Here is a 47,057-nt window from a genome sequence, read left to right as displayed (position 1 = left end):
TCTTGCCATGGTCAACGTGACCAATCGTGCCGATGTTGCAGTGCGGCTTAGTGCGTTCGAACTTTTCCTTGGCCATCGTCTCTACCTTCGCGCCGGCGGCTGGGTTGTTGGGAATAACTCGTTAGGGAGCTGGAGCGGGTAGCGGGAATCGAACCCGCATCCTCAGCTTGGAAGGCTGCTGCACTACCATTGTGCTATACCCGCCCAATCACCCTCAGGGGCTAGCGGGGTCGCGATTGGCTCCCGGTCTTTCGGCTCTGGGACGCCCCCTGTTTTCAAGGGCGCTGCCTTCCGGAACTCATCGCGCGCATGGTGGGGGAAGTAGGACTCGAACCTACGAAGGCTTACGCCAGGGGATTTACAGTCCCCCCCCTTTGCCACTCGGGACATTCCCCCAAGCACGCGATGGAGTTCCGAAGCCGGCGGCCTTTATCCGCTTCGACGAGCGACGGCAAGCCGTCAAACGCCGATGCGAAACAAAAGCTTCTTGGACCGTCGCCGGACGATGCTAAGAGCAGCGCCGGTTGGCCGAGAAGCCCTCGGGGCCCCAAATCGGAGCGCGTCTTATAGTGTCCTCTCATTCCGAACGCAACGACCGGAAACGCCCTTCTGCACAAGGACGCGATTTTCGTTCCAAGCCACGGAAACAAAATGACTTTTCCAGAGGCCAAGGCGACGCCAAGGACTGGATTTGGGGGACTCACGCCGTTGAAGCCGCGCTCGCCAACCCTCGCCGACCCGCTCCGAAGCGGCTTCTGGCGACACCGGACCGGGCCAAGCGACTCGCGCCGCATCTGCAGAAACTGAATTGCCTGCAGGTGATGGAGGGCCAGGAGATCGCCAAGCAGCTGCCCCAGGGCGCCGTGCACCAAGGTCTCGCCCTGAAAATCGACGAACCCGAGCCGATGACGATCGCCGAACTGGCGACGCCCGCGGGCGGCTTTCTGGTCATGCTCGACCAGATCACTGATCCGCAGAACATCGGCGCGATCTTCCGCTCGGCGGCGGCGTTCGGGGCCAAGGGCGTCATCCTGCAGGATCGCCACGCGCCAGCGCTTTCCGGCGTGCTGGCCAAGACCGCCGTCGGGGCCGTGGACAAGGTGTCGTACGCGCGCGTGGTCAATCTTTCCCGCGCCCTCGAGGAGCTGGCCGATCTCGGCTGGCGCGCCGTGGCCCTGGCCGGCGAGGCCGAGGAGAGCCTGGAGGCAGTGCTCGACGCCCAGCCGACGGTGCTCGTTTTGGGTTCGGAAGGCGAAGGGGTTCGTCGCCTCGTCGCCGAGCACTGCGACGCCTTGGGCAAAATCCCTATGCCCGGCGGCTTCGAGAGCCTCAATGTTTCCGCCGCCGCCGCGATCGCACTCTACGAGGCCTCAAAAGTTCGCGCGGTGGACGAAATCGTTTCGTGAATCTCTCTTAACCGTTTTGATTTCGTCGCAAGCTCGTGCTTCTCTCGTGAACAGTGGTCCGCGAGCGCTGCTCTGCGGAGGAATCTGACATGGGATCGGGGGACCCGATGTTTGGACGTAATACACGCTTGGCCGCCCTGGCGACCGCCGCGGCCGGCGTTCTGGCGCTCGCGGGCTGCAGCGCTGGCGACCCGGTCGCCTCCGCGCCGCCGCCCAGCGGTCAACAGAACGCCGCCGCGCCGCCGGAGCTGATGGGGGCGCCGCCGCCGCCCAACGCTGGCCAGGCCCAGGATGGGTTGCTGGGCGGTCCGACCGCAGCCGCCTCCACGCAAGCCCAGGCCCAGGCTCAAGCGGATGCGACGCGCCCCCCGCCGCCGCCGCCCCATAATTCTCATCTGAAGACCTGGCGTCGGCCGGACGGAACGCTGGTCACGGCCATGCGTCCGATCCCGAACCCGAAGGCCTCAAGCCACGCCGCCTCGGCTCCAGCGCGCCGGGTCCACACGACGATGCAGACGCATGGCGCGGCCGTTCCGGCCAAGCCTGCGACGGTGGCCGTCGTGAAGCCCGTGACTCCGAAGACCGTCGCGCCGGCTCCTGCGCCGATCAAGGCGGCTCAGCCCGCCCAGCCGACGGCGCCGCTGGCCAAGCCGCCCGTGGTCGCCGCCGCCGCGCCGGTCGCCGCGCCCGCTCCGGCCAAGCCCGCGACCAAGCTCGAACAACTGCAAGCCGCCGTGGCGCCGGCCGCCACCAATGGCGCGGTGCTGGCCACGGCGGAAAGCCTCGGCAAGGGTCAGCCGGGCCAGGTCACGCTCTCGCTGCCCGCGACCCTGGGCGAAATGATCCAGAAAGAAGCCGCCAAGCTCGGTCTGACCAAGGCGGCCAAAAAGACCAGCGCCTACGCCGAACTCCAGGGCGAGGGCTATGAGATCACGCCGAACGGCCGTCAAACCGCCGTCGTCAAGCCGGGCGAAGCCACCACTTTCGCGTGGCAGGTCAAACCCGGTCCGGAAGCCAAGGGCGAACTGAAGTCGGAGTTCGGGGTCGAAATGACCGGCGCCAAGGCGCCGCAAGGCTTCTCTCTGGGCGAAATCAGTAAGCGCGTCGCGGCGCTGCCGGAAACCGCCAAGAAGGGCATGGACAAGCTGGATCTGGGGGCTCTGAACGGCTCGATCTCGCTGCCCGGCCTTGGTCCGACGCCGATCAAGACCCTGCTGGGCGCGGCCCTGGTGCTTCTGGCGCTGATCATTCTGGTGGGTGTTTCGCGGAGCGTCTCGGCCTCGCGCCGCAAGGCGGAAAGCCAGCGCAAGTACCGCACGCTGACGGATTACGGCCGTAACGAGATGGAATTCGATACGCCGCTGGCCAGCACACATGTCTCTCACGTCAACCCGTTCCTCGCCGCCGCCGGCGGCGCGGCGGCAGGCGCTGTCGCGGCTTCGGCCATGACGCATCATGACGACCACGGGCATGGCCACGACGATCATCACCGCCATGACGACCACGGCCACGGCCATGACGACCACGGCCACGGTCATGACGACCATGGTCACGCCCACGGGCATGATGATCACGGGCACGGCGCTGATCTCCATGCCCACGCTCACCCTGAGCCCCACGCGCCTGCGGAGCACGTCTCGTACGTGAACCCCATGGTGGCGGCGGCTTCCGCCAGCCACAGCGATCATCACGGCCACGACGCGGCGCACGGCCACGATGATCACGGCCATGGCCACCACGACGACGGCCACGGCCACGGCGATCATGGGCATGGTCACGATGACCACGCGCATGGCCATGACGATCATGACCATGGCCACGACCATGGCGCTCATCACGCCCATGCCGAGCACACGGCCCATGTGACCCCGACCAGCCATGGCGACGATCATGGTCATGGCCATGGCGATGCTCACGGCCACGGCCATGACGATCATGGGCATGATGATCACGGCCACGACGCGCACGGCCATGGCGGACACGGTCATGATGACCACGGCCATCATGATGATCACGGCCACGGTCACCATGACGCCCACCACAAGGAACCCGAGCCCGCTCACCACTAGACCGAGCGCGCCCAGAACCAAGAGCCCCGGATCCGCTGATCCGGGGCTCTTTCTTTTCGCATCGTGCGCGAAAAGGCGTTTGCGCCTTGCATCGTCCCCCGCGTCAAAGCATTGAGAAGCCATGTTCGACGCTCTGATCGCCCAGTTCGGCGCCTTCCAAGGCCCGCTCACCGCCCTGCTGCAAGTCCTGATGATCGACCTTGTTCTGGCGGGCGATAACGCCGTGGCCGTGGGCCTGGCGGCCGGCGGCCTGCCGGCCAAGGAGCGCAAGAAGGTCATTTTGTACGGGCTAGGCGCGGCCGTCGTTCTGCGCATCACCTTCGCCCTGATCACCACCTGGCTGCTGGGCGTCGTGGGCCTGCTGCTGGCCGGCGGCTTCCTGCTGCTGTGGGTCTGCTGGAAGATGTGGCGCGAGCTGCGCGAGCAGACGACCCACGACGAGGCCGACGCCATGGCCTCGATCGATGACGACCCGACCACCGAGCCGCGCGCCCGTCCGAACAAGACCTTCAAGGCCGCGTTCCTGCAGGTGCTCATCGCCGACGTCTCGATGTCGCTGGACAACGTTCTGGCCGTCGCCGGCGCCGCCCGCGAGCACCCCGGCATCCTGATCTTTGGCTTGCTGCTGTCGATCGTCCTGATGGGCGTGGCCGCCACCGCGATCGCAAACCTGCTGCACAAGCACCGCTGGATCGGCTTTGTCGGCCTCGCGATCGTGCTCTACGTCGCCGTGCATATGATTTGGCAAGGCCACCGCAGCGTGGTGATGGACCTGAACCAGACGCCTGCCTACAACGCGGCGGTCCCCGCCCCGCTCGACATCAAGCCGGACGAGATCGCCCAGCACAACAAGCACCGCTGACGGGGCTTCAGCGACCCGGCAGAGGCGGCAGATCCAGGCGTCTCAGCTCGGCCATCTGCACGTAGAGGCGCAGAATACGGGCGTGACGCGCGGTGTCGCCCCGAGCCTCCACCGCCTCGTGCAGGCCGATCAAGGCCAGGCGCAGGGCGGCGTTCACACGGTCTAGCGCGCTGATCGTCAGCTCTGCGGGATCCGCCGGCCAACTGCGCTCAAGACCATAGTCTCCAGCGGCGTCGGCCAGAATCTCGCGGATGGCGGTGTTCTCGGTGACCCGAGCCGCCGCACCCCGCTCTGCCTCTTGGGCTGCGAGCAGCGACAGCAACGCCACTACCGCGACCTTGCCGGCCATGAACTCGCCCTGCTGTTCGGGCGGCCCCGGCTCGGCCATGCACAGGAAGTTGCCGACCAGGATATCGGGCACGCTCGGCGTCATGAAAGCCCCTCCAGGCGCAGCAGCATCTCGGCCAGGATCTGGTCGTGGCGGCGGGCGGTATACCAGCCCGAAATCGCCAGAACCGGATCCTTGAACCCGCCATCACGGTATTCCTTGGCCGCCGAGGTCCAGATCGCCTGGCCCTTCACGGCGTTGAACAGCGACCACCAGGCTAGGGCCGCCTCGTCGACCTCAAGGCCGCTGGTCTGTTTCCAGAGGGCCAGCGCCTCGTCGCGTGGCAGCATCCCGCCCACCTTGTCGGCCTCGAAGTGTCCCCACAGGGGGTCCATGGCCCAGCCCAGGTCCTCCAGCGGATCGCCCAGGTGGACCATTTCCCAATCCAGGATCGCCAGGACCTTGCCCGCGCCGTCGTGCAGGAAGTTGCCGGTCCGATAGTCGCCGTGCACCACGCGCACGGCCTGGGCCGACGGTGGCGGGCGACGACGCAGGGCGCGGATCGCCGCCCAGACGATGGGTTGCGGATGCTGTTGATCGTCCTTGATGACCTTGGTCCAGTGATCCAGTGCGATCCGCCAGCAGTCCTCGGGCCCGGGGCGCTCGGCCGCCCTGGCCAGCGGCAAGGTCGTCGGATCGGCTGCAGCGATGGTTCCGAGGATCCGGAAGAACTGCTCGCCGATCGTCCGGGCGTGCTCGCCATAAGGAACGACCGTGAAGGGCGAGGCGGCGGTCCCGCCCTCGACGCGCTCCATGATGAAGAACGGCCGCTCCAGCTCCGCGCCCTCGGGCTCCATGGCGACGGGACGCGGAACCGGGAGGGAGCCGTGGAATGACGCGAAGGCTAGATATTCCAGGTTTCGATCGGTCTCGATCAGGCTGCCCGGCGGGTCCCGGCGCAGGATCAGAGGATGGGCCTGGCCATCCGCCACAGCTGTGAAGCGATAGGTTTCACGACTGGCGCCGCCGGGAATGCGCGACAGGTCCGAGACGGTCACCGGCGTCAACCAGATCCGCGAGAGGTAGGCTTGCAGGCTCTCGGTGAGGCTCATGGGGCCAGATCCAGGATCGAGGCGAAGCCGGAGGGCGCGTGCGGGCCGATCGCCAATTGCTCAAAGACGCCGCGACCGACCCGAGACCGCCCCTCACCGTCCACATAGGTCACGCGGCTCAGCGCCTGGACATGCAGGTGGTGCGGCAGGCGACGGTCGATATCGGCCAGCACAAAGTCTTCCCGTTCGACTTTCAGTTCGCCCTGGTTATGGCCGTGCCCCCAGGTCGGGTGGGTGTAGCCCAGGCCCAGCATGAAGAACTCGGTCTGCGGTTCGATGGTCACCGAACCGCCGTCGCCCAGATCCAGGGTCGCGGTGCTGGCGTGGCGCGTGCCGCTCCTCCAGCGGATGTCGCACGACGATTGGGCGAAACCGCCGAACGCCTCCTCGTGGCCGCCATCCTCCAGCCAGACAGCGCGCCGGTTCCAGGGCCGTCCCAGCTCGTCGTCATTGGTGTGGAAGAAGAAGCTGCCGTCGGCGAAGTTGCAGGGGCTCCACAGCCAGAAGAACTGCGGCGGAACGGGCGGAACCGGCTCCTGCGGATCGCGCGCGCCGACCGGCCTTACGCCCCACGAGCGGTCGCGCGTGCCGACGAAGCCGTCGACGGCGGTGCGAACACCGTCTACCTCGACCCAGCCGCTGTAGCGGCCGTTTTGCGTCAGGCGGGTGTAGTCCATGAAGGCGCGTGGCCCGTTGCGGCGGATGAAGCGCGGCTCCTCGATCGGGAAGGCGCGGCCCTCGAAGACGATCTCGGCCGCGACGCCCTGCTCGGGGGCCTGCACGACCAGCTTCAGGCGTTGCAGCGGCTGCAACACCTCGATGGCGATCGGGCCGACCCTCAGGTCCATCCGCTCCATGCCGAGCCACCGACTGGCGTGGAGGTTGACCTGCTTGCCGCCCTTCATCACGCAGAACGAGGCGTCGGCGATGTTCAGGTGCGGATAGACGCCGAACGCCGCCGCGAAGAACAGGTCGCCGCCATCGCCCTCGGGCGCATAGCCGTTGAAGAAATAGCGATCATAGAAGTTCCGATCCGTGCCGGCGTAGGCCACGGGCTCGGGCGTCTGATGGATCGGATAGTCGTCGCCCCAGGTGAGCGCCATGCCGTCCCTCCCCTGTTCGCGCCGACGCTCTGACGGGCCGGCTTTACGAGCAGGTGAACGACGTTAAGGTCGCGACGAACGATTGCAACGGTGACGGAGCGTAAAGGCGATGGAAGGGTGGACACCCCGGACTTGGACGGGCCTTGCGGCCGCCAACGGTCTCTTGGCCGTGGCGTTCGGCGCCTTCGCCGCGCATGGGATCGAAGGCTGGAAAGCCGTCGAATGGCTGAAGACCGGCGCGCAGTACCAGATGATCCACGCCCTGGCCGTTTTCGCGGCCTTCACGCTGCACAAGGGCGGGGCCAAGAGCATGGGGATCGTGACCGCCCTGTTCTTCGTCGGCATCCTGCTGTTCTCAGGTTCGCTCTACGCCATGGCCTTGGGCGCGCCGCGCCTCCTGGGGGCGATCACACCGCTAGGCGGTCTGTCGTTCATGGCCGGCTGGGCGCTGATGGCCTGGCGGGGATTCAACCTGCCTCAGGCCTGAATCTTCTTCGCGCCCGGCAGGGCCAGCAGGAAGATCGCCAGCGCGGATCCAACTAGACAGGCGAACATCACCCCGGCCACCGGGCGAGGCGTCCCGTCATGCAGCGCCGCGCCGGCCCACGAGGCCAAGGCGCCCGCGCCGAACGACGCTGAACCCATCAACGCAGAGATCGAGCCCGCCCGGCGGGGATCGACGCTGAGCGCTCCGGCCATGGTGTTGCCGCCCATCAGGCCGTAGATCGAGAGGGCGACGAACAGCAGCGGCAACACGGTCCACTGCCCGCCCCAGCCGGTCCAGGCCGCCAGGGTCAGCAGGAGCGCCGCGACGATCGAGGCGATACTGGCCCGCGCGAGCACCTGGTCGGGCGTGGATCGCCGCAGCAGCCAGCGGTTGACCTGGCTGGCGCCGATGATGCCGACGGCGTTGAAAGCGAAGACCAGATTGAACACCAAGGGGCTGTGGCCGTAGGTCCCCATCACCAGGTCCGGCGCGCCCGAGATGTAGGTGAACAACACCGCCCCGTTCAGCGCCCCCGCCAGCGCATAACCCATCAGCCGCCGCATCCCGAACAGCGCGACATAGGCCTTCAGCGGGTTTTCGCCCCGCGCCTGCGCCTCGGTCGCCGCCGAGCGCGATTCCGTCAGGCTCAGCACCACCCAGGCGGCGATCAGCACGCCGAACAGAGCCAGGCTCCAGAACACCCCGCGCCAGCCGGCCACGAACTGGACGACGCCGCCCAGCTGCGGCGCCAGCACTGGGGCCAGCCCCATGATCAGGGTCATCAGCGACAGGACACGCGCGGTGTCGGTGTGGCTGAAGCGGTCACGCACCACCGCGCGCGCAATCACCGGGCCCGCGCAGCCGCCCAACGCCTGGGCGAACCGGGCGGCGATCAGGGTCTCGATATTGGGCGCGATCGCGCAGACGATCGAAGCGCCGATGAACAGTCCGATCCCGATCAATAGGGGCGGCCGACGGCCGAAACGATCCGAGGCCGGCCCGTAGAACACCTGCCCGATCGCCATGCCTGCGAAGAAGGCCGCCAGGGTCGCCTGGGTCTCGTCCGGGGCCGCGTTCAGCGTCCGGCCAATCGAGGGCAGGCTGGACAGATACATGTCGATCGACATCGGCGCGAAGGCCGTCAGCGCGCCCAGAAGCAGGACAAGGCGCCACGGAACGTGGGCGGGCGGCGGGCTGGCGTCGGTCATGGCCGCCTTTTACGCCCGTTCGCCCCTACGGAAACCTCAAATGACGCTTGCCGGGCTCGTTCGCACGCAGCAGCTTATCGGCAATCACTTAGAAACGACGGGAGACAGCGCTCATGACGGACACCCTTCCGAGGCACCCGGCTCTCCCCGCCCCGCAGTACGCCGACGTGAATGGCATCCGGATGGCCTATTACGAGGCCGGTCCGCGCCAGGGCGTGCCGATCATCTTCTGCCACGGCTTCCCGGAGCTGGCCTTCTCATGGCGTCACCAGATCGCCGCCCTCGCCGCCGCCGGCCGCTGGGTGATCGCGCCCGATCAGCGCGGCTATGGCCTTACCCCAGGTCCCGAAGCGGTCGAGGCCTATGACATGGAGCATCTGACCGGCGACCTGGTCGGCCTGCTCGATCACCTCGGCGTCGAGAAGGCCATCTTCGTCGGTCACGACTGGGGCGGCATCGTCGTGTGGCAACTGCCGCTGATGCATCCTGACCGCGTCGCAGGGATCATCGGGCTCAACACGCCCTTCTTCCCGCGCCTGCCGCTGGACCCCATCCAGATGTACCGCAACGCCTATGGCGACGACATGTACATCGTCCACTTCCAGAAGCCGGGCGTCGCCGACGCGCAGCTAGGCGCGGATGTCGAGAAGACCATCCGCTATTTCATGCGCAAGCCGAAGGGCACGCAGGAGGACTTCCTGGCGCAGCCGGCCGAGCGCCGCAGCCTGGCGCTACAGACCGCCCTGGCCCACTACGAGCCCTCCTCGGACGACAACCAGTTCCTGACGCCTGACGAGTTGGCGTTCTTCGTCCAGGCGTTCCAGCGCACCGGCTTCACCGGCGGCATCAACTGGTACCGTAACTTCACCCGCAACTGGGAGCGCTCGGAACACCTGCCGCGCCGGATCGACGGCATTCCGTGCCTGATGATCATGGCCGAGCTGGACGTCGTGCTGCCGCCCGCCATGGCCGATCGCATGGGCGACCAGATCAGCGACCTGGAGAAGGTGCTGATCGAAGGCAGCGGTCACTGGACGCAGCAGGAAAAGCCGGCAGAGGTGAACGCAGCGCTTCTGGACTGGCTGGACCGCCGCTTCTCGCTGTAGCTCAGCTGCGGGCGTCGACCATCGCCTGGGCGCGGCGACGCATGGCGGCGGCCAGCTGCAGCATGGCCAGGGCCGAGGTCTCGTCGCGTTCAGCCGCGCGCATGGAATAGACGTTAGCCATGGCGAACAGGGCCTCGACCCGGTCCACGCCTTCGGCTCCAAACATCTCGCCGATCTGGCGATTCAGTTCCGCGAGCTGGGCCGGCTTCAGCATCGCCAGCAGCTCGTCGTCGGAATAATCTTCAGGCGCAATCTGAGTCATGCGCTCAGCATACAGAAGCTGACGAAAGGCATGAACCCGGCGCGATCCGCCGTTCACAACCCCGCGCCGAACGCGCTAGACTCCGGGCATGGATCGCTACGCTTCCGCTACCGCAATGAGTTCCGTCGGTCGCCGCGGCCTCTTCCGCGAGGTCGAGCCGTTTTCGTTCGGCTGGATGCCCACCGGCGGTCCGCACGAGATCTACTACGAGGAATGCGGCAATCCGCGCGGCAAGTCGTGCGTGATCTTGCATGGGGGTCCCGGCGGTGCGGTCAATCCGACCATGCGACGCTTCTTCGATCCGGCCAAATGGCGCATGGCGTTGTTTGATCAGCGTGGCTGCGGTCGGTCCCGCCCCAACGCCAGCCTGGACGACAACACCACCTGGAGCCTGATCGAGGACATCGAGCGCCTGCGAAAGCACCTGGGCGTCGAGAAGTGGACCGTGTTTGGCGGCTCCTGGGGTTCGACCCTGGCGCTGGCCTACGCGATCAAGCACCCTGAGCGGGTCGAGGGCCTGGTGCTGCGCGGCATCTTCCTGCTGACGGAGAAGGAGCTCCGCTGGTTCTACCAGGACGGCGCCTCGATGCTGTTTCCAGACGCCTGGGAGCGGTTCCTGGCCCCTATCCCCGAGGATGAGCGTGGCGACCTGATGGCCGCCTATCACCGCCGCCTCGTCGCGCCAGACCGCCGGGTGCAGCTTGAGGCCGCCGCCGCCTGGAGCCAGTGGGAGGGCGACACCATCTCGCTCAGAGGCCCGGAAGCACGACCCGCCAAATTCAACGAAGAAGACTTCGCGATCGCCTTCGCGCGGATCGAGAGTCACTTCTTCACCCACAAGGGTTTCTTCGACGAGGACGACTGGATCCTCAAGAACATCGACCGGATCCGCGACATCCCCGGCTGGATCGTCCAGGGCCGGTTCGATGTGGTGACGCCTCTGGACAGCGCGTGGCGGCTGCACAAGGCCTGGCCCGAGGCGCGGTTCGACATCGTCTGGGACGCCGGCCACGCCTCGACCGAGCCGGGCGTCATCGACGGCCTCGTGCGCGCCACTGAGGCCGCCCTGGTCAGCTAGCGGGCTCTAGCCGGCCTTCAGCCAACCGTTGTCCGCTAGCCAGTCGTACAGCCGGTCCGGCCACGCCTTGAGCGCGGCCTTTTGGCTACGCAAGCCCATGTTGAACGCATGGCCGCCCGACTGGAACAGGTGGAGCTCCACCGGAACCTTGGCGGCCCGGAACTTGTTCAGCAGCGCCACGGGCGGGGCCGAACAGCACTCGTCGTCGTTCGCGGCCACGATGAAGGCCGGCGGCGCATCGGAGGGAACCGACTGCGGCACGCCCAGCGGTCCGGGATAGACCAGAACCTGGAAGTCCGGACGGGCGCTGACCGCGTCGATCGCATCCGCCTTCGGATCCTGCGCCGCGCCTTGATAGACAGCGAGATTGACCGCCTCGCCGCCGGCCGAAAAGCCCATCAGGCCGATCCGCTTGGGATCAACGCTGAACTCAGCGGCGTGGGCGCGCACATACCGCACCGCGCGGACCGCGTCCTGGCGAGCATGATCAATCGTGTAGGGCGAGCCCTCCTCCCGGAAGAGACGGTACTTCACCACGAAGACCGCCACACCCTTGGGGTTCATCACCTTGGCCACGTCCGCGCCCTCGGAGTTGATGACCAGGATCCGATGCCCGCCGCCGGGCAGCACGACCAAGGCCGCGCCGGTGGCGACCTCCTTCGGTGGGAGATAGGCGGTGATGGAGGGGTTGTTCACGCCCTTGAGCCAATAGTCGGCCGCCTGCTCCGGGATCGCCTTGCGGCTCTCGAAACCGGGCGCGCCATTGGGCCAAAGCGGAATCTGCTGCTGCGCGAGCGCCGCCGTCGGCGCCAATAGCGCCGCGATCAGTACCAGCGCCCTCACAGCCTGACTGTCCGTCCCTCGCGCGCAGCGCGGTAGATCGCTTCGATTACGCGAAGGTCCTTCAGCCCCTCGCGGCCGTCGACGATCGGGTCACGGCCAGTCAGAATGCATTCCGACAGATGGTCCAGCTGCGCCGAGAACTGGTTCTTGAGCTGCGGCGCCGGTTCACGCGGCGCGGGCGGTCCGCCCAGCTGCGCGCGCATGGCCTGGCCCTGATAGCTGGTCGCCGGATCGATCTCGACCCAGCCCTTGGGCCCGCTCACCCGATAGCGGTTGCAGTTGACGCTGTAGGCCGACACGCAGTTGGCCGTGGCGCCCGACGGGAAGAGGAGCTGGAAGTTGATGATGTCCTCCACCTCACCGAAGCGGGGATCGGATCGGTCCGTGGACTCCACGGCGTTGACGGCCACAGGCTCCTCGCCCGAGAGGTAGCGGGCGGCGTTCAGGCTGTAGATGCCGATGTCCATCAGGCTGCCGCCGCCGGCCAGAGCCTTGTTCAGACGCCATTGCTTGGGATCGCCGATCGTGAAGCCGTGGTCGGTGACCACCGTGCGCACCGGCCCTAGCGCGCCGTCGCGCACCAGCTTGATGGCCTCGATATTGTGCGCCTGGAAGCGGCTGCGATAGCCGATCATCAGCTTGCGACCGGCCTTCTGGCAGGCGGCGATCATCGCCTCACAGTCAGCGACCGTATTGGCCATCGGCTTCTCGCACATCACGTGCTTGCCGGCTTTGGCGGCTCGCTCGGTGAAGGTCCGGTGCAGGCTGTTGGGCGTGATCACATAGACGATGTCGACGTCGGGATTGTCGATGATCTTGTCGAAGGTCTCGTAGCTGTAGCGATGGGTCTCGGGGATCCCGTACTGCTCGCCGTAGGTCTTGAGCTTCTCGGGCGTGCCGCTGACCAACGCCGCCAGACGCGAGTGCTCGCACTCGGCGAAGCGTGGCATGATGATCCGCGTGGCGTAGTAACCCAGGCCCAGGATCGCATAGCCCAGCTTACGGCCCGGCTGAGCGGCGAAGGCGCTGCGCGGCAGCCCTGCGACGCCAGCGGCCAGGCCCGCGGCGAGAAGACTTCTCTTGCTGATCGTTTCCATCGCTAGCGCCCCAGCCCCTTGGTCTTGGTGCGCACCCGCGCCACGAGATGGTTGGAGGTGATGAACAGCGTCCCGCCGTCCTCGCCGAACACGCAATTGGCCGCCGGAAAGCCGGTCTCGATCACGCCCAGCAGCTTGGCGTCCGGCGTCAGGATCAGGATGCCGCCCGGCCCGCTGGCGAAGAGCCGCCCCTGGGCGTCGACCTTCATGCCGTCCGGCAGGCCAGGCCCGCCGGCCTTCAGGAGGTCCGAGGCGTCGAAGAATACGCGCGAGGCCGTCGGTAGCCCGTCCGCTCCCAGGTCATAGGCCATGATCACGGGACGCTTCGGATCGGAGATGGCGACGTACAGACGCCGACCGTCCGGTGACAGGCCTACGCCGTTGGGGAAGCTGAGTGAGCCATCGACCAGGGCCACCTCGCCGTTCGGCCGCAGCAGATAGACGCCGTTGAAAGCCTGCTCCTTGGCCGGCGACGCATCCACCCCTTCGAGGCCATAGGGCGGATCGGTGAAGTAGAGCGAGCCCTTCAGCGGCCCATGACGAACCTCCACCAGATCGTTGGGGCTGTTGAACTTCTTGCCGTTGAAGGTCGTCGCCAGCAGCGTTTTCTTGCGGGTCTGAAGGTCGATCCGCGCCACGGCGCGGTTGCCGCAGTCGCAAACCAGCAACTCACCCGCCGTGCTGATGATCGCGCCGTTGGTGCCGGCCTCGCGGAAGATCTTGGTCGGCGGACCGTCATAGCCGGAGGGCCGCAGGAAGTCGGTCTTGCCGCCCTTGGCGTCCCACCGGTGCATGACGTTGCCGGGCACGTCGGAGAACAGCAGATAGCCGCCGTTCGCGACCCAGGCGGGCCCCTCGGCCCAGGTCACTCCATCGGCCAACTGCTCGATCGGCGCGTTGGCGTCGAGAACCGCATCAAGGTCGGGCGAAAGCCGGCGGATGCGGCCGATCCTGGGATAGTCCGCGATTGCCGCCAGGGCTCCAAACCCCTGCGCCCCCGCGATCAGGGCGACACCTGCGCCGAGCATGGCGCGTCGAGTGGTCATGGCGGCCTCCGCTTATGGTTGTTTGCGGGCTAGAGACCATGACAGCGATGTCACCGCAACCGGGGATCGACTAAAGTCGAACGCGCGGCACCGCGTCGAGCCATCGCGCGTAAGCGGCTTCGCGAGCGTGTTCGTCCATCGCCGACGCCAGGGTCTCTGCGGCCGGACTGGCCTCCGCAGCTTCCTCGATCGAAGCATAGAGACCGGACCCGACGGCGGCGAACAGCGCCGCGCCTAGGGCCGTGGTCTCCTGATAGCTGGCCCGTCGCACCGAAAGACCGGTGAGGTCGGCCAGGCGCTGGGAGAACCAGGCGCTTTTCGACATCCCGCCGTCGATCCGGAGTTGCGCGGCTTCACCGAACGCTCCGGGCGCATCGGCGCGCATCGCTTCGATCAGGTCCCGCGTCTGCAGAGCGCAGGCGTCGAAGGTGGCGGCGGCGATCTCGGGCAGACCCGCGTCTCGGGTCAGGCCAAAGATCCCGCCGCGCGCGTCGGCGTCCCACCACGGCGCGCCAAGACCGGTGAAGGCGGGAACCACCACCACCGCGTGATCGGGCTTGGCCGCGCGAGCCAGGGCCTCGGCGGCGCGAGGGCCGCCGGTGATCCCAAGGCCCTCGCCCAGCCACTGGATCGCCGCCCCCGCGACGAAGATCGATCCTTCCAGCGCATAGGTGGTCTTGCCGCCAACCCGGGCGGCGACCGTCGTCAGCAGGCGCGCCCGTGAGGCGGCGCGGTCGGTTCCGGTGTTGATCAGCATGAAGCAACCGGTGCCGTAGGTCGCCTTCATCTGGCCCGGCGCGACACAGCCCTGCCCCATCAGCGCCGCCTGCTGGTCGCCCGCAACGCCACGGATCGGAACAGCGCGCCCCAGGATGTCAGCCCGCGTGGCGCCATAGTCGTCCACGCAGTCCAGCACCTGCGGCAGGATCGCCGACGGCACATCAAAAAGCGCCAGCATCTCGCTGGACCAAGCCTGCGCGCCGATGTCGAACAGCAGGGTGCGCGAGGCGTTGGTGGCGTCGGTCGCATGCACGGCGCCGCCGGTCAGCCGCCAGATCACCCAGCAGTCCATGGTGCCGCACAACAGCTCCCCTGCCTCCGCACGGGCCCGCGCGCCGGGAACCTTGTTGAGGATCCAGGCGATCTTGGTCGCCGAAAAATAGGGGTCCAGCAGCAGACCCGTGACCTCTGTGACCTTTGGCTCATGCCCGTCAGCCTTGAGGCGCGCGCAGACGTCGGCGGTGCGGCGATCTTGCCAGACGATCGCCGGATGGATCGGACGCCCGGTGGCGCGGTCCCAGACCACCACGGTTTCGCGCTGGTTGGTGATTCCGATCGCGGCGATGTCTGCGGCGCGGCCGGAAGCTTCCGTGACCTCGCGCAGCACGGCGACGGCGGCGGCGTAGATCTCTTCGGCGTCATGCTCGACCCAGCCGTCGGCAGGGTAGCTCTGCCGCAAGGGGCGAGACGCCTCGCCCAGAGCCGTGCCGGAGCGGTCAAAGAGGATGGCGCGCGTGCTGGTGGTCCCTTGGTCCAGGGCCAGGATCAGGTCTTGCGCCATCGGCGGTTCCTCCACTCAGACTTGCGACATCTCGACGCGTAACGCCGCGTCGGCGGCTTTGAGCTGTTTAAGCATGTTTTCATTTGCGAGCCGCAAGGTCATCCTCATCGAACCTTCCGGATTCGTGGAGGCGGGGCCATTCAGACCGTCGAAATCGCTTCGCTCATGACGCTGGCGCGTAGTCGTGAACCCGGTGATCGGGAACGACTGCTGAGCGGCATCGTCGATCTATGCGAGGCGGGCCAGGCCCGTGGCGAGCCCACCCATCCCGATATCCAGGCCCTGCTGAACTCGATCTTCATGACCCTGGTGGTCGAAGCCGAGCGCGACATTCGCAAACGCCTGTCCGAACGGCTGGCCGACGCCGACTGGGCCCCTTCGGCCCTGATCAACATCATGGCCCTCGACGAGATCGAGATCGCGCGGCCGATCATCGCCCGTAGTCCGGTGCTCGAGGACCATGACCTGATCCGCCTGCTGGTTCAGGCCACGCTGGAGCACCAGATCGAGATCGCCCGACGTCCCCATCTGAAGGCGCCGGTCGTGGAAGCGATCATCAGCCGGGACGAGCCGGCGGTCATGACCGCCCTGGCGTCCAACGACACCGCCGAGATCTCACCCGACGCCATGGGCCGTCTGGTCAACCGCTCACGCGACGTCGTGGCCCTGCGGTCTCCGCTGGCGCGGCACCCGAAGCTGTCCAGCGACCTGGCCGAGCAACTCTATTTGCTGGTCGGTCGCGCGCTTCGCGACGCGCTGACGTCGCGTTTCCAGCTCGACGCGGCGCGCATGCAGGCCGCCGTCAACGAAGCCCTTCAGGCCGCTCATAAGGGCGAGAGCGATCGTATCGTCGCCCCGGTGGAGGTCGATGAGGATCGTGAAGAGATGGAACGGTCGTTGATCGAGAAGCTCGATTCGGCCGGCCAGCTTCGCCCGGGCTATCTTCTGCGGGTTCTGCGGGAAGGCCGCCTCCAGCTCTTTGTCATGGCCCTGGCGCGGCTGGGCAAGTTTGAGCCGGGACAGATCCGGCGGGCCATCGACACCAGTCGCCCCGAGCTCCTGGCGTTGGCCTGTTCGGCCGTCGGGATCGATCGCAGCGTCTTCCCGACGATCCTGGAACATGTGCGGCAGCTGAACGGCGGCCGACCTGGCGGCGGGGACGAGGGCGTACGGCGCGCGGCCAGCGCCTTTGGGCCCTTTACGCCGGACATTGCCGGCATGGCGTTCCGGCAGGCCGTCGGACAGGTTTGACAAGACCACGGCCTTCCCGCCTCTTGGCCGCATGTATCAGCCGCAACCGTTCGTGACTCGCTTGGCGTTCAAGTGCAGCGACAGACCCGAGGCCCAGGAGGCCCGGGAACGACTTGCGGCGCGCTATGGCGATGTCGGGGCTGAAAACGCTCAGGTGATCGTCGCCCTTGGGGGCGACGGCTTCATGCTCGAAAGCCTGCACGAGGCGATCGCCACCCAGACGCCGATCTACGGGATGAACCGCGGCTCGGTCGGCTTCCTAATGAACGAGTACAGCGAAGACGGGCTGCTGGAGCGAATCAACGCTGCGGAGCGCGCTGTGATTCATCCGCTGGCCATGGTCGCCATCGACGCGCGGCGCACCCAGCATCGGGCGTTGGCGATCAACGAGGTCTCGCTTCTGCGCCAGACCCGCCAGACCGCCAAGGTGCGCATCTCGATCGACGGCAAGGTTCGGATGGGCGAACTGGTCTGCGACGGCGTGCTGCTGGCGACCCCGGCGGGTTCGACCGCCTACAATCTTTCAGCCCATGGCCCGATCATCCCGATCGACGGCCGCGTGTTGGCTCTCACCCCCATCAGCGCCTTCCGCCCCCGCCGTTGGCGCGGAGCCCTGCTGCCGCAGTCCGCTCGGGTCACCTTTGAGATTCTTGAAGCCGACAAGCGCCCCGTCAGCGCGGTGGCGGACAACTTCGAGGTTCGCGACGTGATGGAGGTGCACATCTCCGAGGATCGCGGGACGTCACTATCCATGCTCTTCGACGCCGGACGAAGCCTGGAGGAGCGCGTCTTGGCCGAACAGTTTTCAGCTTGAGCAAGACCTGAGACGTTGAGTCGCACAAAAACCCCGGTCTCATCTAATATTAACGCCTGCTATGTTAGCCATACCCAACTTGTACCGCCGCTGGGGAGGCGAAGAGTGACCAATAAGACCACCGCCGAGGTGATCCAGGTGCCGAACATGCTCAAGCTCAAGGTGGGCGGGCGCGGCGGCATCGACATGGCCGCGATCGCCAAGGCCGAGGCCGCGCTCAAGAGCTTGTCGGGCAATTTCGCCCAATGGCTCAACGACGAGATCGTCAAGCTGGAGGCTGCGCGCCAGGCGGTGAAGACCGAGGGCCTCAACGCCCAGACGGTTGAGACCCTCTATCTCCGGGCGCACGACCTGAAGGGTCTGGGCGCGACCTACGAATTCCCACTGATCACGCGACTAGCGGCTTCGCTGTGCAAGCTGATCGACGATCCCGACACGCGCCTCAAGGCCCCGATGTTCCTCGTTGACGCCCATATCGACGCGATCAAGGCGTGCGTTCGGGACGACATCAAGGTCGACACCCACCCGGTCGGCAAGGCTCTCTGCACCGAGCTCGAGGCGCGCGTCGCCGACTACCTCGGCGCCGCCGGCTAGAGCCTCGCGCGTCAAAACGGAATCGTTTTGACGCGATAACGCGGATCTAAATCAAATACTTAGAGCGTGACGCCGAAGCCGGTTCACACCTTCGGCGTTACGCTCTTGCTACATCAGGCCAAACAGGCCCTTGAGGTAAGGATTGAGCATCCGCGCCTCAGGATCCAGGTCCTGGCGGACCTCCAGGAAATCCTTCCAGCGCGGATAGATCGCCTCCAGCTGCCGGCCACGCAGCGTATGGAGCTTGCCCCAGTGCGGACGCCCCTCGTAGCGGCGGAAGATGGGCTCGATGAGCTGATACAGGAAGCTGAAGTCATCGCGGTAGTAGGCGTGCACCGCCACCGATCCGCGCGCGCCCCCATGGAACGGCGACAGCCAGGCGTCATCGCCCGCGATGCGACGCACCTCGATCGGGAAGAACACATCGGGTCTTTCCGTCTCGATCACCCGCATCACCTCGTCCAAGGCCTTCAACTGGTTCTCGACCGGCAGGTGGAACTCCATCTCGTTGAATCGCACCGGGCGTTCGGTCGAGAGCAGCTTCCAGCCTTCGTCAACAGCGGTCTCAGGCTTGGCCGAAGACAAGAGCGCCTTGGCGGCGGCCTTGCGCAACGGCGTGGCGAAGCCCAGCAGGTTTCGTAGTCCCTTCAGGGCCTGCAGGAACTCGACATCCTGGTCGGGACCGCGGGCCTCAGCCGGATCGTCGGTCTCGTCATGGCTGATGTTCACCGCCAGCCCGGTGAACGGGACCGCGTAGAACTCGAAGTTGCGATGCTGGGCCCAGCGGCCTTCAGCCTGGGCCATCGCCTCCTCGAAGGGCTCCAGCCACACGCGGCGACGCAGGCGGCGGTTGGCGCTGGTGCGTATCCGCACTTGGCTGATCACCCCCAGCGCGCCCAGCGACACGCGGGCGGCCTGGAAGATCTCGGGATTGTTGGTCGCGTCGGCGTCGATGATCTTGCCCGAGGGCGTGACCAGTCGCAGGCCCGTGACGTCGCCGTGCATGGCCGGAAGCTTGACCCCCGTGCCGTGCGTCGCCGTGCCCAAGGCGCCGCCCAGCGACTGCTTGTTGATGTCTGGGAGGTTCGGCAGCGCCCGCCCCTTCTCGGCCAGCAGGGGGCCAAGCGCGCCGAGTCGGGTGCCGGTCATGACGATCGCTTGGTCGCCCTCCCAGCCGACAATCCCCGACATCGAGTCCAGCGAAACGAGCGTGCCGTCGGTCGGGGCCAGGGCCGTGAAGGAGTGGCCCGAGCCGACGGGGCGGATCGGCGCCTGGGCGACTTTCAGCGCAGTGGCCAGTTCGCCCTCGTCCTTGGGGGCCAGACGGGCGGCGGGATAGGCGTGCTGAACGCCCGACCAGTTGCGCCATAGAACCTTGCCCTGCGCATTGACCGAAGCGGGCGAAGGCGGTTCGGGCTTGTCCCCGGTGGCGACCATGTAAGCCGCGCCCGCGCCGCCGGCGACCACCGCCGCTCCCGTTCCGCCCGCGATCAGAGCCCCACGCCGCGAGATCATGACGCCTCCCCGTATCTTAAGACGCGGAGTCGTCTCGCCCCGCCATGAAGCGTATCAGGGCCTTGAAATCGTCCGGCGTGCAAGTCGCGCATTGGCCGGTCGCCGGCATGGCGTTGAAACCCTGGATCGTGTGATCCAGCAAAATCGCCTCGCCCCGCTTCCAACGCGGATCCCAGGCGGCGCGGTCATGGACCAGCGGCGCGCCCGTCTCCGGAATGGCGTGACAGGCGTGACACGAGGTCTCGTACAGGCCCGCCAGCCGCGCATCAGCCGGGCGCAGCGCCAGGGCCTGCTCTGGCGTGGGCGGCGGCGGGATCTTCGATCCGCAAGCCGAAAGGACGAGGGCGGCGGCGACCAGAACCAGCGCCGCGCGCATCAGGCGATCCCCGACAGGCGTTTGGCCGCCGTCAGCGTGTTGGCCAGCAAGCAAGCAATCGTCATCGGTCCAACGCCCCCCGGAACCGGCGTGATCGCGCCGGCGACCTCCTTAACCTCGTCGAAGGCGACGTCGCCGACAAGCCGGGTCTTGCCAGCGGCGGCGGCTTCCGGATCGCGGGCCGGGAAACGGGTGATGCCGACGTCGATGACCACGGCGCCGGGCTTGACCCAATCGGCCTTGACCATCTCAGCCCGGCCGACGGCGGCCACGACGATGTCGGCCTGGCGGACAATCGAGGGCAGGTCCTGGCTGCGCGAGTGGGCGATGGTCACCGTGCAGTCGGCGGCCAGCAGCATCTGGGCCATAGGCTTGCCCATCAGGTTCGAGCGGCCGATCACCACGGCGGTCTTGCCCTTCAGATCCCCGATCGCGTCCTTGATCAACATCATGCAGCCCGTCGGCGTGCAGGGCGCCAGGGCCGGCAAACCGCTGGCCAGGCGTCCAGCGTTGGTTACGGTCAGGCCGTCGACGTCCTTGTCAGGCGACAGAGCGGCCACGACGTCCATCTGGCTGATGTGCGGCGGCACCGGGAACTGCACTAGCACGCCGTGGATCTTGGGATCGGCGTTCAGCTTGGCGACGACCGCCAAGAGCTCGTCCTGGGTGGTGGTTTCCGGCAGACGATGGGTCTCGGAGTACATGCCCGCCGCCGTGGTCTGCTCGCCCTTGTTGCGGACATAGACCTGGCTGGCGGGGTCCTCGCCGACCAGCACGACCGCCAAGCCCGGCGTCACGCCATGCTCGGCCTTCAGGGCGGCGACCTCCTCGGCGATCTTGGCCCTCAGATCGGCCGCGAAGGCCTTACCGTCGATGAGTTTCGCCTGCGCCATGGGGGTTCTCCTGCTTTGTCCGTCCCTAGCCGCTGGGCGCGAGACTCGCAACGGCGCGCGCTCGCCAAGGGCTTGACCGCCTTCCCGCTGCGGCGTGTCCTCTGGCCATGACTCAGCCCTTCCCGTCCCCCGCCATCCATGCCCGCGAGATCCTGGCCAAGCTGGGGGCGCCGCCGCTGCCCGCCGACGCGGGAGAGTCCGTGCGCAGCCCCATCGACGGCGCCGACCTGGCCCACGTCGGCTTCGACGACGCCCGGCAGATCGAGGCCAAGATCGCCGCCGCCGTTCGCGCTTTCGCCGATTGGCGCGTGGTTCCCGCCCCGCGTCGTGGCGAACTGGTGCGACTGTTCGGCGAAGAGCTGCGGGCCGCCAAGGCTGAGCTCGCCGCCCTGGTGACCTTGGAAGCTGGGAAGATCGCCTCAGAGGCGGCCGGCGAGGTCCAGGAGATGATCGACATCTGCGACTTCGCCGTGGGCCTGTCGCGCCAGCTGCACGGCCTGACCATCGCCTCGGAACGTCCCGGCCACGCCATGCGCGAGACCTGGCATCCGCTGGGTCCGGTCGCCGTGATCAGCGCCTTCAACTTCCCCGTCGCCGTCTGGGCGTGGAATGCCTGCCTCGCGCTCGTCTGCGGCGATCCGGTGATCTGGAAGCCGTCGGAAAAGACCCCGCTGACGGCCCTGGCCACCCAGGCGATCCTGGAGCGCGCCCTGGCCCGCTTCGGCGACGCGCCGCAGGGGCTGTCGTCGGTCGTGCTGGGCGCCCGCGACGCCGGCGAGCGGCTGGCCCGCGATCCGCGCATCCCGCTGGTCAGCGCCACCGGCTCCACCCGCATGGGCCGGGCCGTCGCTCCCATGGTCGCCGAGCGCTTCGGCCGCTCTATCCTGGAGCTGGGCGGCAACAACGCCATGATCGTCGCGCCCTCGGCTGACCTCTCGCTAGCCCTGCGCGCCATCGTCTTCTCCGCGGCGGGCACGGCGGGCCAGCGCTGCACGTCCTTGCGCCGCCTGATCGTCCACGAGAGCCTGGTCGACAAGGTCAGCGACGCGGTCGAGAGCGCCTTCCAGCGCCTTCCCGTCGGCGACCCGCGCGATCCCAAGACCCTACTGGGCCCGTTGATCGACAAGGCCGCCTATGACGCCTTCATCGCTGCGATGAACCAGGTCCGCGCCGAGGGAGGAACCGTCGCCGGCGGCGAACGCGTACTGATCGATGAACACCCCGAGGCCTACTATGTGCGCCCCGCCCTCGCCCGCCTGTCCGCGCCTGCGCCGTGCATGCAGCGCGAGACCTTCGCACCCTTGCTGCACGTCGTTCCGTACACGGATTTTGAGGCGGCGATCGCGATCCAGAACGACGTGCCCCAGGGGCTGTCCTCCTGCGTGATGACCAACGACGTCCGCGAGGCCGAGCGCTTCCTGTCCGCCGCCGGCAGCGACTGCGGCATCGCCAACGTCAATATCGGCCCCTCGGGCGCCGAGATCGGCGGCGCGTTTGGCGGCGAGAAGGAAACCGGCGGCGGCCGCGAGAGCGGCTCCGACAGCTGGAAGCAGTACATGCGTCGCCAGACCGCGACGGTGAACTATTCCAGCGCCCTGCCCCTGGCGCAGGGCGTGCGGTTCGATCTGTAGAGCTTGCAAAAAGAAAAGGGGGAGGCTCCGGAAGCCTCCCCCGATAACCTTTGCGGTCTAACGGCGTAGGTCTGGCTGGATGCGCTCCAACCCCGCCTACAGCGGGATATTGTCGTGCTTCTTCCAGGGGTTGGAGAGCTCCTTGCCCTTCAGGCTTTTCAGGCCGCGCACGATGCGGCGACGGGTGCCGTGGGGCATGATCACGTCGTCGATGTAACCCCGCGAAGCCGCCACGAACGGATTAGCGAAGCGATCCTTGTACTCGGCTTCGCGGGCGGCGAGCGCTTCGGGGTCCTTGGCCTCGGCGCGGAAGATGATCTCCACCGCCCCCTTGGCGCCCATGACCGCGATCTCGGCGGTCGGCCAAGCGTAGTTCAGGTCACCGCGCAGGTGCTTTGAGCTCATCACGTCATAGGCGCCGCCATAGGCCTTGCGGGTGATGACGGTGATCTTCGGCACGGTGGCCTCGGCATAGGCGAACAGCAGCTTGGCGCCGTGCTTGATCAGGCCGCCGTACTCCTGCTTGGTGCCCGGCATGAAGCCCGGCACGTCCACGAAAGTGACGATCGGGATATTGAAGGCGTCGCAGAAACGGACAAACCGCGCGGCCTTGCGGCTGGAGTCGATATCCAGCACCCCGGCCAGCACCTGCGGCTGGTTGGCGACGATGCCGACCGTCTCGCCGTCCATCCGCGCGAAGCCGCAGATGATGTTCTTGGCCCACTCGCTGGAAATCTCGAAGAAATCCGCCTCGTCGACGACCTTCAGGATCAGCTCCTTCATGTCGTAGGGCTTGGTCGGATCGGCCGGGACCAGGGTGTCCAGGCTCATCTCCTCGCGCAGCGGCTCGTCGAAGCTTTCACGCTCGGGCGCCGCCTCGCGGTTGGACGAGGGCAGGAAGTCGATCAGGCGGCGGACCTGGGTCATGGCCTCCAGATCGTTCTCGAACGCGCCTTCGGCGACGCCCGACTTGGCCGCGTGAACCCGCGCTCCGCCCAGCTCCTCGGCGGTGACGACCTCGTTGGTGACGGTCTTCACGACGTCCGGGCCCGTCACGAACATGTAGCTCGTGTCCTTCACCATGAAGATGAAGTCGGTCATGGCCGGCGAATAGACGTCGCCGCCGGCGCAGGGGCCCATGATCACGCTGATCTGCGGAATGACGCCCGAGGCCATGACGTTCTCGACGAAGATGTCGGCGTAGCCAGCCAAGCTGTCGACGCCCTCCTGGATCCGTGCGCCGCCGGCGTCGAACAGGCCGATCACCGGCGCGCCGACCTTCATGGCCTGGCGCTGCACCTTGACGATCTTCTGGGCATGGGCGTTCGACAGCGAGCCGCCGAACACGGTGAAGTCCTTGGAAAAGACGTAGACGACCTTGCCGTTGATCGTGCCCCAGCCGGTCACGACGCCGTCGCCGGGGATCTTCTGGTCCTGCATGCCGAAGTCGGCGCAGCGGTGCTCGACGAACATGTCGAACTCCTCGAAGGAGCCCTCGTCCAGCAAGAGGTCGATCCGCTCGCGGGCGGTCAGCTTGCCCTTGGCGTGCTGCGCTTCGACGCGCTTTTCGCCGCCCCCGGCCTTGGCCTGCTGGCGACGACGCTCCAGTTCCTCGAGAATGTGCTGCACGCGCGTACTCCCCTGCCCGGTTCGTTCATCTGGCGGTTCTTCCACCTTATGACCAAGCCGTAGCGAGGCCGGAGCCGAGGCGCAAGGCGGACCTTGCGGCACCGCAGCATAGCTTTTCGGTCGGGGACTCAGTTTGTCCGTGGCCCGAACAGGATCAGGGCCGCTCCAACCAAGCATATCGCGCCGCCGACGAGGTCCCAGCGATCAGGGCGAGCGCCTTCCACCAGCCGCATCCACGCCAGGGACGCGATGATGTAGACGTCGCCATAGGCCGCAAACGCGCGTCCCGCCGCGCTGGCTTCGATCCGCGTCAGAAGCAGCGCGAAGATCACTAGCGACAACGCCCCCAGCACCGCCCAGCCCGGCGACTTGCCGAGCCTGAGCCAGACCCAGAAGCCGAAGCATCCCGCGATCTCGGCAAGCGCCGCAAGGCCGTAGATCGCGAAGCTGGTCAATGCCGCAACGCGGCGAACCAGCGGTCTATCATCGCCGCCTCCACGCCCAGGGCCTGGGCGCGCGCCTGGGCTTCGGCGTCCTCTCCCCACTGCTCGGCCTGATAGATTTCGTCCAGGCGCGAAAGGTCCAGCGCGCTCTGGCCCGTCAGGCGTCCTGCGTGCACCGCAAGCGCAAGAACCGTCGATCCAAAGAGCCCCGCCGCGAAGGCCACGCCCGCCAAGGCGAAATCATCCAGGGTCAGGGCCAGGGCTTCAACCGACGCCAGGGTGGCCGGCGGCTGCGGCGTGTGGATGATCCCAGCGACGGGTGTGAACAGCAGGCCATGTTCGGCCTTGGCCCAAGCCAGCACCGCGTCCCACTCGCGCTGCTGTCGCTCGACGAGGGGCCTGGGGCTTTCCGCGCGATAGCAGAGGTGATCCGAGGCGGCGTAGGCGGTGATCTCCCGGGCGACCTCGGCGCGCGTCTCGGCGATCCGGTCGATGGCGGTGAAGGCCAGACGCGTCGCGGGCATCAGGCTGTTGTCGACGTATTCGACCTGCGCCTCCCATTCGGCCGCGATGATCTCGCCCAGGGCTTGGGTCGGGGCCACCAGCGGCCGCTTGGCGGGCGACTTGGGGGTGCGGCCGTCCAGTTGCACCGCAAACCCGCCGTCGACCTGCACAGCGGCGGCGGTCTTGTAGAAGCGCTTGGGCTTCAGCAGCAATTCGGACTTGTCGGACACAGGAAGGCTCTTTTTCGCGATCATCCGCGACGGATCGGCGACGGACAGGCGTTGAATGGGCAAGATCGCGTTGTCGCGCAAGGGAGAGCATTGCTTGAGCCTGCCCACCAAGGACCTGATGGCCGCCATAGCCGCCACGCGCTTTGGGCTGGGGGCCCGTCCCGGCGAGATCGAGGCCGCCAAGGCCGATCCGCAAGGCTTCCTGATCGCCCAGATCCGCCGCGAGGGCGCTGATCTTCCGCAGGACGATGGTGAGACCGCCAGCGCTCGTTTCGAGCAGATGCGGGCCTATCAGCAGCAGCGACGCGCCGAGCGCCAGCGGAAGGTCGGCGAGGACGACACCAAAATGGCCGCCCAGGCCTTCATCAGCGCCCAGCGCGACCTACGCCAGAAAGTTGGGGGCGACTTCCTGGCGCGCGCCCGCCTTGGCGCCAGTACGCTGACGCCCTTCCGCGAGCGCTGGGCGCTCTTCTGGGCCAATCACTTCACCGTCTCGGCCACCAAGCAGCTCACCTCGGTGCTCGTCGGTCCGTTCGAGCGCGAAGCGATCCGTCCCCATGTGTTCAGCCGCTTCGAGAACCTGTTGGTGGCGTCCTCGACCCATCCGGCCATGCTGACCTATCTGGACCAGGCCCAGTCCATCGGTCCAAACAGCCGCGCCGCCGAATTCGCCGCGCGTCGCCGCAACAACGCCACAGCCGGGCTGAATGAGAACTTGGCGCGCGAGATCCTGGAGTTGCACACCGTCGGGATCGACGCAGGCTATAGCCAGACAGACGTCACCGAGTTCGCACGCGCCCTGACAGGCTTTTCCATCGGTCGAGAGCAGGAACACCGCGCCGGTCAGTTCCTGTTCCGCGAACAGGCCCATGAACCCGGCGCGCGGACGATCCTGGGTCGTCGCTACAGCCAACAAGGGATGGCTCAGCCGCTGGCGGCCCTGCGCGACCTTGCCGCCGATCCTCGCACCGCCCGCCATGTCTGCGGCAAGATCGCCCGCCACTTCGTCGCTGACGTCCCGCCCACGTCGCTGGTCCAACGACTGGAGCAACGCTGGATGGCCACAGGCGGTGACCTGGCGGCGGTGGCCCGAACCCTGGTCGAAAGTCCGGAAGCCTGGGACCCGGCGCCCGCCAAGTTCAAGACGCCCTACGAGTTTACGGTGTCGACCTGGCGGGTGATCGGCGCCGAACCTTCGGCGTTCGAGCGCATCGCGCCGATCCTGAACAGCCTGGGCCAGAAGCCCTTTGAGCCCCCCTCTCCCAAGGGTTGGCCCGAAGACGCCGAGACCTGGGCGGCGCCCGACGCGCTGATCAAGCGCATGCAGTGGGCGCAAGGTTTCGCCGCCGCCGTCGCCGATCGTACGGATCCCAACGCTCTGGCTGCTTCAGCCCTCGGCGCACGGCTGACACCGCCGGTCGCCAAGGCCGTCGCCCGGGCCGAGACCCGTCGAGAAGCCTTCGCCCTGCTGATCATGAGCCCGGAGTTCCAACGTCGATGACCGCCACCGTCAACCGTCGCTCGTTGCTCGGCCTTGGCGCGAGCCTGGGCTTTAGCGTCAACCTGTTCGGAGCCCAGGCCTTCGCGGCCTCTGAAAGCGCCCTGGCGCGCAAGAAGCTGGTGGTCGTCATCTGTCGGGGCGGCATGGACGGACTGTCGGTGTCACCGCCGGTCGGGGATCAAAGCTACGAGGCCCTGCGCGGCTCGATCGCGATGCGCCGCGATCAGGTGCTGATGCTGGATGACACCTTCGGCCTGCATCCGGAGTTGAAGTCTGTTTTCGCCCTGGCGCAGAAGGGCCAAGCCCGCATCGCCCCGGCGATCGCCAGCCCCGACCGCGCCCGGTCGCACTTCGAGGCCCAGGATGTGCTGGAGACCGGCTCGGCGAAGGTCTATGGGGCCGAGACGGGCTGGCTGAACCGGACGCTGGAAGCCCTGACGCCGATCCGCAAGGTCGGGGGCTTGTCGGTCGGGACCACTGCGCCGCTGATCCTGCGCGGCAAGGTCCAGGCCGCCAGCTGGTCTCCCGGCAAGGGCGTCGACGAAGCCGCGCGCCTGCCCACCCTGCTGCAGGATCTCTACAGGTCGGACCCGCTTCTAGGCCCCGCGTTTGCGCGCGGATTGGAAACCGAAGCCATGGCCGAGACGGCTATGGCCGCACAGGCCAGCGGTTCCGCCATGGCTGGTATGATCCCCGCGATGGGCGCGGGCGGACAAAACCGCGGCGGCGTGGAGACCGCGCGCAGGCTCGGATCAACGCTAGGCGGCTTCATGACCCAGGCGGGCGGACCGCAGATCGCCGCCGTCTCGCTCGACGGCTTTGACACCCACGCCAATCAACCCGGACAGATCGCCACCCGCCTGTCCTATATGGACGCGGTGCTCGATGGCCTGCACAGCGGCCTGGGCTCCGAGTGGAAGAACACCGTGGTGCTCGTCGTCACCGAGTTTGGCCGAACCGCACGGGTGAACGGCACCGGCGGCACCGATCACGGCACAGCCTCGACCGGCCTCATCCTGGGCGGCGCGCTGAAGCGCGGCGGGATCATCGGCGACTGGCCAGGCTTGGCTGATAAGGCGCTGTTCGAAAGCCGCGACACCGCGCCGACGCTGGACGTCCGCAGCCTCTTCAAAGGCGTCTTGGCCGACCACATCGGCGTCGACCACGCCATCCTCGAGAGCAAGGTTTTTCCGGACAGCACAAACGCCAGACCCATTACGGGCCTCGTCTAGAGCGCGTTAGGTTTAAGTGTAAGCGGTTAAACCTAACGCGCTCTAAGTCTATGAATTAGAGACTGTTTATCTGGTTTAGATGATCCCATCTAAACCAGACAGGCTCTAGAGATCCGCGCATAGCGGAGACCCGCGCCCCATGCAGGGCGCGGCAGGTGGGGGACCAAGCGGCGCGATCAGCGTCGCTTGGTCTGACGCCGGGCGAACGGTTCGGCGTCCGCCTCGTCTTCGGAGAAGCCGAACTTGCGGAAGCCTTCCTGCATCTCGGGGCTTAGCGGCGCTTCGATGTGCAGCATGCCGGCCGAGGGGTGCGGCAGCAGGATAGAGCGGGCGTGCAGCTGCAGCTTCAGCCCTTCCGACAGCGGGGCCGACTTTTCGTCGCCGTACTTGGGATCGCCCAGGATCGGGTGGCCCATGGCCTTCATGTGCGCCCGAAGCTGGTGGGTGCGGCCGGTGTGGGGGCGCAGCGCCATCCAGGTCACGCGCGGCCCGGCCCGACTGATCGTCACGAACTCGGTTTCGGCGGGTTGCGCGTCGGGATCCTTGGGCTGGGCCGGCACGACCAGCTCACGATCGCCCACCCCGCGCTTGGCCAGGTGCAGTTCCATCACGCCCTCGGTCGGGTGAGGATTGCCCGCCACGATCGCCCAGTAGGTCTTCTGCGCCTTGCGTTTGGCGAAGGCCCCCGACAGGCGTGCGGCGGCCGACGGCGTCTTTCCCAAGAGCAGCACGCCCGAGGTGTCGCGGTCCAGGCGGTGGACCAGGCGCGGACGATCGACGCCCTCGCCCCAGGCGCTGAGCAGCTTGTCGACATGCTTGGTGGTCTTGGTGCCGCCCTGCACGGCCAGGCCCGCCGGCTTGTTAAGGGCCAGGACCTCTTCGTCCTCGTAGAGGACCAGCGAGCGGGCGTAGGCGATGTCACGCGGCGACAGCTTGTTCTTATCCGACGGATCGGGCGCGTCGGGCAGCGGCGGCACGCGGATCTGGCTGCCCGCCGCCAGCTTGGTGTCGGCCTTGGCGCGCGAGCCGTCGACGCGGACCTGGCCGGAGCGGAACAGCTTGTTCAGCTGGATATGGTTCAGGTGCGGCCAGCGACGCTTGAACCAGCGGTCGAGACGGACCCCGTCCTCGCCAGCGTCAACGTACAGGGTGCGGACTTCCTTGGTGCTCATGCGAAGACTTTCCGGGCCAGCAGAAGGCCCGCGAACAGGGCCGCGATCGCCAGAAGGACGCTCGCGGCGGAATAGGTGAACGCCTGGCCGTAGGCGCGCTTCTGGATCATCAGCGCGGTCTCCAGCGAGAACGACGAAAATGTTGTGAACCCGCCCAGGACGCCGACGCCCAGCAGCACGCGCCACTGCTCGCCCGAGCCATTGCCTCTGTGGGCCAGCCAGGACGCCAGGCAGCCCATCAGGAAGCCGCCGACGACATTGACCGTGAAGGTTCCGTACGGCCAGCCGGGTCCCATGACCCGCATCGCGCCGACGCCCACCAGATAGCGCGCGACGGACCCGACGGCCCCGCCGGCCGCCACCAGGAGCAGCTTGTTCATAAACGCCTTATGCGCCGAGGGGCCGTGAACGCCAAGCGCCCACCGTCGTTCCCTTGGTTTTCCCGGGTTTCTTTCACGGTAAACCCGGTCGGAAACCCTATTTCCAAACGAGAGGTTAAGCGCGCCGTCGGCACTCTTCAGGCGAATTAAAAGCGTCAGGTCCATGCCCTTCGACACTCCAGCATCGAACGCGAGCGAACGCGTGGCTCTTCCGACGCCGGTCATCCAGCGTCTGGCGGGCACGGACCTGGTCGCGCGCGGTTCGGTGAACGTCATCAGCATCAAGGCGATCCGCGCCTGGGCCGGCGAGTGGTGGAGCCACAAGCGCGCCGACGTCTGGACCTATGTCGAACGCAAGCTCCACGATCACCTGGACCGGCAGGATCTTCGCGCCCGGATTTCCGACAGCGAGTTCCTGATCGCGATGAACCATGATCAAGGCCTCGCCGCGCAGGCGACGAGCGTCAAGATCCTTGAGGACGTGTTGACCCATCTCCTGGGCGCGGCCTCGTTGACGGACCTGGGGATCCGGTCGGTCATCGGTCTTGAGGACGGCGCGGCCGTCTGCCGACGTATCGACCCGGCGATCGTGCTGGCGGCCCGTGCTCGACGCGACTCGGCTCGCTCCCCCGTCCGCATCGCGGTCGAGCCGGCGGACGAAGCCCGGCGCACGCCCGTCGCCTTCACCACAGCGGGCGGCGCCGCCCTGCGGGTCGACTTCACGCTGGAGCACGTGATCAGCCTTCGGCGTAACATCACCACGGCCGTGCGCATCGAGCCGATGGTTACCCACCTGGCAAGCGGGCGGCAGACCTCGGCCCGAACCTTGACCAAACTGTCGGACCGCGACGTCGCCTTCATGGACGAGTCGACCCTGAAATACGCGGCCGTATTCGCGCGATCAGCGCAGGGGCCCAACACGCCGGAGCTGATCCTGCCGGCGTCGTTCCGCACCCTGGGCACACAGCGCGGCCGCGATCTGCTGACGGGCACGGCTGGTCTTTCGCTGAGCCTGCTACGCGGCGGCGTGATGATCGAGCTGGTGGATGTCACCCGCGGCACCCCGGCGGGACGCCTGCTGGAGGTCGTAGGCCTGCTGCGCGCGCTGACGCGCGGCGTGATCGCGCGCGTTCCGCCGGACAAGGAAGCTCTGCGCGTGCTACGCGACGCACGTCTGGCCGGATTGGCGCTCGATGGATCGGATCTGTCGGGCGAGGCGGCGAAGATCGCCATGGACATCATGAACTTTGGCGGCAGCGCGCGTGGCCTGGCGCCGATGACTATCCTCCAAGGCCTGCCCGCAGAAGGCTACTTCGCCGCCGCAGAAACGGCCGGTCTCACCCACGCTTCGCTGAGAGCCGCCTATCCCCTGGCCAAGCAGGCCGCAGCTTAAACCTCGAGACTGAGGAGGGCCCGCGCGGCGGCGCGAGCCGCTTGGGTCACCTCGGCGCCTGACAGCATCCGGGCGATCTCTTCCTCCCGCTGGACGATGGTCAACGGCTCGACCTTGGTGCGGGTCGAGGTGTCGTCGCCCGATTTCGAGATCCGCCAATGCGCGTCCCCCCGCGCGGCCACCTGGGCCGAGTGGGTGACCACCAGAACCTGGGCGTTGGCGGCGAGGCGCTTCAGGCGCAGCCCCACCGCGTCAGCGACGGCGCCGCCGACGCCTTGATCGACTTCATCAAATATCATCAAGGGCTGAGGCCCACCGCCCCGTCCCGCCAGCGCCGCCTTCAGCGCCAGGGCGAAGCGCGCAAGCTCCCCGCCCGAGGCGATGGCCTCCATCGGTCCGAACGGCGCGCCAGGATTGGTGGAAATCTCGAAGGCCACCCGGTCCAGTCCCGAGGGGCCGGCCCGGTCTTCGGCGAGCGGTTCCAGCGCCACGCGGAACTTGGCCTTTTCGAGCTTCAGCGGAGCCAGCTCGGCCTCGACGGCCCTGGCGAGCGCGTCGCCGGCAGCCCGGCGTTCGGCCGAGAGCGCCTCAGCGGCGTAAAGATAGGCCTCGCGCGCTTCGGCGGCCTCCTTGTTGGCGGCCCGAAGAGCGTCTTCGGAGGTCTCGATAGCCTGAAGGCGGGCGGCGAATTCGGCGCGCTTGGCGGGTAGGTCATCGACCAACACGTTCAGCTTCCGCGCCATGCCGCGCAGGGCGAACAGGCGCTCTTCGGCCTTCTCCAGGCGATCCGGCTCGAACTCAAAGGTTTCGGCCACGGCGTCGATGGCGGCCGAGGCCTCCTGCGCCTCGACCAGCGCCCGGTCCACCGCATCGCAGGCGGCCGACAGACGGGTCATGGCCGCCCCCTCGGCCGGAGCGCCAGCCTGCAGCGCGCGATCGCGAGCCCGCTCCAAAGCACGGTAGGCTTGCGCCAGACGGCCGGAAAGGTTGTCGCCGCCCAACGCGTCCTGAGCCGAGGCGATGTCGGCCATGGCCTTTTCCGCCGAGCTCAGCAAAGCGCGCTCCTCGGCGAGACTGGCCTCCTCACCCTCGCGAGGGTCTAACCGATCCAGTTCGGACAGGCGAAGCGTCAGTTCCTCGGTTTCGGCCGTCGCGCGGCTGGCCAGGTCACGAAGCTCATCGGCCCGGTCGCGCGCCGCACGCCAGGCGCTCCAGGCCGAGGCGACGGCGCCCAGACTGACCCCGCCGAACACGTCGAGCAGCCCCCGATGGGTCTTGGGGTCCAGCAGGCCGACGGTCTCGTGCTGCCCATGCACCTCCAAAAGCAGTGCGCCCAGGTCTTTCAACACGCCCACGCTGGTGGCCTGATCGTTGACGAAAGCGCGCGAGCGGCCATCGGGCGACAACTGTCGACGCAGGACGAGGTCCTCGTCACGCGCGTAGGACAGACCCTTGTCGTCGAGATAGGCGAAGGCGGGATGGTCGGCGGGCAACGCGAAGATCGCGGTGGCCGAGGCGTGCCCCGTCGCCCCTCGGCGAACCAGTCCGGCATCGGCCCGCGCGCCGGTCGCCAGACCAAGGGCGTCGAGTATGATCGACTTGCCCGCGCCGGTTTCACCGGTCAGCGCCGTGAGCCCCTCACCGATGGCGAGATCCAGGCTCTCGATGAGCACGACGTCACGGATGGATAGGCCGATCAGCATGGGTCGCAAGATCGCCGGGAATCAGTATTTTTCAAAGCGCAAAGGCGGAACGAAACGGGACCAACCGGTGATCCCGCTGCGATCTACATGCCCAGCGGCCCCAGCAGACCCTTCTTGGCCTTGCGCTCACCGGGAGGCGCCAGGGTCGTGCTCTTGTCCTTCGACAGGATGCGCTCCAGCGCATTTCGCTTGGCGCCGGCCTTGAGAGGCTCGACCGCCGGGCGCAGGCCGTTGTCGTTGAGCAGCTTGTAGGCGTCCGCGTACCAGCGATCCCCCGGGAAGTTGTAGCCCAGCACCGCGCCGTTGCGCTTGGCCTCTTCGGCGAGACCGATCGTCAGATAGGACTCCACCAGACGAAACAGCGCTTCGGGCGTATGTGACGTTGTCTGGTGACGCTCGATCACAGTCTTGAAGCGGCCGATCGCCGCCAGCGTCTGGCCGTTCTTCAGATACCAGCGCCCGATAGCCATTTCCTTGCCGGCCAACTGGTCGTTGACCATGTCGATCTTCAGGCGGGCGTCCGTGGCGTACTCGGTGCTCGGATACCGCTGAACAACGTCGCGCAATGCGGCCAGCGCCTGCTCGGTCGCGGCCTGGTCGCGGTTCACGTCGACGATCTGTTCGAAGTAACAGATGGCCTTCAGATAGAAGGCGTATTGGGCCGACGGATTGCCGGGATAGAGCGAGATGAACCGGTCAGCGTCACCGATCGCCTCAGCGTACTGATTGCCCATGTAGTGGGCGTAGCCCGTCATCAGGATCGAGCGGCGCGACCATTCCGAATAAGGGTGCTGGCGCTCGACTTCGCGAAAATAGTCGACGGCTTCGTTCCAGTTGCCGCGGTCCAGGCGGTCGGCGCCGGTGGAATACAGCAGCTCAACGGGACGCTCTTCGTAGGCGAGGGTCGGCTTCTTGGCCTTGCCGGCGCAGCCCGCCACCGAGGCGGCGACGAGGACAGCGGCGATCGTGACGGCCGAACGTCCCTGGAAAATACGAAGCACGGACTCTCTCACCCTCGAAGCAAACGTGCGCCCCTGCGCCGTGCAAGGCTTCTACACCACGCCGTCGACGGCGCAAATGCGAAGGCCAAGCCCCGACGTTTCGGAAACGCTCCTAGACCGCTTCGGCAAGGACCGGCGCGAAGGCGCGCAGGCGCCAGGCGCGCGGCTGAGCCAGCAACGCTCGAACCACGGCGTTATTGAGGCCGTGACCGGCCAGAACGCCTTCAAAACGGCCAATAATCGGTTTGCCCAGTACGTAGAGGTCCCCCACGGCGTCCAGAGCCTTGTGGCGGACGAACTCGTCCGGACGGCGCAGACCCTCCGGGTTCAGAACACGATCGCCGTCGATGACCACGGCGTTTTCCATCGAACCGCCGCGGGCCAGACCGATCGCACGCAGGGCCTCGACATCGCGCACAAACCCGAAGGTGCGGCAGTCAGAGAGCTCAGCGCGGAACGAGTCCTCGTCCACCACCAGGTCCACGGCCTGGCGACCGATAGCCTTGCTGGCGAAGGCGATCTCGAAGGCGACCTCGAAGCGATCGGCCGGCAGCAGGCTGGCGCGCTTGTCACCCTCCTCCACCGTGATCGGCGTAAGAATCTCGATGTACTGGCGCACAGCTTCCTGACGGCGACGACCCGCGCGATCCAGGATCTGGACGAAGGGCTCGGACGAACCGTCCATGATCGGCACTTCCGGACCGTCGACCTCGACGATGCAGTTGTCGATCGACAACGCCGCCAGCGCGGCCATCAGGTGCTCGATCGTCGAGACGCGCACATCGTCGGCGTTGTTGATCACCGTGCCGAGCTGGGTCTGGCAAACCGCGTCAGCCGTGACCGGCACGCGGTTGTCGCGGTCATGCACATCGGTCCGCACAAAGACGATCCCCATGTCGGCGACCGCCGGGCGCACGGCGACGCGAACGTGCGCGCCCGTGTGCAGGCCGATCCCCGCGAAGATCACCGGTCCTGCGACCGTGTGCTGAAAATAACCCGAAGCCGACACTCGAGACCCTTATTGGCTAACGGACGACCTTGCGGTCGACCTTTCGCCCCCGCTTAGCATTTAGGTGCGATGCGGCGCCGCGGCAAAGCAAAGTCTGTTTCGGATTGTTACCACATAAGATGCTGTATTTATTTCATTTTTATAACAGCGACGCGCAGCCCAAAACGTAACGCCGATCAATGATCAGCGCTATGGCGAGGCCTCAGGGCGTGAGTCGCCACCACGGATCCAAGCCTCACCTTTGTTAGGCATAACCCGTTCCAGCCGATCGGGTTTCACAGCTAGGCGGTCAAACTTGGCCTGTGGCCGCCGCGAAGGTCAGTCGCGCCTTCTTCTCGAGTTCACCGATCTCCCGGCCAGACATGTAGACCCGCGCCAGGGCGGCCGGGGCGACGGCCGGGAACGCCGCTACGGGCAGGCGCCGCAGCTCGGCGCGTGCGGCGCGCAGCTGCGCCTCGACCCGTCGTTTGACATCGACTTGGGTCCAGTCATCTGGCAAGCGCGACCGGCCGGCCTGTTTCAGCCGCCACAGGCCGGCGAGACCCCAAGCGCGCGCCGCGCCCTTGACGGTATGCGGATCAGCATTCGGATCGAGCCGGCGCGCCGCCAGCACGGCCAGCGCGCCGGCCGTGCCGTCGATATAGGCCAGCACCGCCGCCTCATCCGTCAACGGACCCTCGTCAAGATCGACGAAACGCGCGTCGGCGAGAACCGCCAGGGCATTGGGGTCGAAGCCGGACGCGGCCAGGACCTCGACATTGGGGTGCTTGCGCGGCGGCTTGCCGGCGGCGATCTCTTCCATCGCCTCGCGCCACCAGGTCAGCCGGATCTCGCCCATCAGAGCGTTCGATACGCCGCCGGCCACGCGGGCCAGCTCGTAGTTCAGGCCGTAGAGGGCGATGACGTCCGCTCGCGCAGCGGGGTCAGCGATGAAGCGCGTCGCCAACCAGCGGTCAGGATCGACGCGGCGAACGAGGTCTTCGAGGGTCTCGGTGTCGGCCATGGGGTCCAGAACGAAGAAGGCCCGCCGCGAGTCGCGACGGGCCCTCCCCTTACAGCATTTTCCAGCCGGGTTTAGCCAAACAGCGTCTGGTTCATCGCCATGGTGGCCAGCATCGGGATGCTGAGCAGCGTGTTGGTGCGCGAGAACAGCATAGCGGTCTTGGCGGCCTTGGCCTTGGCGTCCGCGTCGGCCTCGACAATGCCCAGCGCGATCTTCTGGTTCGGCCAGATGAAGACCCAGACGTTGAAGAACATCACCGTGGCCAGCCACATGCCGGTGCCGATGAAGGTGAAGCCCATGTCGACACCGGGCGTGTAACCGCCGGCGAGACCCAGGGTGAACGCCTCCACGAGATAGCCGCGGTTATAGGCCAGCAGAACGCCCATCACCCAGGTCGCCAGGGCCGCCCAGCGGAACCAGAACAGAGCCTCAGGCGCGATGTACTTGCTGACCGCCGGCTTCAGCTCGGCCGGGATCTGCGGCATCACGCGGATCTGCACGAAGTTGAAGTAGTAAAGCAGGCCGATCCACAGGATGCCGAACAGCACGTGCAGCCAGCGGAAGATGGCCTGGAAGTACGTTGCGTCATGCCCATGCGGGCTGTGGCCGTAGCCAATGACGATGACCAGCGCCAGCACGAAGCTGACGATGATCGTGTTGCGGAAGTTCGAAAGCAGTCCAGTCACCGGTTTCCCCCTCGGATCCCATTTCCCTTAAGGGGACCATAGGGATGTTTGGGAGTCGGGCAAACCCAGGATACCGAGAGTCGCTGAAGCGACCGCTAGACCGCTATGAGCGCCGCCGCCAACCTGCGGCCCTCACTGGCCAGGACGTTGTAGGTGCGCGCGGCCGCTTCGGTGCTCATGAATTCGAGTCCGACGCCAGCGGCCTTCAGCGCGTCGCGAACCGGGCGCGGCGGCAGGGCATTGGCCAGACCCACGCCCAGCAGGACGAACTCGACCACGCCGCCCGCCGCGAAAACTTCCGCAAACGCCTCGGGCGTCAAGGCAGCCAGCGACGAGACAGCCCAGTCCTGCGGCTGATCATCGAGGATCAGCAGCGAACCGGGCCGCCAGACGCCGGCGACCCGAAAGCCGCCGCCGCCCCAGGCGTCGATGGACGGCGGCTGCCGCATCAGGGCCGCGACGCCGCGCCGAGCTTGATCGGCGTGGCTTCTTCTTCTCCGCGCTTCACCCCCCACAACAGGATGATCGGCGCGCCGACATAGATCGACGAGTAGGTGCCGACCGCGATGCCGAAGATCATGACGACCGAGAAGCCGAACAGCGACTCGCCGCCAAAAATCGCCAACCCCGTCAGCGCCATGATCGCCGTCACGCCGGTGATGATCGTTCGCGAGACGATTTCGTTGATCGACAGGTCGATCACCTCGCGCAGAGGCATCTTCTTGTACTTGCGCAGGTTTTCGCGAAGACGGTCGAAGACCACGACGGTGTCGTTCATCGAGTAGCCGATCACCGTCAGCAGCGCGGCCACGGTGTTGAGGCTGAACTCGATCCTGAACAGCACGATAAAGCCGAAGGTCAGAATCAGGTCGTGCAGCAGGCCCGCAACGGCGCCGAGGCCGAACTGCGGCTCGAAGCGGAACCAGATGTAGAGGAACATCAGGCCAACGGCGAGCACCAGGGCCAGCACGCCGCTCCGCAACAGTTCGCCCGAGACCTTCGGACCAACCGCCGAGGGGTTGATGAACTGCACGGGGTCGCCGAGCGACTGCTTCAGCGCGGTCTTGACGTTGGTCAGGGTGACACCGGGGTCACCGCCGGCCGGCGTCTGGAAGCGCACCAGAGCGCGATCCGGCGAGCCGAAGGCCTGCACCTGCACATCGCCCAGGCCTTGGGCTTCGAGGGTGGTGCGAACCTTGGCCAGATCGACCGCGCGGGGGGCGGTCGAGACTTCCATGACGGAACCGCCCTTGAAGTCGATGCCGAGGTTCAGCCCGGGCTTGAACACGCCGATCAGCGAGGCGACCACCAGGGTCGCGCTGATCAGCGCCATCAGGCGCGCGAACTTGACGAAAGTGAGGTTGGTTTTCTGCGGGAGCAGCTTGATCAGGGGCCAGGCCATGGGTGTGCTCACTCAGATCGGAAGTTTCTTGGGGCGAGTGGCGCGGAACCACCAGCCGATGAGAAGCTGGCTCACCAGCACAGATGTGAACACCGAGGTGAACACACCGATCGACAAGGTCCAGGCGAAGCCCCGAACGGGACCCGCGCCGAACGCGAACATGATGCCCGCCGCCACCAGGGTGGTGACGTTGGCGTCGATGATCGTGGTCATGGCCCGCGAGAAACCCGCATCGGCGGCCATGATCGGCGATTTGCCGGCCCGGACCTCGTCGCGCATCCGCTCGTAGATCAGCACGTTGGCGTCCACGGCCACGGCCAGGGTGAGGATCAGACCCGCGATGCCCGGCAGGGTGAGGGTCGCCTGGGTCAAAGACATGGCCGCCACGATCAGCATGCCGTTGATGATCAGCGCGATCACCGAGATGCCACCGAACAGCAGTCCATAGCTGAGGATCATGAAGACGACGATCGTGATGAAGGCCACCAGGGTGGAGACAGCGCCGGCGCGCACAGCGTCCGCACCCAGTTCGGCGCCGACGGTGTTCTGTTGCTCGACCTTCAGAGGCGCGGGAAGCGCACCCGAGCGCAGCAGCAGAGCCAGGTCAGAGGCGCTCTCGGCCGTGAACGAGCCGGTGATGATGCCGCTGCCGCCCAGGATGGCGCCATTGATGGTGGGCGCCGAGATGATCCGGCCGTCTAGGACGATGGCGAAGCGCTTGCCGACGTTGCGCGCCGTGGCGTCGCCAAACTTACGCGAACCCGAGCCGTTGAACTTGAACGACACGGCGGGCGCACCGCGATCATCGAAGCTCTGGCGGGAATCGACGAGCTCATCGCCCGACACCAGGGCGCGCTTCCGCACGACATAGGCGGCCTGGTAACGATCGTCGCTGGGCAGGGCTTCGGAGCCGGGCGGGATGCGGCCGGCGGCGATGTCTTCGGGGGTGACCGAGTCATCGACCATCTGGAACGTCAGCTTGGCGGTCTTGCCGACCACGGCCTTGAGCCTCTCCGGATCGCTTTCGCCAGCCGCCTGGATCACGATGCGATCGGCGCCTTGGCGAGTGATGTTTGGCTCCTTGGTGCCCAAGGTGTCGATGCGTCGACGAATGGTCTCGATGCTCTGATCGACGGCCATGGACGCATCCTGCGCCGCAGCTTCGGGGACGAAGGACAGTTCCAGACGCTGATCGTCGCGCTTGTTGACGTTGACGTCGCGGCCGCTGACCGAGCCGGCGAACGGGGCCCCAACCGAGCGACGCAGCAGGCTGGCGGCCTCATCGACCTTGCCCGCATCGGCGATGCGCAGACGAACCGTGCCGTTCACTTCAGCCAGTTCGCCGAACGTGATCTGTTCGCCCCGCAGAACGGTGCGCACATCTTCGACCAGGTTCTTCAGGCGCTCCTTGCGCAGGGCGTCGGTGTCGACCTCGTACATCAGGTACGAACCGCCCTGCAGGTCGAGGCCGAGGTTCAGCTTCTGCTTGGGCAGCCAGCCCGGGAAGCTATCCAGCGTCTTCTGCGGCAGGAGATTGGGCAAGGTGAAGAGAATGCCGAAGATCACCGAGAGGGTGACCAAGACAATCTTCCAGCGAGACAGTGTCAGCATGGATAAAAGCTCGGATCGACGCCGTTAGACGCCTGGATTTGCGCTGAGCCCGGCGGTCAGGCGATGAACGCCCGACGCCGGAAACCCAGATCAACATGTTCGGAGCCCGTTCGACGGACATCCGAACCGATGGCTACTACGCGCAGAACGTCTGATTAGTTCTTGGCGTCGTTGGCGGCGGCCGGTTCGCCCTTGGCGCGGACTTCGGCGATCATGCCCTTCACGACCTTGACGGTCACGCCGGTGGCGATTTCGACGCCCACTTCGCGGTCTTCGACCCGGACGATCTTGCCGATCATGCCGCTGGACAGAACGACGGTGTCGTTGCGCTTCAGGTTATTGAGCATGTTCATATGCTCTTTCTGGCGCTTCTGCTGCGGACGGATCAGCATGAAGTAGAACAGCACGACCATCAGGATGATGGGCAGGATGTTCATCAGGGTCGCCGTGGTGGAACCGGTGGGCATGGTCTCTCCAAAAAATCCGAATACGCGCCGCCTAAAATAGGGTCGCGCCAAGTCGGCGGAAGCTATGCGTTCGCCTTATCTTTTGCAATGCGAGCGCGTGAGGGTATGGAGCCACACATGACCGACGCGATCGCTCCCCTCCTCGCCCGCATCGCCGACGCCCTGGAGCGCTTGGCGCCGACCGCTCCGCCGGCGCCCGATTTCAGCGCCGCGCGCCTTTTTCGCCATGAACCGGCGAGCGGCGCCTTCGTCGCCGCGCCGGACTATCCGTTGTCGCTGGACCTGCTGGTGGGCATAGACCGCCAGAAGGCGCGGTTCGTCGAAAACCTCCGCCGTTTCGCCGAAGGGCTGCCCAGCAACCATGTCCTGCTGTGGGGCGTGCGCGGCACCGGCAAGAGCTCCGTCACGAAGGCGGCGTTCATGGCCATGGCCGACAGCTACCCCGAGCTCAAGCTGGTCGAGGTCGATCGCGACGAGGTGGCCGCCCTGCCCCCGCTGTTCGACCTGCTGCGCGCTCGGGCGGAGCGGTTCGTCGTGCTTTGCGACGACCTTTCGTTCGAAGACGGCGCGGCGGCGGCCAAGGCGCTGAAGTCTGCGCTGGAGGGCGGCGTCTCGGGCCCACCCGAAAACGTGCTGTTCGTGGCCACGTCCAACCGGCGCCACCTGATGCCGCGCGACCACGTCGAAAGCCAAGGCGCCATCGCGGCGGCCGAGAACGCCGAGGAGGAGATGAGCGTCTCCGACCGCTTCGGCCTGTGGATCGGCTTTCCGCCGATGGACCAGGCGACCTACCTGCAGGCGATCCGCAGCTACGCTGAGCGGTTCGGCCTGGACGCCGCTGATCTGGATCGGCGCGCCCTGCAGTGGTCGCAGATGCGCGGCGGGCGTTCGGGCCGCGTGGCCTGGCAGTTCGTTCGTGATCTGTCCGGAGAGCTCGGCGTTGCGTTGCCGAGCTAGGCTCGAGCCGAGACCTGGCTTGCAATCCGATCAATTTTGAGAAAATTTCTCTTCTGTGAGAAGAGCAGACGAGAGCGCCGTGCCTCCCCCGGACGCCGATACCGCCGCTGACCTAGCCCTGGCCGCCCGACTTGAGGCGTTGCGGCGGGAGCGCGACCTGTCTCTGGACGCGGCTGCGACTCAGACGGGGCTCAGCCGGGCGACGATCTCGCGCATCGAGCGGGGGGAGACCAGCCCCACGGCCAACGCGCTGGGACGGCTGTGTAACGCCTATGGTCTGACGATGTCGCGCTTGTTGGCGGCGGTCGAGACGAACGCGCCGCGCCTGTTGCGCGGCGACGAGGCCGCATGCTGGCGCGATCCAGGCAGCGGATTTCTACGCACCCTGATCGCGCCGCCCACCGAGGGCTACGCCACCGAGCTGGCGCTGGGCGAACTGCCGGCTGGGGCCGAGATCCGTTACACGCTCGATCAACCGCAGCGCGGCGGATGCGCGCCGGCCGGGCGCGAACAGTTCTTCTATCTATTCGAAGGGGCGCTAAGCCTCGACATCGAGGCAGAAACCTATCGGCTCGGCCCTGGCGACTGCCTGCGCCATCAGGGCGTCGACGCCAAGCGGATCGCCAATCCTGGGTCTATTCCCGCCCGCTACCTGATCATCAACACCACGACGGTCTAGATCCCATGACCAACCCGCAGCTGCGCATCATCGCCGGCGACTTTGACGATCCCCGTGTCATCGCCCTGCTGGCCCATCACTTCTCGACCATGCGCTCCACCGGGCCGGCGGAGAGCTGCCATGTGATGCCGTTGGACGCGATGCGCGAGGCGGATCTCGATTTCTTCGCCGCCTGGGATGGCGACACGCTGGCGGGGTTTGGCGCGGTCAAACGGCTCGGTGACGGCCACGGTGAGGTCAAGTCCATGCATACGGCGGCGGCGCGTCGTGGCCGGGGCGTGGGCCAGGCGGTGCTGGACCATCTGCTGGCGCACGCACGCGCCCTGGGTCTGCGGCGCCTCAGCCTTGAGACCGGAGCCGGTGAATTCTTTGTTCCTGCTCGGGCGATGTACGCCCGCAACGGCTTCGAGACCTGCGAGCCCTTTGGCGACTACAAGCCGGACCCCAACAGTGTCTTCATGACGCGGACGCTCTAAGGCGCAAAGAAAAGCCCCGCCTCTTGCGAAGCGGGCCCATCTTGATCAGCGCGGCAGCACCAGTCCGGGATCAACCGGCTTGGCCTTGTCCTTCACTGTCGGCGCGTAGCGCATTTCGAAGTGCAGTTGCGGCTCGTTGACCCCGCCAGTGGCCCCGACCGTGCCGAGCTGTTCGCCCTGCTTGACCTGCTGGCGCATCTTCACATTGGTGCTGGAGAGGTGGGCGTAGGCTGTCACCCAGCCGTCGGCGTGCTTGACCAGCACCAGGTTGCCGAAGGTCGGGACCTGGTTGCCGGCGTAAGCGATCTCGCCGTCGGCCGACGACAGCACCGGCGAGCCCTGCGGCGCGCGGATGTTGAGGCCGTCATTGCGCTGTCCCGTGCCCTTCACGCCGAAGGTCGAGATGATCTCGCCCCGCAGCGGCCAGGCGAACTTGCCCTTACCCGAGGCGATAATCTCAGCCTCGGTCGGCGCAGCGGCGGTCTCGATGATGGGCCGGGTGTTGGCCGGCGGCGTGATGGGCTGGGCGGCGACCGGCGCGCTCGGGCGCGTGGCGGCGCCGCTGGCCGTGTAGGGGATCGGGCTGGACGGCGTGGCGGGCGCCGGCGAGGACATCGCGCTGCTGTCTACGCGGGCGTAGGTGTTGGCCGGCGGCGTGGCTGGACGGGTCGCCGCGACGCTGGTGGTCGTGGTCTTGATCGGTCCCTTGTCGCGGAAACCGTCGGGCAGCGCGATCTTCTGCCCCTTCTTCAGCGAAGCCGTGGCCCGCAGATTGTTCTCGGCGGCCAGGGCCTTGACGCTGACATTGAAGCGCTTGGCGATCTCGCCCAGCGTATCGCCGGTCTGGACCGAATAAGCCTTCTGCGTCGTGGCGGGCCCCTTGATCTTCGCGCCCAGCTTCAGCGGCTTGTCGGGATCAAGCTTGTTGGCGTCGGCCAACTCGCTGACGGTCATGTCGAACTTGCGGGCGATCGCGGTGAGCGTGTCGCCCGACTTGACGGTATGAACCTGCCGCGGCCCGGCCACGGTGACGACCGAGCCGGTGACGCTCAAGGTGGTGGTGCTGGTGGTCGCCGGTTCGCTCGCCTCGGCGGAGACCGGCTGGCGCACAGGCGTCGAAGCGGTCGTCGCGGGACGCTGGACGGCCGGCGCAGGCGTCGCTTCGGCGACTGATGCGGCCGGCGCTCCAGGGATCACCTGGGTGGTCTTGATCGGGCCCTTGTCCTTGTAGCCATCGGGCAGGAGCAGCTTCTGGCCCTTCTTGATGGCCGAGCCGGTCTTCAGGTCGTTTTCTTCGGCGAGCGCCGCCGCCGTAACGCCGAAGCGCTTGGCGATGGCGAACATCGTATCGCCGGTCTGTACGACATAGGCCTTGGCCGTCGTGGCGGGGCCCTTGATTTTCTGGCCCAGCTTCAGGCGGTACGGCGGTTCAAGATCGTTCAGCTTGACCAGTTCAGCCCGGGTCGAGCCCATGCCGCGCGCGATGGCGTCTAGCGCGTCGCCGGACTCGACGACACGCACCTGAGGCTTGCCGGCGACCTCAACGACGGGGCCCGTGACCGTGGTGGTCACCACGGTTCTGGGCGGCGCAGCGCGCAGCACAGGCTGCGGCGCCGGCGGGGCGGCTTGGGCTGGCGGCGGAGGAAGCTCGGACTGGGCCACGGCCGCGAGCGGCTGGGTCGCAATCGGCGTGGGGCGCGGCAGGGTTTCGGCCTCGCCGGCCGGAGCCTGGATCGTTTCACCGGGCGGCGGCGCGGCCGGCTGGGTGATGGGGAAGTTGGGCGTGAAGCGCTGTCCCGCCTGCCCGCTCGCATGCGCAGGAGCGCCGAGTGTTCCAGCCGTCAGGGCGATCACCGCCGCTTGCGTCCACAACTGCCTCATAGCTTCTCCTTTCCCGCCGGGACCCGTCAGAAGGCTCCGCCAGGGTAAATCAACCCTTAACATTCCAGAGCGCGATGAACGCGTCCCCAGAAACTCACTGATCCTTAGCGACGCCGGCCAGCAGGGGCACGAAGCGCACGTCACAAAGAATCTCGACCCGGAAGCCCCCCTTGCCATCCCCGGCGTAGCGCCGAAGGCTCTGGACAGGCCCCTTCCCGACCGGCGCGACCAGCACGCCGTTCGGCTTCAGCTGCGAGAGCAGCCGCTTTGGATCATCTTCCGCCGCGGCCGTGACCATAATGCGGTCGAACGGCGCCTGTTCGACCCATCCTTCGCCGCCATCGCCGAACTTGGTGATGACATTGGTCAAACCCAACGTGTTGAAGCGCGCCTCGGCTTCTTTCATCAGGGTCCGATAGCGCTCGATCGTATAAACGAGGCGGGACACCTTGCTGAGGATCGTCGTCTGGTAGCCCGAGCCGGTGCCGATCTCCAGCACGCGCGAGCGCGGCTCGACCGTCAGGGCCTGGGTCATCAGGCCGACGATATAGGGCTGGCTGATGGTCTGGCCGCAGGCGATCGGCAGCGCGGAATCTTCCCAAGAGCGATCCTTGAAGAGGTCCGGCGTGAACAGGTCGCGCGGCGTGGTCTCGATGGCCTTGAGCACTTGGGGATCGGTGACGCCCTGGTCGCGCAACGCCTTCATCAGGCGCGGCAGGTCGGCCTTGGCGTTCTCGGCGGCCTTCGTCGTCCCTCCGCTCATGCGCCCACCTTCTTGGGCGGCGCGCCGCCCAGCACGCCCTTCAGCGCATGGACGGTTTCATTGTGCGTAAGGTCGATGTGCAGCGGCGTGACGGAGATCCGTCCCTCATAAACGGCCCGCAGGTCGGTGCCCTCCGCCGGCTGGGACGCCTTGGCGGTGAAGCCCATCCAGTAATAGTCGCGACCGCGCAGGTCCGTACGCTTGTCCATGTGGCGCATGTGGCCGTCACGGAAACCCTGCCGCGTGACCTCGACCGCCTTGACGTCTTCCGGCGGCAGCGCCGGGAAGTTGACGTTCATGACCACATCAGCGGGCCAGCCCACTTCCAGCAGACGCTGGATAATGCCCGGCGCGAAGGCCTCGGCTGTCTCCCAATGAGCGACGATCTCGTCATGGAAGTAGTTCATCGACTGGGACAGGGCGATCGATGGGATGCCCATCGCCATGCCCTCGATGGCGCCGGCGACCGTGCCTGAGAGCGTCACATCCTCGGCGATGTTCTGGCCGCGATTGACGCCAGACAACACCAAGTCCGGCCGACCGCCCTCAATCAGGTGCTGCACCGCCATCATCACGCAGTCGGTGGGCGTGCCCTCGACGGCGAAGCGGCGCGGGTCGAGCTTTCGCACGCGGATGGGGTCGGCCAGGGTCAGGGCGCGGCTGGCGCCGGACTGTTCGTATTCGGGCGCGCAGATCCAGACATCGTCGGTCAGGGCGCGCGCAATCTTCTCCAGAGCCACAAGGCCCGGCGCGTGGATGCCGTCGTCGTTGGTGAGGAGAATCCTCACGCCTGCCCCCCGATATGCGTCACGCCGCCCATGTAGGGCTGCAGCGCCGTCGGGATGTGGATGCGCCCCGCCTCGTCCTGATAGTTCTCGAGCACCGCCACCAGCGTGCGGCCGACGGCCAGGCCCGAGCCGTTCAGGGTATGGACGAAGTGACCGCCCTTTTCGCCGGTCTTGCGATAGCGCGCGTCCATGCGGCGGGCCTGGAAGTCACCGCAGTTCGAGCACGAGCTGATCTCGCGATACATGTTCTGCGAGGGTAGCCAGACCTCGAGGTCGTAGGTCTTCTTCGCGCCAAAGCCCATGTCGCCGGTGCACAGGAGCATGGTGCGAAACGGCAGCTCCAGCTTCTTCAGCACGGCCTCGGCGCACTCGACCATGCGCTGGTGTTCGACTTCAGACTGGTCCGGCGTGGTGATCGAGACCAGCTCGACCTTGTAGAACTGGTGCTGGCGGATCATGCCGCGGGTGTCGCGACCGGCCGAACCGGCCTCGGCACGGAAGGACGGCGTCAGCGCCGTCAGGCGCATCGGCAGCTCTTCCTCGGCGACGAGCTGCTCGCGGACGATGTTGGTCAGGGAGACCTCGGCGGTGGGTATCAGCCAGCGCTCGTCTGTTGTGTGGAACAGGTCGTCGGCGAACTTGGGCAGCTGCCCCGTGCCAAACAGCGCTTCATCCTTAACCAGCAGCGGCGGGCTGACCTCGGTGTAGCCGTGCTCGACCGTCTGCAGGTCCAGCATGAACTGGCCGATGGCGCGCTCCAGGCGGGCGATCTCTTTCTTCAGGACCACAAAGCGCGCGCCGCTCATGCGGGCGGCGGCTTCGAAGTCCATGCCGCCCAGGGCCGCGCCCAGGTCGACGTGATCCTTGGGGGCGTTCAGCTTGCCGGCCGGCAGGGCCTTGGCGTCGCCCCAGGCGCGCTGCTCGACATTGCCGTGCTCGTCCTCGCCCATAGGCACGTCCGACGCGGGGATGTTGGGCAAGGACGCCAGCAGGTCGCGCAGCTTGCCGCCGGCGACGCTCTCGGCCTCGGCGGCGGTGGCCATAACGCCCTTCAGCGCCTCGACCTCAGCCATCAGGCGCTGGGCTTCAGCCTCGTCCTTCTTGGCCTTGGCCATTCCGATCAGCTTGGAGCTCTCGTTCCGCTTGGCCTGAGCCTCCTGCAATGTGGTCTGAGCCGCGCGCAGTTGAGCGTCCAGCGCCACGGCTTCGTCGGCTGCGCCCGAACGGCCCTTGGCTGACCAGTGACGGTCATAGGCTTCAGGATTTTCGCGGATGGCCTTGATGTCGTGCATCGAACGCTAGCTCGGAAGAGGCAGTAAGAGACGCCCTCTCTAAGGCGCGTCGGCGGGGGCGCCAAGCTTTCCGGGCGCCGGGGCGTCGTCACAACGTCTTCGTGACCGCCGCGAGCCGAGACAGCGCAGGCGCCTCATTGCAGAAAAACTCAAATTTGAGACACGTGCGACCGGATGCCGCACCAACATAAACAATATGAAACCTCAGAAAAC

47 protein-coding genes and 2 tRNA genes are annotated in these 47,057 nt (G+C 66.8%); 16 read left to right on the top strand and 33 right to left on the bottom strand.

Annotation, left to right across the window (positions count from 1 at the left end):
- From ACT53N_RS15710 to ACT53N_RS15700, 3 genes are all read right to left on the bottom strand, one after another.
- A partial coding sequence (locus ACT53N_RS15710; RefSeq protein WP_418161963.1) for a hypothetical protein occupies positions 1 to 76 on the bottom strand: 76 nt, incomplete at its 3' end.
- Between the two features lie 54 nt (positions 77 to 130).
- A tRNA-Gly gene (locus tag ACT53N_RS15705) sits at positions 131 to 204 on the bottom strand.
- Positions 205 to 310: 106 nt separating this feature from the next.
- Positions 311 to 396 (bottom strand) — tRNA-Tyr (locus ACT53N_RS15700).
- Positions 397 to 569: 173 nt separating this feature from the next.
- Here ACT53N_RS15700 and rlmB point away from each other — a divergent pair.
- The 3 genes from rlmB to ACT53N_RS15685 all read left to right on the top strand — a co-directional run bounded on the left by rlmB (position 570) and on the right by ACT53N_RS15685 (position 4,337).
- The gene (gene rlmB, locus ACT53N_RS15695; protein ID WP_476064780.1) at positions 570 to 1,406 is read left to right on the top strand and encodes a 23S rRNA (guanosine(2251)-2'-O)-methyltransferase RlmB; all 837 of its coding nucleotides are present in this window, start codon (positions 570 to 572) and stop codon (positions 1,404 to 1,406) included.
- Between the two features lie 107 nt (positions 1,407 to 1,513).
- Entirely contained in the window at positions 1,514 to 3,475 is a 1,962-nt protein-coding gene (gene stpX, locus ACT53N_RS15690; RefSeq protein WP_476064773.1) for a stalk-specific protein StpX, read from the top strand.
- A gap of 121 nt (positions 3,476 to 3,596) precedes the next feature.
- Positions 3,597 to 4,337, top strand: a complete 741-nt coding sequence (locus ACT53N_RS15685) for a TerC family protein (protein WP_476064772.1) — start codon at positions 3,597 to 3,599, stop codon at positions 4,335 to 4,337.
- A gap of 7 nt (positions 4,338 to 4,344) precedes the next feature.
- On the opposite strand, the gene ACT53N_RS15680 is transcribed toward ACT53N_RS15685, so the two are convergent.
- From ACT53N_RS15680 to ACT53N_RS15670, 3 genes are read right to left on the bottom strand one after another with little or no spacing between them, the layout of a single operon-like run.
- A complete protein-coding gene (locus ACT53N_RS15680) occupies positions 4,345 to 4,770 on the bottom strand; it encodes a hypothetical protein (RefSeq protein WP_476064771.1) in 426 nt (141 codons plus the stop codon).
- Positions 4,767 to 5,777 (bottom strand): phosphotransferase family protein, encoded by a 1,011-nt coding sequence (locus tag ACT53N_RS15675; protein ID WP_476064770.1) that lies wholly within the window; start codon positions 5,775 to 5,777, stop codon positions 4,767 to 4,769. Before ACT53N_RS15675 ends, ACT53N_RS15680 begins: the two co-directional genes overlap by 4 nt.
- Positions 5,774 to 6,880: an Rv3169 family protein gene (locus tag ACT53N_RS15670; RefSeq protein ID WP_476064769.1), complete on the bottom strand. Its 1,107-nt coding sequence runs from the start codon at positions 6,878 to 6,880 to the stop codon at positions 5,774 to 5,776. Before ACT53N_RS15670 ends, ACT53N_RS15675 begins: the two co-directional genes overlap by 4 nt.
- Before the next feature lie 109 nt (positions 6,881 to 6,989).
- Here ACT53N_RS15670 and ACT53N_RS15665 point away from each other — a divergent pair, with 109 nt between their 5' ends.
- Complete coding sequence (locus tag ACT53N_RS15665; protein WP_476064768.1) at positions 6,990 to 7,367, top strand: DUF423 domain-containing protein; 378 nt, start codon at positions 6,990 to 6,992, stop codon at positions 7,365 to 7,367.
- On the opposite strand, the gene ACT53N_RS15660 is transcribed toward ACT53N_RS15665, so the two are convergent.
- Entirely contained in the window at positions 7,358 to 8,575 is a 1,218-nt protein-coding gene (locus tag ACT53N_RS15660; protein ID WP_476064767.1) for a multidrug effflux MFS transporter, read from the bottom strand. The two genes, ACT53N_RS15665 and ACT53N_RS15660, sit on opposite strands and share 10 nt — an antisense overlap.
- A 113-nt stretch (positions 8,576 to 8,688) precedes the next feature.
- Between ACT53N_RS15660 and ACT53N_RS15655 the strand changes: the two genes are divergently transcribed.
- Entirely contained in the window at positions 8,689 to 9,681 is a 993-nt protein-coding gene (locus ACT53N_RS15655; RefSeq protein WP_476064766.1) for an alpha/beta fold hydrolase, read from the top strand.
- A gap of 1 nt (position 9,682) precedes the next feature.
- On the opposite strand, the gene ACT53N_RS15650 is transcribed toward ACT53N_RS15655, so the two are convergent.
- On the bottom strand, positions 9,683 to 9,943 hold the full coding sequence (locus ACT53N_RS15650; protein ID WP_476064765.1) for a low temperature requirement protein A: 261 nt from the start codon (positions 9,941 to 9,943) through the stop codon (positions 9,683 to 9,685).
- Positions 9,944 to 10,031: 88 nt separating this feature from the next.
- Between ACT53N_RS15650 and pip the strand changes: the two genes are divergently transcribed.
- Positions 10,032 to 11,021, top strand: coding sequence for a prolyl aminopeptidase (gene pip / locus ACT53N_RS15645; RefSeq protein WP_476064764.1), 990 nt, complete (start codon positions 10,032 to 10,034; stop codon positions 11,019 to 11,021).
- 6 nt (positions 11,022 to 11,027) lie between these two features.
- On the opposite strand, the gene ACT53N_RS15640 is transcribed toward pip, so the two are convergent.
- From ACT53N_RS15640 to glpK, 4 genes are all read right to left on the bottom strand, one after another.
- Positions 11,028 to 11,864, bottom strand: coding sequence for an alpha/beta hydrolase (locus ACT53N_RS15640; protein WP_476064763.1), 837 nt, complete (start codon positions 11,862 to 11,864; stop codon positions 11,028 to 11,030).
- Positions 11,861 to 13,057, bottom strand: a complete 1,197-nt coding sequence (locus ACT53N_RS15635; protein ID WP_476064762.1) for a Gfo/Idh/MocA family protein — start codon at positions 13,055 to 13,057, stop codon at positions 11,861 to 11,863. Before ACT53N_RS15635 ends, ACT53N_RS15640 begins: the two co-directional genes overlap by 4 nt.
- Positions 12,964 to 14,007: an SMP-30/gluconolactonase/LRE family protein gene (locus ACT53N_RS15630; RefSeq protein ID WP_476064761.1), complete on the bottom strand. Its 1,044-nt coding sequence runs from the start codon at positions 14,005 to 14,007 to the stop codon at positions 12,964 to 12,966. The genes ACT53N_RS15635 and ACT53N_RS15630 overlap by 94 nt, the downstream gene beginning before the upstream one ends.
- A gap of 70 nt (positions 14,008 to 14,077) precedes the next feature.
- Positions 14,078 to 15,568, bottom strand: coding sequence for a glycerol kinase GlpK (gene glpK, locus ACT53N_RS15625; RefSeq protein ID WP_476064760.1), 1,491 nt, complete (start codon positions 15,566 to 15,568; stop codon positions 14,078 to 14,080).
- Between the two features lie 165 nt (positions 15,569 to 15,733).
- Here glpK and ACT53N_RS15620 point away from each other — a divergent pair, with 165 nt between their 5' ends.
- The 3 genes from ACT53N_RS15620 to ACT53N_RS15610 all read left to right on the top strand — a co-directional run bounded on the left by ACT53N_RS15620 (position 15,734) and on the right by ACT53N_RS15610 (position 18,227).
- A complete protein-coding gene (locus tag ACT53N_RS15620) occupies positions 15,734 to 16,819 on the top strand; it encodes a DUF2336 domain-containing protein (RefSeq protein WP_476064759.1) in 1,086 nt (361 codons plus the stop codon).
- A gap of 31 nt (positions 16,820 to 16,850) precedes the next feature.
- Positions 16,851 to 17,633, top strand: a complete 783-nt coding sequence (locus ACT53N_RS15615; protein ID WP_476064758.1) for an NAD kinase — start codon at positions 16,851 to 16,853, stop codon at positions 17,631 to 17,633.
- 105 nt (positions 17,634 to 17,738) lie between these two features.
- Positions 17,739 to 18,227, top strand: coding sequence for an Hpt domain-containing protein (locus ACT53N_RS15610; RefSeq protein ID WP_476064757.1), 489 nt, complete (start codon positions 17,739 to 17,741; stop codon positions 18,225 to 18,227).
- A gap of 108 nt (positions 18,228 to 18,335) precedes the next feature.
- On the opposite strand, the gene ACT53N_RS15605 is transcribed toward ACT53N_RS15610, so the two are convergent.
- From ACT53N_RS15605 to folD, 3 genes are read right to left on the bottom strand one after another with little or no spacing between them, the layout of a single operon-like run.
- Positions 18,336 to 19,742, bottom strand: a complete 1,407-nt coding sequence (locus ACT53N_RS15605; RefSeq protein ID WP_476064756.1) for a D-arabinono-1,4-lactone oxidase — start codon at positions 19,740 to 19,742, stop codon at positions 18,336 to 18,338.
- Positions 19,743 to 19,758: 16 nt separating this feature from the next.
- On the bottom strand, positions 19,759 to 20,118 hold the full coding sequence (locus ACT53N_RS15600; RefSeq protein WP_476064755.1) for a c-type cytochrome: 360 nt from the start codon (positions 20,116 to 20,118) through the stop codon (positions 19,759 to 19,761).
- Positions 20,118 to 21,011: a bifunctional methylenetetrahydrofolate dehydrogenase/methenyltetrahydrofolate cyclohydrolase FolD gene (folD, locus tag ACT53N_RS15595; protein WP_476064754.1), complete on the bottom strand. Its 894-nt coding sequence runs from the start codon at positions 21,009 to 21,011 to the stop codon at positions 20,118 to 20,120. Before folD ends, ACT53N_RS15600 begins: the two co-directional genes overlap by 1 nt.
- A gap of 107 nt (positions 21,012 to 21,118) precedes the next feature.
- Here folD and amaB point away from each other — a divergent pair, with 107 nt between their 5' ends.
- Positions 21,119 to 22,642: an L-piperidine-6-carboxylate dehydrogenase gene (gene amaB / locus ACT53N_RS15590; protein ID WP_476064753.1), complete on the top strand. Its 1,524-nt coding sequence runs from the start codon at positions 21,119 to 21,121 to the stop codon at positions 22,640 to 22,642.
- Positions 22,643 to 22,738: 96 nt separating this feature from the next.
- Here the strand turns inward: amaB and ACT53N_RS15585 are convergent, their stop codons facing one another.
- The 3 genes from ACT53N_RS15585 to ACT53N_RS15575 all read right to left on the bottom strand — a co-directional run bounded on the left by ACT53N_RS15585 (position 22,739) and on the right by ACT53N_RS15575 (position 25,448).
- Positions 22,739 to 24,271, bottom strand: a complete 1,533-nt coding sequence (locus ACT53N_RS15585; protein WP_476064752.1) for an acyl-CoA carboxylase subunit beta — start codon at positions 24,269 to 24,271, stop codon at positions 22,739 to 22,741.
- 128 nt (positions 24,272 to 24,399) lie between these two features.
- A complete protein-coding gene (locus ACT53N_RS15580; RefSeq protein ID WP_476064751.1) occupies positions 24,400 to 24,726 on the bottom strand; it encodes a YnfA family protein in 327 nt (108 codons plus the stop codon).
- Entirely contained in the window at positions 24,723 to 25,448 is a 726-nt protein-coding gene (locus tag ACT53N_RS15575; protein ID WP_476064750.1) for an ATP12 family chaperone protein, read from the bottom strand. The genes ACT53N_RS15580 and ACT53N_RS15575 overlap by 4 nt, the downstream gene beginning before the upstream one ends.
- 55 nt (positions 25,449 to 25,503) lie before the next feature.
- Here ACT53N_RS15575 and ACT53N_RS15570 point away from each other — a divergent pair, with 55 nt between their 5' ends.
- Positions 25,504 to 26,949: a DUF1800 domain-containing protein gene (locus tag ACT53N_RS15570; RefSeq protein ID WP_476064749.1), complete on the top strand. Its 1,446-nt coding sequence runs from the start codon at positions 25,504 to 25,506 to the stop codon at positions 26,947 to 26,949.
- Positions 26,946 to 28,181 (top strand): DUF1501 domain-containing protein, encoded by a 1,236-nt coding sequence (locus ACT53N_RS15565; protein ID WP_476064748.1) that lies wholly within the window; start codon positions 26,946 to 26,948, stop codon positions 28,179 to 28,181. Before ACT53N_RS15570 ends, ACT53N_RS15565 begins: the two co-directional genes overlap by 4 nt.
- Positions 28,182 to 28,357: 176 nt before the next feature.
- Here ACT53N_RS15565 and ACT53N_RS15560 read toward each other — a convergent pair whose 3' ends face one another.
- Entirely contained in the window at positions 28,358 to 29,353 is a 996-nt protein-coding gene (locus tag ACT53N_RS15560; RefSeq protein WP_096050962.1) for an RluA family pseudouridine synthase, read from the bottom strand.
- Entirely contained in the window at positions 29,350 to 29,733 is a 384-nt protein-coding gene (gene crcB, locus ACT53N_RS15555; protein WP_476064747.1) for a fluoride efflux transporter CrcB, read from the bottom strand. The genes ACT53N_RS15560 and crcB overlap by 4 nt, the downstream gene beginning before the upstream one ends.
- 163 nt (positions 29,734 to 29,896) lie before the next feature.
- Between crcB and ACT53N_RS15550 the strand changes: the two genes are divergently transcribed.
- The gene (locus ACT53N_RS15550; RefSeq protein WP_476064746.1) at positions 29,897 to 31,126 is read left to right on the top strand and encodes a hypothetical protein; all 1,230 of its coding nucleotides are present in this window, start codon (positions 29,897 to 29,899) and stop codon (positions 31,124 to 31,126) included.
- Here ACT53N_RS15550 and recN read toward each other — a convergent pair.
- The 9 genes from recN to yajC form a co-directional block, all read right to left on the bottom strand.
- Positions 31,123 to 32,829 (bottom strand): DNA repair protein RecN, encoded by a 1,707-nt coding sequence (gene recN, locus ACT53N_RS15545; RefSeq protein WP_476064745.1) that lies wholly within the window; start codon positions 32,827 to 32,829, stop codon positions 31,123 to 31,125. The two genes, ACT53N_RS15550 and recN, sit on opposite strands and share 4 nt — an antisense overlap.
- An 83-nt stretch (positions 32,830 to 32,912) precedes the next feature.
- Positions 32,913 to 33,842, bottom strand: coding sequence for an outer membrane protein assembly factor BamD (locus ACT53N_RS15540; RefSeq protein WP_476064744.1), 930 nt, complete (start codon positions 33,840 to 33,842; stop codon positions 32,913 to 32,915).
- A 100-nt stretch (positions 33,843 to 33,942) separates the two neighbouring features.
- Complete coding sequence (gene lpxC, locus ACT53N_RS15535; protein ID WP_476064743.1) at positions 33,943 to 34,839, bottom strand: UDP-3-O-acyl-N-acetylglucosamine deacetylase; 897 nt, start codon at positions 34,837 to 34,839, stop codon at positions 33,943 to 33,945.
- A 289-nt stretch (positions 34,840 to 35,128) separates the two neighbouring features.
- Complete coding sequence (locus ACT53N_RS15530; protein WP_476064742.1) at positions 35,129 to 35,842, bottom strand: squalene/phytoene synthase family protein; 714 nt, start codon at positions 35,840 to 35,842, stop codon at positions 35,129 to 35,131.
- Between the two features lie 71 nt (positions 35,843 to 35,913).
- On the bottom strand, positions 35,914 to 36,528 hold the full coding sequence (locus ACT53N_RS15525; RefSeq protein WP_096050955.1) for a urate hydroxylase PuuD: 615 nt from the start codon (positions 36,526 to 36,528) through the stop codon (positions 35,914 to 35,916).
- A 95-nt stretch (positions 36,529 to 36,623) separates the two neighbouring features.
- The gene (locus tag ACT53N_RS15520; protein ID WP_476064741.1) at positions 36,624 to 36,977 is read right to left on the bottom strand and encodes an Mth938-like domain-containing protein; all 354 of its coding nucleotides are present in this window, start codon (positions 36,975 to 36,977) and stop codon (positions 36,624 to 36,626) included.
- Positions 36,977 to 37,942, bottom strand: coding sequence for a protein translocase subunit SecF (gene secF / locus ACT53N_RS15515; protein ID WP_476064740.1), 966 nt, complete (start codon positions 37,940 to 37,942; stop codon positions 36,977 to 36,979). Before secF ends, ACT53N_RS15520 begins: the two co-directional genes overlap by 1 nt.
- On the bottom strand, positions 37,943 to 39,541 hold the full coding sequence (gene secD / locus ACT53N_RS15510; protein WP_476064739.1) for a protein translocase subunit SecD: 1,599 nt from the start codon (positions 39,539 to 39,541) through the stop codon (positions 37,943 to 37,945). It lies immediately after the preceding gene.
- Between the two features lie 155 nt (positions 39,542 to 39,696).
- Positions 39,697 to 40,008: a preprotein translocase subunit YajC gene (gene yajC, locus ACT53N_RS15505; RefSeq protein WP_310210506.1), complete on the bottom strand. Its 312-nt coding sequence runs from the start codon at positions 40,006 to 40,008 to the stop codon at positions 39,697 to 39,699.
- A 117-nt stretch (positions 40,009 to 40,125) separates the two neighbouring features.
- Here yajC and ACT53N_RS15500 point away from each other — a divergent pair, with 117 nt between their 5' ends.
- From ACT53N_RS15500 to ACT53N_RS15490, 3 genes are all read left to right on the top strand, one after another.
- A complete protein-coding gene (locus tag ACT53N_RS15500) occupies positions 40,126 to 40,965 on the top strand; it encodes an ATP-binding protein (protein WP_476064738.1) in 840 nt (279 codons plus the stop codon).
- A 79-nt stretch (positions 40,966 to 41,044) separates the two neighbouring features.
- The gene (locus tag ACT53N_RS15495) at positions 41,045 to 41,644 is read left to right on the top strand and encodes a helix-turn-helix domain-containing protein (RefSeq protein ID WP_476064737.1); all 600 of its coding nucleotides are present in this window, start codon (positions 41,045 to 41,047) and stop codon (positions 41,642 to 41,644) included.
- Positions 41,645 to 41,649: 5 nt separating this feature from the next.
- The gene (locus ACT53N_RS15490; protein WP_476064736.1) at positions 41,650 to 42,120 is read left to right on the top strand and encodes a GNAT family N-acetyltransferase; all 471 of its coding nucleotides are present in this window, start codon (positions 41,650 to 41,652) and stop codon (positions 42,118 to 42,120) included.
- A gap of 45 nt (positions 42,121 to 42,165) precedes the next feature.
- On the opposite strand, the gene dipM is transcribed toward ACT53N_RS15490, so the two are convergent.
- The 4 genes from dipM to serS form a co-directional block, all read right to left on the bottom strand.
- Positions 42,166 to 44,001, bottom strand: coding sequence for a cell division endopeptidase DipM (dipM, locus tag ACT53N_RS15485; RefSeq protein WP_476064735.1), 1,836 nt, complete (start codon positions 43,999 to 44,001; stop codon positions 42,166 to 42,168).
- A gap of 94 nt (positions 44,002 to 44,095) precedes the next feature.
- Positions 44,096 to 44,764, bottom strand: a complete 669-nt coding sequence (locus tag ACT53N_RS15480; RefSeq protein WP_476064734.1) for a protein-L-isoaspartate(D-aspartate) O-methyltransferase — start codon at positions 44,762 to 44,764, stop codon at positions 44,096 to 44,098.
- Entirely contained in the window at positions 44,761 to 45,552 is a 792-nt protein-coding gene (surE, locus tag ACT53N_RS15475) for a 5'/3'-nucleotidase SurE (protein ID WP_476064733.1), read from the bottom strand. The genes ACT53N_RS15480 and surE overlap by 4 nt, the downstream gene beginning before the upstream one ends.
- Positions 45,549 to 46,844 carry a serine--tRNA ligase gene (gene serS, locus ACT53N_RS15470; RefSeq protein ID WP_476064732.1) on the bottom strand — a complete coding sequence of 432 codons (1,296 nt, stop codon included), beginning with the start codon at positions 46,842 to 46,844 and terminating at the stop codon, positions 45,549 to 45,551. Before serS ends, surE begins: the two co-directional genes overlap by 4 nt.
- Positions 46,845 to 47,057: the final 213 nt, after the last annotated feature.

The organism is Caulobacter sp. DMC95 (genome assembly GCF_056313785.1).
Note: the sequence above shows the minus strand (reverse complement) of the source record. Positions and strands in the feature narration are given on the sequence as shown.

What these genes read in the sequence shown, in the direction of transcription:
- pip (WP_476064764.1), top strand. Translation starts at nt 10,032, where the DNA reads ATGGATCGCTACGCTTCCGCTACCGCAATGAGTTCCGTCGGTCGCCGC.
- ACT53N_RS15480 (WP_476064734.1), bottom strand. Translation starts at nt 44,764, where the DNA reads ATGAGCGGAGGGACGACGAAGGCCGCCGAGAACGCCAAGGCCGACCTG.
- ACT53N_RS15685 (WP_476064772.1), top strand. Translation starts at nt 3,597, where the DNA reads ATGTTCGACGCTCTGATCGCCCAGTTCGGCGCCTTCCAAGGCCCGCTC.
- ACT53N_RS15550 (WP_476064746.1), top strand. Translation starts at nt 29,897, where the DNA reads ATGCCCTTCGACACTCCAGCATCGAACGCGAGCGAACGCGTGGCTCTT.
- ACT53N_RS15565 (WP_476064748.1), top strand. Translation starts at nt 26,946, where the DNA reads ATGACCGCCACCGTCAACCGTCGCTCGTTGCTCGGCCTTGGCGCGAGC.
- folD (WP_476064754.1), bottom strand. Translation starts at nt 21,011, where the DNA reads ATGGCGCAGGCGAAACTCATCGACGGTAAGGCCTTCGCGGCCGATCTG.
- ACT53N_RS15530 (WP_476064742.1), bottom strand. Translation starts at nt 35,842, where the DNA reads ATGGCCGACACCGAGACCCTCGAAGACCTCGTTCGCCGCGTCGATCCT.
- amaB (WP_476064753.1), top strand. Translation starts at nt 21,119, where the DNA reads ATGACTCAGCCCTTCCCGTCCCCCGCCATCCATGCCCGCGAGATCCTG.
- ACT53N_RS15670 (WP_476064769.1), bottom strand. Translation starts at nt 6,880, where the DNA reads ATGGCGCTCACCTGGGGCGACGACTATCCGATCCATCAGACGCCCGAG.
- stpX (WP_476064773.1), top strand. Translation starts at nt 1,514, where the DNA reads ATGTTTGGACGTAATACACGCTTGGCCGCCCTGGCGACCGCCGCGGCC.
- ACT53N_RS15665 (WP_476064768.1), top strand. Translation starts at nt 6,990, where the DNA reads ATGGAAGGGTGGACACCCCGGACTTGGACGGGCCTTGCGGCCGCCAAC.
- ACT53N_RS15630 (WP_476064761.1), bottom strand. Translation starts at nt 14,007, where the DNA reads ATGACCACTCGACGCGCCATGCTCGGCGCAGGTGTCGCCCTGATCGCG.
- ACT53N_RS15650 (WP_476064765.1), bottom strand. Translation starts at nt 9,943, where the DNA reads ATGACTCAGATTGCGCCTGAAGATTATTCCGACGACGAGCTGCTGGCG.
- ACT53N_RS15615 (WP_476064758.1), top strand. Translation starts at nt 16,851, where the DNA reads ATGTATCAGCCGCAACCGTTCGTGACTCGCTTGGCGTTCAAGTGCAGC.
- ACT53N_RS15520 (WP_476064741.1), bottom strand. Translation starts at nt 36,977, where the DNA reads ATGCGGCAGCCGCCGTCCATCGACGCCTGGGGCGGCGGCGGCTTTCGG.
- ACT53N_RS15655 (WP_476064766.1), top strand. Translation starts at nt 8,689, where the DNA reads ATGACGGACACCCTTCCGAGGCACCCGGCTCTCCCCGCCCCGCAGTAC.
- crcB (WP_476064747.1), bottom strand. Translation starts at nt 29,733, where the DNA reads ATGAACAAGCTGCTCCTGGTGGCGGCCGGCGGGGCCGTCGGGTCCGTC.
- serS (WP_476064732.1), bottom strand. Translation starts at nt 46,844, where the DNA reads ATGCACGACATCAAGGCCATCCGCGAAAATCCTGAAGCCTATGACCGT.
- ACT53N_RS15620 (WP_476064759.1), top strand. Translation starts at nt 15,734, where the DNA reads ATGACGCTGGCGCGTAGTCGTGAACCCGGTGATCGGGAACGACTGCTG.
- yajC (WP_310210506.1), bottom strand. Translation starts at nt 40,008, where the DNA reads ATGCCCACCGGTTCCACCACGGCGACCCTGATGAACATCCTGCCCATC.
- ACT53N_RS15675 (WP_476064770.1), bottom strand. Translation starts at nt 5,777, where the DNA reads ATGAGCCTCACCGAGAGCCTGCAAGCCTACCTCTCGCGGATCTGGTTG.
- ACT53N_RS15490 (WP_476064736.1), top strand. Translation starts at nt 41,650, where the DNA reads ATGACCAACCCGCAGCTGCGCATCATCGCCGGCGACTTTGACGATCCC.
- secD (WP_476064739.1), bottom strand. Translation starts at nt 39,541, where the DNA reads ATGCTGACACTGTCTCGCTGGAAGATTGTCTTGGTCACCCTCTCGGTG.
- ACT53N_RS15560 (WP_096050962.1), bottom strand. Translation starts at nt 29,353, where the DNA reads ATGAGCACCAAGGAAGTCCGCACCCTGTACGTTGACGCTGGCGAGGAC.
- recN (WP_476064745.1), bottom strand. Translation starts at nt 32,829, where the DNA reads ATGCTGATCGGCCTATCCATCCGTGACGTCGTGCTCATCGAGAGCCTG.
- dipM (WP_476064735.1), bottom strand. Translation starts at nt 44,001, where the DNA reads ATGAGGCAGTTGTGGACGCAAGCGGCGGTGATCGCCCTGACGGCTGGA.
- ACT53N_RS15660 (WP_476064767.1), bottom strand. Translation starts at nt 8,575, where the DNA reads ATGACCGACGCCAGCCCGCCGCCCGCCCACGTTCCGTGGCGCCTTGTC.
- ACT53N_RS15570 (WP_476064749.1), top strand. Translation starts at nt 25,504, where the DNA reads ATGGGCAAGATCGCGTTGTCGCGCAAGGGAGAGCATTGCTTGAGCCTG.
- glpK (WP_476064760.1), bottom strand. Translation starts at nt 15,568, where the DNA reads ATGGCGCAAGACCTGATCCTGGCCCTGGACCAAGGGACCACCAGCACG.
- ACT53N_RS15680 (WP_476064771.1), bottom strand. Translation starts at nt 4,770, where the DNA reads ATGACGCCGAGCGTGCCCGATATCCTGGTCGGCAACTTCCTGTGCATG.
- ACT53N_RS15600 (WP_476064755.1), bottom strand. Translation starts at nt 20,118, where the DNA reads ATGCGCGCGGCGCTGGTTCTGGTCGCCGCCGCCCTCGTCCTTTCGGCT.
- ACT53N_RS15500 (WP_476064738.1), top strand. Translation starts at nt 40,126, where the DNA reads ATGACCGACGCGATCGCTCCCCTCCTCGCCCGCATCGCCGACGCCCTG.
- ACT53N_RS15605 (WP_476064756.1), bottom strand. Translation starts at nt 19,742, where the DNA reads ATGATCTCGCGGCGTGGGGCTCTGATCGCGGGCGGAACGGGAGCGGCG.